This is a genomic window from Neisseria shayeganii 871, assembly GCF_000226875.1.
Lineage (GTDB): Bacteria > Pseudomonadota > Gammaproteobacteria > Burkholderiales > Neisseriaceae > Eikenella > Eikenella shayeganii.
The window spans coordinates 1117372-1166167 of sequence record NZ_JH164926.1; the positions used below are offsets into that span (position 1 = coordinate 1117372).

43 protein-coding genes are annotated in these 48796 nt (G+C 57.4%); 24 read left to right on the forward strand and 19 right to left on the reverse strand.

What is annotated here, in order from left to right:
- Window positions 1-94: 94 nt before the first annotated feature.
- Window positions 95-253, reverse strand: a complete 159-nt coding sequence (locus HMPREF9371_RS11730) for a DUF1328 domain-containing protein (protein WP_009118889.1) — start codon at window positions 251-253, stop codon at window positions 95-97.
- Window positions 254-367: 114 nt separating this feature from the next.
- Window positions 368-1087 carry an LOG family protein gene (locus HMPREF9371_RS05100; RefSeq protein ID WP_040660837.1) on the reverse strand — a complete coding sequence of 240 codons (720 nt, stop codon included), beginning with the start codon at window positions 1085-1087 and terminating at the stop codon, window positions 368-370.
- 184 nt (window positions 1088-1271) lie between these two features.
- On the opposite strand from HMPREF9371_RS05100, the gene polA reads away from it, so the two are divergent.
- Window positions 1272-4097 (forward strand): DNA polymerase I, encoded by a 2826-nt coding sequence (gene polA / locus HMPREF9371_RS05105; protein ID WP_009118891.1) that lies wholly within the window; start codon window positions 1272-1274, stop codon window positions 4095-4097.
- 154 nt (window positions 4098-4251) lie between these two features.
- Here polA and HMPREF9371_RS05110 read toward each other — a convergent pair whose 3' ends face one another.
- On the reverse strand, window positions 4252-5331 hold the full coding sequence (locus tag HMPREF9371_RS05110; protein ID WP_009118892.1) for a WD40 repeat domain-containing protein: 1080 nt from the start codon (window positions 5329-5331) through the stop codon (window positions 4252-4254).
- A gap of 207 nt (window positions 5332-5538) precedes the next feature.
- Here HMPREF9371_RS05110 and HMPREF9371_RS05115 point away from each other — a divergent pair, with 207 nt between their 5' ends.
- A complete protein-coding gene (locus HMPREF9371_RS05115) occupies window positions 5539-5727 on the forward strand; it encodes an NAD(P)/FAD-dependent oxidoreductase (protein ID WP_009118893.1) in 189 nt (62 codons plus the stop codon).
- A gap of 162 nt (window positions 5728-5889) precedes the next feature.
- Here HMPREF9371_RS05115 and alaS read toward each other — a convergent pair whose 3' ends face one another.
- The gene (gene alaS, locus HMPREF9371_RS05120) at window positions 5890-8514 is read right to left on the reverse strand and encodes an alanine--tRNA ligase (RefSeq protein WP_009118894.1); all 2625 of its coding nucleotides are present in this window, start codon (window positions 8512-8514) and stop codon (window positions 5890-5892) included.
- Window positions 8515-8821: 307 nt separating this feature from the next.
- Here alaS and HMPREF9371_RS05125 point away from each other — a divergent pair, with 307 nt between their 5' ends.
- Complete coding sequence (locus HMPREF9371_RS05125) at window positions 8822-10039, forward strand: polyamine ABC transporter substrate-binding protein (protein WP_009118897.1); 1218 nt, start codon at window positions 8822-8824, stop codon at window positions 10037-10039.
- Between the two features lie 42 nt (window positions 10040-10081).
- Here the strand turns inward: HMPREF9371_RS05125 and HMPREF9371_RS13285 are convergent, their stop codons facing one another.
- The 3 genes from HMPREF9371_RS13285 to HMPREF9371_RS05135 all read right to left on the reverse strand — a co-directional run bounded on the left by HMPREF9371_RS13285 (window position 10082) and on the right by HMPREF9371_RS05135 (window position 12734).
- A complete protein-coding gene (locus tag HMPREF9371_RS13285) occupies window positions 10082-10279 on the reverse strand; it encodes an ATP-dependent exonuclease (protein WP_083813988.1) in 198 nt (65 codons plus the stop codon).
- Window positions 10279-11001 carry a bifunctional 2-polyprenyl-6-hydroxyphenol methylase/3-demethylubiquinol 3-O-methyltransferase UbiG gene (gene ubiG / locus HMPREF9371_RS05130; RefSeq protein WP_009118898.1) on the reverse strand — a complete coding sequence of 241 codons (723 nt, stop codon included), beginning with the start codon at window positions 10999-11001 and terminating at the stop codon, window positions 10279-10281. Before ubiG ends, HMPREF9371_RS13285 begins: the two co-directional genes overlap by 1 nt.
- Before the next feature lie 122 nt (window positions 11002-11123).
- A complete protein-coding gene (locus tag HMPREF9371_RS05135) occupies window positions 11124-12734 on the reverse strand; it encodes an ArnT family glycosyltransferase (RefSeq protein WP_009118899.1) in 1611 nt (536 codons plus the stop codon).
- A 159-nt stretch (window positions 12735-12893) separates the two neighbouring features.
- Between HMPREF9371_RS05135 and HMPREF9371_RS05140 the strand changes: the two genes are divergently transcribed.
- The 4 genes from HMPREF9371_RS05140 (at window position 12894) to HMPREF9371_RS05155 (ending at window position 16520) form a co-directional block, all read left to right on the forward strand.
- Window positions 12894-13643, forward strand: a complete 750-nt coding sequence (locus HMPREF9371_RS05140) for a Nif3-like dinuclear metal center hexameric protein (protein ID WP_009118901.1) — start codon at window positions 12894-12896, stop codon at window positions 13641-13643.
- Window positions 13644-13767: 124 nt separating this feature from the next.
- Window positions 13768-14358, forward strand: a complete 591-nt coding sequence (petA, locus tag HMPREF9371_RS05145; protein WP_009118902.1) for a ubiquinol-cytochrome c reductase iron-sulfur subunit — start codon at window positions 13768-13770, stop codon at window positions 14356-14358.
- A 15-nt stretch (window positions 14359-14373) separates the two neighbouring features.
- Window positions 14374-15723, forward strand: coding sequence for a cytochrome b (locus tag HMPREF9371_RS05150; protein WP_009118903.1), 1350 nt, complete (start codon window positions 14374-14376; stop codon window positions 15721-15723).
- A 14-nt stretch (window positions 15724-15737) separates the two neighbouring features.
- Entirely contained in the window at window positions 15738-16520 is a 783-nt protein-coding gene (locus HMPREF9371_RS05155) for a cytochrome c1 (protein ID WP_182121876.1), read from the forward strand.
- Between the two features lie 361 nt (window positions 16521-16881).
- On the opposite strand, the gene nth is transcribed toward HMPREF9371_RS05155, so the two are convergent.
- The 7 genes from nth to HMPREF9371_RS05185 all read right to left on the reverse strand — a co-directional run bounded on the left by nth (window position 16882) and on the right by HMPREF9371_RS05185 (window position 21382).
- Window positions 16882-17526, reverse strand: a complete 645-nt coding sequence (gene nth, locus HMPREF9371_RS05160) for an endonuclease III (protein ID WP_040660200.1) — start codon at window positions 17524-17526, stop codon at window positions 16882-16884.
- A 20-nt stretch (window positions 17527-17546) separates the two neighbouring features.
- Window positions 17547-17759: a hypothetical protein gene (locus HMPREF9371_RS13290; RefSeq protein WP_232203125.1), complete on the reverse strand. Its 213-nt coding sequence runs from the start codon at window positions 17757-17759 to the stop codon at window positions 17547-17549.
- Between the two features lie 4 nt (window positions 17760-17763).
- The gene (locus HMPREF9371_RS05165) at window positions 17764-18723 is read right to left on the reverse strand and encodes a beta-ketoacyl-ACP synthase III (protein WP_009118907.1); all 960 of its coding nucleotides are present in this window, start codon (window positions 18721-18723) and stop codon (window positions 17764-17766) included.
- Window positions 18724-18844: 121 nt separating this feature from the next.
- Window positions 18845-19897 (reverse strand): phosphate acyltransferase PlsX, encoded by a 1053-nt coding sequence (gene plsX, locus HMPREF9371_RS05170; RefSeq protein ID WP_040660202.1) that lies wholly within the window; start codon window positions 19895-19897, stop codon window positions 18845-18847.
- A gap of 129 nt (window positions 19898-20026) precedes the next feature.
- Window positions 20027-20560: a phosphoribosyltransferase gene (locus tag HMPREF9371_RS05175; RefSeq protein ID WP_009118909.1), complete on the reverse strand. Its 534-nt coding sequence runs from the start codon at window positions 20558-20560 to the stop codon at window positions 20027-20029.
- 110 nt (window positions 20561-20670) lie between these two features.
- A complete protein-coding gene (gene rpmF, locus HMPREF9371_RS05180) occupies window positions 20671-20850 on the reverse strand; it encodes a 50S ribosomal protein L32 (RefSeq protein ID WP_009118910.1) in 180 nt (59 codons plus the stop codon).
- 25 nt (window positions 20851-20875) lie between these two features.
- Window positions 20876-21382, reverse strand: a complete 507-nt coding sequence (locus tag HMPREF9371_RS05185; protein WP_009118911.1) for a YceD family protein — start codon at window positions 21380-21382, stop codon at window positions 20876-20878.
- A gap of 76 nt (window positions 21383-21458) precedes the next feature.
- Here HMPREF9371_RS05185 and HMPREF9371_RS05190 point away from each other — a divergent pair, with 76 nt between their 5' ends.
- The 5 genes from HMPREF9371_RS05190 to HMPREF9371_RS05210 all read left to right on the forward strand — a co-directional run bounded on the left by HMPREF9371_RS05190 (window position 21459) and on the right by HMPREF9371_RS05210 (window position 26448).
- A complete protein-coding gene (locus HMPREF9371_RS05190; protein ID WP_009118912.1) occupies window positions 21459-22049 on the forward strand; it encodes a Maf family protein in 591 nt (196 codons plus the stop codon).
- Window positions 22050-22082: 33 nt separating this feature from the next.
- Entirely contained in the window at window positions 22083-22793 is a 711-nt protein-coding gene (locus HMPREF9371_RS05195) for an SAM-dependent methyltransferase (protein ID WP_009118913.1), read from the forward strand.
- Window positions 22794-22881: 88 nt separating this feature from the next.
- On the forward strand, window positions 22882-24486 hold the full coding sequence (locus tag HMPREF9371_RS05200; protein ID WP_009118914.1) for a glycosyltransferase family 2 protein: 1605 nt from the start codon (window positions 22882-22884) through the stop codon (window positions 24484-24486).
- Between the two features lie 81 nt (window positions 24487-24567).
- The gene (pdxA, locus tag HMPREF9371_RS05205; protein WP_009118915.1) at window positions 24568-25548 is read left to right on the forward strand and encodes a 4-hydroxythreonine-4-phosphate dehydrogenase PdxA; all 981 of its coding nucleotides are present in this window, start codon (window positions 24568-24570) and stop codon (window positions 25546-25548) included.
- A gap of 99 nt (window positions 25549-25647) precedes the next feature.
- Complete coding sequence (locus tag HMPREF9371_RS05210) at window positions 25648-26448, forward strand: thioesterase family protein (protein WP_009118916.1); 801 nt, start codon at window positions 25648-25650, stop codon at window positions 26446-26448.
- 68 nt (window positions 26449-26516) lie between these two features.
- Here the strand turns inward: HMPREF9371_RS05210 and ispH are convergent, their stop codons facing one another.
- Together ispH and lspA are read right to left on the reverse strand one after the other, a co-directional pair.
- Window positions 26517-27446: a 4-hydroxy-3-methylbut-2-enyl diphosphate reductase gene (ispH, locus tag HMPREF9371_RS05215; RefSeq protein WP_009118917.1), complete on the reverse strand. Its 930-nt coding sequence runs from the start codon at window positions 27444-27446 to the stop codon at window positions 26517-26519.
- Between the two features lie 22 nt (window positions 27447-27468).
- Window positions 27469-27981, reverse strand: coding sequence for a signal peptidase II (lspA, locus tag HMPREF9371_RS05220; RefSeq protein WP_040660205.1), 513 nt, complete (start codon window positions 27979-27981; stop codon window positions 27469-27471).
- Window positions 27982-28151: 170 nt separating this feature from the next.
- Here lspA and HMPREF9371_RS05225 point away from each other — a divergent pair, with 170 nt between their 5' ends.
- Window positions 28152-28358, forward strand: a complete 207-nt coding sequence (locus HMPREF9371_RS05225) for a (2Fe-2S)-binding protein (RefSeq protein ID WP_009118919.1) — start codon at window positions 28152-28154, stop codon at window positions 28356-28358.
- Between the two features lie 265 nt (window positions 28359-28623).
- Here HMPREF9371_RS05225 and mtrR read toward each other — a convergent pair whose 3' ends face one another.
- Window positions 28624-29277 carry a multidrug efflux system transcriptional repressor MtrR gene (mtrR, locus tag HMPREF9371_RS05230; RefSeq protein ID WP_009118921.1) on the reverse strand — a complete coding sequence of 218 codons (654 nt, stop codon included), beginning with the start codon at window positions 29275-29277 and terminating at the stop codon, window positions 28624-28626.
- 306 nt (window positions 29278-29583) lie between these two features.
- Here mtrR and HMPREF9371_RS05235 point away from each other — a divergent pair, with 306 nt between their 5' ends.
- From HMPREF9371_RS05235 to efeB, 9 genes are all read left to right on the forward strand, one after another.
- Complete coding sequence (locus tag HMPREF9371_RS05235; RefSeq protein WP_009118922.1) at window positions 29584-30801, forward strand: efflux RND transporter periplasmic adaptor subunit; 1218 nt, start codon at window positions 29584-29586, stop codon at window positions 30799-30801.
- Window positions 30802-30813: 12 nt separating this feature from the next.
- Window positions 30814-33990, forward strand: a complete 3177-nt coding sequence (locus tag HMPREF9371_RS05240; protein ID WP_009118923.1) for an efflux RND transporter permease subunit — start codon at window positions 30814-30816, stop codon at window positions 33988-33990.
- Window positions 33991-34110: 120 nt separating this feature from the next.
- Window positions 34111-35532 (forward strand): efflux transporter outer membrane subunit, encoded by a 1422-nt coding sequence (locus HMPREF9371_RS05245; RefSeq protein WP_009118924.1) that lies wholly within the window; start codon window positions 34111-34113, stop codon window positions 35530-35532.
- A gap of 284 nt (window positions 35533-35816) precedes the next feature.
- The gene (gene rpmB, locus HMPREF9371_RS05250; protein WP_040660207.1) at window positions 35817-36050 is read left to right on the forward strand and encodes a 50S ribosomal protein L28; all 234 of its coding nucleotides are present in this window, start codon (window positions 35817-35819) and stop codon (window positions 36048-36050) included.
- Between the two features lie 31 nt (window positions 36051-36081).
- Window positions 36082-36237, forward strand: a complete 156-nt coding sequence (gene rpmG, locus HMPREF9371_RS05255) for a 50S ribosomal protein L33 (RefSeq protein WP_009117634.1) — start codon at window positions 36082-36084, stop codon at window positions 36235-36237.
- 201 nt (window positions 36238-36438) lie between these two features.
- Window positions 36439-37893, forward strand: coding sequence for an alanine/glycine:cation symporter family protein (locus HMPREF9371_RS05260; protein WP_009118926.1), 1455 nt, complete (start codon window positions 36439-36441; stop codon window positions 37891-37893).
- Window positions 37894-38198: 305 nt separating this feature from the next.
- The gene (efeU, locus tag HMPREF9371_RS05265; protein ID WP_009118927.1) at window positions 38199-39056 is read left to right on the forward strand and encodes an iron uptake transporter permease EfeU; all 858 of its coding nucleotides are present in this window, start codon (window positions 38199-38201) and stop codon (window positions 39054-39056) included.
- A gap of 13 nt (window positions 39057-39069) precedes the next feature.
- On the forward strand, window positions 39070-40239 hold the full coding sequence (gene efeO, locus HMPREF9371_RS05270) for an iron uptake system protein EfeO (RefSeq protein ID WP_009118928.1): 1170 nt from the start codon (window positions 39070-39072) through the stop codon (window positions 40237-40239).
- A 117-nt stretch (window positions 40240-40356) separates the two neighbouring features.
- The gene (efeB, locus tag HMPREF9371_RS05275) at window positions 40357-41649 is read left to right on the forward strand and encodes an iron uptake transporter deferrochelatase/peroxidase subunit (RefSeq protein ID WP_009118930.1); all 1293 of its coding nucleotides are present in this window, start codon (window positions 40357-40359) and stop codon (window positions 41647-41649) included.
- A gap of 262 nt (window positions 41650-41911) precedes the next feature.
- On the opposite strand, the gene HMPREF9371_RS05280 is transcribed toward efeB, so the two are convergent.
- Window positions 41912-42454 carry a carboxymuconolactone decarboxylase family protein gene (locus tag HMPREF9371_RS05280; protein WP_040660211.1) on the reverse strand — a complete coding sequence of 181 codons (543 nt, stop codon included), beginning with the start codon at window positions 42452-42454 and terminating at the stop codon, window positions 41912-41914.
- Between the two features lie 124 nt (window positions 42455-42578).
- Here HMPREF9371_RS05280 and HMPREF9371_RS13300 point away from each other — a divergent pair, with 124 nt between their 5' ends.
- Together HMPREF9371_RS13300 and HMPREF9371_RS05285 are read left to right on the forward strand one after the other, a co-directional pair.
- Window positions 42579-42785, forward strand: coding sequence for a hypothetical protein (locus HMPREF9371_RS13300; protein WP_009118932.1), 207 nt, complete (start codon window positions 42579-42581; stop codon window positions 42783-42785).
- Window positions 42786-43121: 336 nt separating this feature from the next.
- Window positions 43122-44426: a hypothetical protein gene (locus HMPREF9371_RS05285; protein WP_009118933.1), complete on the forward strand. Its 1305-nt coding sequence runs from the start codon at window positions 43122-43124 to the stop codon at window positions 44424-44426.
- Window positions 44427-44461: 35 nt separating this feature from the next.
- Here the strand turns inward: HMPREF9371_RS05285 and hrpA are convergent, their stop codons facing one another.
- Entirely contained in the window at window positions 44462-48661 is a 4200-nt protein-coding gene (gene hrpA, locus HMPREF9371_RS05290) for an ATP-dependent RNA helicase HrpA (protein WP_009118934.1), read from the reverse strand.
- Between the last annotated feature and the right edge of the window lie 135 nt (window positions 48662-48796).

Sequence of the window (48796 nt, forward strand, 5' to 3'; positions counted from 1 at the left end):
GCAAAGGTCTCAGGCTACCTGAAAAAACCAAGCCGTCCGGCAGACACCGGACGGCTTGGTTATAGAAGGGCGTATTGGCATTTACCCTGCCGAATCAGCGTTTTCGGCCAAAGATAAACGACAACACCGATAAAACCAAAAAGGCGATGAACAGAATTTTGGCAATACCCGCAGCACTGCCGGCAATGCCGCCAAAACCCAAAACCGCCGCAATAATGGCAATCACGAAAAAGACAATCGAATAATGCAGCATCGCATTCCTTTCAAGTTAATCAATTAAAAATTAAACTTTGATAGCTGAATGCAATATAACACAAGGCAGCAATATTGGCAAATTCAATTGAATAATTATTTTTTATAAATTAATTCAAATATCATCGCCGCAACCCGAGCAGGTTTCTTGGTAGCGCCGGTAATACGCGCTAATCGACTGCACCACCTCATCCGGGCAATCGCATACCCGAATCAAATCCATATCCGCCGCCGACACATAGGCCCGTTCCAGCAACTGGGCGCGCAACCAGTCCACCAAGCCGCCCCAGAAACCCGAACCCATCAAAATCAAAGGCCGAAACGGCGTTTTGCCGGTTTGCACCAAAGTCAGGGTTTCAAACAACTCATCCAAGGTGCCGAAACCGCCGGGCAACACCACCCAAGCCAGAGAGTGCTTGATAAACATTGCTTTGCGCGAAAGCAAGGAATCAAAGCACACCGATACGTCCTGATAGTCGTTCGGCTTCTGCTCGTGCGGCAACACGATATTCAGGCCCACCGTTTGACTTCTGCCCCCGAATGCGCCTTTGTTCGCCGCTTCCATAATGCCCGGCCCGCCGCCGGAGAGCACCGCAAAGCCGGCATCCGACAAACGGCGCGCCAGCCCCTCGCATAAGGCATACAGCGGATCGTCCGCCGGCGTGCGGGCGCTGCCGTAAATGCTCACCGCCGGCCGGATGCCGCTGAGCACCTCGTCCGCCGCCACAAATTCCGCCGCCAACTCCGCCGCACTCAAGGTATCCTGCCGGCACACCACCGGCCGCGAAGTTTCTTTTGCCGGTTCGCAATCGGCCAACTGATTTTCAAGCCACATCTCGCCTACTCTCGTCGAATCATTGATCACGGGCGGCATCATAAAGAGGCGGCCCAGCCTCGGCAATGCTTTTCTGTTTTCAGGTAGCCTGAAACCTTTTCCCGTACAATATGCGCCTAAGCGATTATTCGGGTAGCTTCATCCTATTTCAGGCTACCTGAAACCCCACTTCAGGATTTCCGATATGTCCCTCTCCCCCACCCTGCTTCTTGTCGACGGCTCTTCCTATCTCTACCGCGCATTTCACGCCATGGCACCGCTGACCGCGCCCGACGGCACGCCCACCGGCGCGTTGTACGGCGTACTCAACATGCTGCGCCGCCTGCGTGCCGATTATGTGCACGACTATTGCGCGGTGGTGTTTGATGCCAAGGGCGAAAACTTCCGCCACAAAATGTATCCCGACTACAAAGCCACGCGCCCGCCGATGCCCGACGAACTGCGCCCGCAGGCCGAAATGCTGCCCGAATTGGTACGGCTGATGGGCTGGCCGGTGTTGATTGTGCCGGATGTGGAAGCCGACGACGTGATCGGCACGCTGGCGAAGCAAGGCGAGGAAGCGGGCTGGAACGTGGTGATTTCCACCGGCGACAAAGACATGGCGCAGCTGGTGTCCGAGCACGTGACCCTTGTCAACACCATGAGCAACGAGAAGCTCGACATCGAAGGCGTGAAAAACAAATTCGGCGTGCGCCCCGACCAAATCATTGATTATCTGACCTTAATCGGCGACAAAGTGGACAACGTGCCGGGCGTGGACAAGTGCGGCCCCAAAACCGCCGTGAAATGGCTGGACCAATACAGCACGCTGCAAAACGTGATGGACAATGCGTATGAAATCAAAGGCAAAGTCGGCGAAAACCTGCAAGCCGCGCTGCCGCAACTGCCCCTGTCTTACCAACTCGTTACCATCAAAACCGATGTGGACTTGCATTCGGAACTTTTCCCACAGGGACTTCCTACGGGCGCATCCGTCCTCGAGGCCTTGCGCCGCACCACGCCGAAATGGGCGCAACTGGCGGTGGAATTCAAACGCCTCAACTTCCGTACTTGGCTGAAAGAAGCCGAAGAGCGCATGCACGAAGGCAACGGCGATTTGTTCGGCGAGGCGCATATCGGCGAACAGGCTGCCTTGGCCGAACCAGGGCTACCTGAAGCCACAGAGCATCCCGCAGGAAAAACCGCCCCAGCTCCTGCATCGCTGGATTATCAAGCCCTTACCACCGAAAGCCAATTTGCTGCCCTGTTGAGCAAATTGTCGCAAGCCGACACCATCGGCATCGACACCGAAACCACCAGTCTCAACCCGATGGAAGCACAGCTCGTCGGCATCAGCATTGCTTTCAAAGCAGGCGAAGCCGTGTATATCCCGCTCGGCCACACACCCACCGCCGCGCCCGAACAGCTTGATTTGCAAGAAGTATTAGGCCGTCTGAAACCCCATTTAGAGAATGCCTGTCTGAAAAAAATCGGCCAAAACCTCAAATACGACCAGCACATTTTCGCCAACTACGGCATTGCCCTGAACGGCATTGCCGGCGATGCCATGCTCGCTTCTTACATTATCGAAAGCCACTTGGGGCACGGCCTCGACGAGCTTTCCCAACGCTGGCTCGGCCTGCCTACCATTACCTACGAATCCCTGTGCGGCAAAGGCGCCAAGCAGATATCGTTTGCCGATGTCGGCCTCGAACAAGCCACCGAATACGCCGCCCAAGATGCCGATTTCGCCCTGCGTATCGAAGGCTGGCTGAAAGCACAAATGGACGAAAAACAGCTGGAAATGTATCAAAACATGGAGCTGCCCGTGGCCCAAGTGCTGTTTGAAATGGAGCGCAACGGCGTACTCATCGACAAAAACGAACTCGCCCAACAAAGCCACGAACTCGGCACCCAACTGCTGGCGCTGGAGCAGCAAGCCTACGCAGCCGCAGGCCAGCCCTTCAACCTCAACTCGCCCAAACAACTGCAAGAAATCCTGTTCGACAAAATGGGCATTCCCACCAAAGGGCTGAAAAAAACCGCCTCCGGCGGCATTTCCACCAACGAAGCCGTGCTCGAACAACTCGCGCTCGACTACCCGCTGCCCAAAATCATCTTACAAAACCGCGGCCTAGCCAAACTCAAATCCACCTACACCGACAAACTGCCCGAGATGATCAACCCGCACACCGGCCGCGTGCACACCACCTACGCCCAAGCCGTCGCCATCACCGGGCGGCTTGCCAGCAACAACCCCAACCTGCAAAACATCCCCATCCGCACCGAAGAAGGCCGCCGCGTGCGCCGCGCCTTTACCGCCCCTTCAGGTAGCCTCATCGTCTCCGCCGACTATTCCCAAATCGAGTTGCGCATCATGGCGCATTTGAGCGGCGACCAAACCCTGATCGAAGCCTTTAACAACGGCGAAGACATCCACCGCCGCACCGCCGCCGAAGTGTTCGGCGTCGCACAAGAAAACGTCAGCAGCGAACAGCGCCGCTACGCCAAAACCATCAACTTCGGCCTCATCTACGGCATGGGCCAATACGGTCTCGCCAAATCGCTGGGCATCGACAACCTTTCCGCCAAAAACTTCATCGACCGCTACTTCGCCCGCTACCCCGGCGTGGCCGACTACATGCAGCGCACCAAAGAACAGGCCGCCGCCCAAGGCTACGTAGAAACCCTGTTCGGCCGCCGCCTCTACCTGCCCGGCATCCACGCCAAAAACGCCAACGAGCGCGCCGGCGCCGAACGCGCCGCCATCAACGCCCCTATGCAAGGCACCGCCTCCGACCTCATCAAACGCGCCATGATCGCCGTGCGCAACTGGCTCGTTTCAGACGGCCTCCAAAGCAAACTCATCATGCAGGTGCACGACGAACTGGTGCTGGAAGTGCCTGAATCGGAACTGGATTTAGTGAAAACCAAACTGCCCGAAATTATGGCAGGCGTAGCCGACGGCATGCTGGGCGTACCATTGGTGGCAGAAGTGGGCGCGGGGGAGAATTGGGAAGAGGCGCATTGATTGGCCGTAGGTCGGATACTTGTATCCGACTTTTTGTGTGAGGCTGAAATAATTTGTCGGATTCAAGAATCCGACCTACTGCTACTTATCTCCAACACCCCGTGCATGGTGACAAATATCAGATTCACGAATCAAACCTGATACCTACGTTTGCTTATGCCCCATTGCCCAGCCAAGCGATCAGACCGGCTTCGCCTTGCGGGAAATCGGGGTAATACACGCTTTTGGCTCTGGCGGCCAAGGCCATGCCCGTACCGCCCGGGTGAAAGGCAATGGCTGTAATGCCTGCCGGATAAGGCCAGTGGACGATGAGGGACAAATCGGCGCGGCGGTGGAAATACACGCCGCCGGTTTCGCCGGCATAATGTGCCGTCGCCACGATTTCGGTACCCACGGCGCAGTTTTTAAAATAACCTGCTTCCAAGTCAGGCAAAGGGGCAAATGCACGCGGGGCAAAGGTTTCACCGTCGGTAAGCAACAAGGCGTAACCGGGATGGGCATAACCGGGTTGCAACAGCATCGCCATATCGCCGTTGGCGGCAAAGCCGATATGCTCAATCCATTTCCAACGTCCCGCGCCCGGCGCCTCGTCCGGCGTACAAGCCACGGCGGGCGGGGGAATATCGATTAATTCAGCGGTAAGCGGGTTGCCCTGCCAAGTATGCAGTGCATAGGAAATGGTGCTGTTGCCGTTTTCCAAAGGTGCAGGCAGCGTGTGCATCATCACGTAGCGGCCGCTTATCGGATTTTGAAATACCTGACAATTTGAAAACGGCAAATCCAATTGCCGCACGCCTTGCAACACGCCATCGGGAAAGCGCCAAGCAGTAACTTCCCGGCTGTCTTTCCAGTACGGCGGCGCGGTTTGCTTATCCAGATAGGTATAGCGCTCAATATTGAACAGGCCGCTGCCGTCGGGCAAAAAATGCAGCGCGTTGAAAACACCGTGCGTTTGACGCGGATGCCGTCCTGCGGCCACCTGCGCGGCGTCTTCCACCGCCAGCACGCACCAATGGCCGCCTTCCGCAGTCACGGAAAGCCATTGTCCGCATAGTGAAAACGCCAGCATATCTATGTTTTTCAGCGGCTTGTTTTGCCACAACAGGGTACCGTCGCGCGCATCATACAGCGCGATACGCCCCTGTACCTTGCTGGAGGCCAAATAGCGCCCGCAGCGGCTGAAATACAGATAATCGGCGCTTTTGAGTTTGATGGGTTTGGTGTTTTGCGGCATCACACAACTCCTTAACGTAAAGGCTACCTGAAAGCCCCGATTTGGGGCTTTCAACTGGCTCAGAAGCAGTAGGTCGGATACTCGTATCCGACTTTTATGTCAACCCAAATCTTTTGTCGGATTCAAGAATCCGATCTACTGCTGCCTTTCAGGTAGCTGCCACAGGCTACCTGAAACCCTTCCCCCATCTTCTCCGAAAGCCCCATCATGCCCTCTTCCCCTCTTTACTTCGATGCCCTCATCATCGGCGCCGATGCGGCGGGGATGATGTGTGCGGCGCGTATCAGGCAGTGCGGGCGGACGGTGGCGCTGCTGGATCATGCGCAGAAAATCGGCGAAAAAATCCGCATTTCCGGCGGCGGACGCTGCAATTTCACCAATACGCAAATGGCGTAGGTTGAGTTAGGCCAAAGGCCGTAAACCAACATTGAGTCAAAATAAGCAAACATGGCCATGTTGGGTTTACGCTGCGCTTCAACCCAACCTACACTTACTACGCTTACTTATTTCACAAGGCCGTCTGAAACATTCAGACGGCCTTTTTCAATCAAACCAAAATCAAGCCAGCTTGCCGCCCACCCAATCGGCCACGCTATTCAGCGCTTCCGGCAGTTTAGCGGCGTCGGTTCCGCCAGCCTGGGCCAGATCGGGGCGGCCGCCGCCTTTGCCGCCGATTTGTTCAGCCACAAATTTCACCAAGTCGCCGGCTTTCACTTTAGCGGTTAAGGGTTTGGACACGCCGGCGCACAGGGACACTTTGCCGTCGTTTACTGCGGCGAGCAGCACCACGGCTTCATCGGATTTGCCGGTAAGGTCGGTTACGATTTCGCGCAGGGCGGCGGCATCGGCTTCGATTTGCGCCACCACCAGTTTGGCTGCGCCTAGGTCTTGGGCCTTATCCAACAGTTTGGCGCCGGCGTGCACGGCCAGCTCGGCTTTGGCTTTGGCCAGCTCTTTTTCCAGTACTTTGGTTTGGGCGGCGTTGGCCTGGATTTTGCCCAATACGTCGCGCTCGGTTTGGGCTTTGACTTCGGCGATGATGTCTTTCACCAAACGCTCTTGGTTTTGCGCCCATTGCAGGGCGTTGAGGCCGGTGATGGCTTCCAGGCGGCGGATGCCGGCGGCGATGCCGCCTTCGCTGATGATTTTGAACAGGCCGATGTCGCCGGTGCGCTGCACATGGGTGCCGCCGCACAATTCGGTGGAGAAATCGCCCATTTTCAACACGCGCACTTCGTCGCCGTATTTTTCGCCAAACAGCATCATGGCGCCGGCTTTTTGCGCGTCTTCCATGCTCATGATCTCGGCGTCCACCGCCACATTGGCAAGAATAGCAGCATTGACGCGACGCTCGACTTCGGCGATTTCTTCGGCGGTAACCGGCTGCGGATGGGAAATATCGAAGCGGGTAACTTCGGCGGTAACCAGCGAGCCTTTTTGTTCCACATGGCTGCCGAGCACTTCGCGCAGGGCGCGGTGCATCAAATGGGTGGCGCTGTGGTTGCGCATATTGGCGTTGCGGATGTCGTTGTCGATTTCGGCGCGCACGGCATCGCCCACTTTCAGGCTACCTGAAACCAAGACGCCGAATTGGCCGAACACGGCGGCTTTGATTTTTTGGGTGTCGCGCACTTCAAAGCGGTTGCCGCCGGCAAAAATATAGCCGACATCGCCCACTTGGCCGCCGCTTTCGGCGTAGAACGGGGTGTGGTCCAGCACCACGGTGCCGGTTTCGCCTTCGTGCAATTCGTTCACCGGTTCGCTGTCTTGATACAGGGCGAGGATTTTGGCTTCGGTTTGGCGCTCGGTATAGCCTCTGAATTCGGTGTCCTGGCCCTCGTAGGCCAGCTGGGTGTCGGCCTTGAAACTTTGCGCGGCGCGGGCGCGGGCGCGTTGGGCGGCCATTTCGCGCTCGAAACCGGCTTCATCCATCTCAATGCCGCGCTCGCGGCAGATGTCGGCGGTGAGGTCGTAGGGAAAGCCGTAGGTGTCGTAAAGTTTGAAGATGATTTCGCCGTCCAGCGTGTTTTGGCTACCTGAAAGCGCGTTTTCCAGCAACGCCATGCCGGTTTCCAAAGTTTGGGCGAAGCGGGTTTCTTCGTTTTTCAAGGCTTCTTCGATTTGGCTTTGGCGCTCTTTCAGCTCGGGATAGGCTTCACCCATCTCGGCCACCAAATCGGGCACCAGTTTGTGGAAGAACGCGCCTTTTTGGCCCAGTTTGTAGCCGTGGCGCACGGCGCGGCGGATGATGCGGCGCAGCACATAGCCTCGGCCTTCGTTGCTCGGCAGCACGCCGTCGGCAATCAAAAACGCGCAGGCGCGGATGTGGTCGGCAATCACTTTCAGGCTGGGCACGTCCATGCTGAATTCGGTGCCGGTTTCGCGGGCGGCGGCTTTGAGCAGGTTTTGGAACAAATCAATTTCGTAGTTGCTGTTCACATGCTGCATCACCGCGGCCATGCGCTCCAGGCCCATGCCGGTGTCCACGCTGGGCTTGGGCAGTGGGTTCATCTTGCCTTGTTCGTCGCGGTTGAACTGCATGAATACGCAGTTCCAGATTTCGATAAAGCGGTCGCCGTCTTCTTCGGCGCTGCCCGGAGGGCCGCCCCAAATGTGCTCGCCGTGGTCGTAGAAAATTTCGGAGCAAGGGCCGCAGGGGCCGGTGTCGCCCATTTGCCAGAAGTTGTCGGAAGCGTAGCGGCCGCCCTTGTTGTCGCCGATGCGGATGATTTTGCTTTCAGGTAGCCCGATTTCGTCGCGCCACACGGCGTAGGCTTCGTCGTCTTCGGCATAAACGGTAGCCAAGAGTTTTTCTTTGGGCAGGTTCAGCCATTCGGGGGAAGTGAGGAATTCCCAAGCGAAATGGATGGCATCGCGTTTGAAGTAGTCGCCGAATGAGAAGTTGCCCATCATTTCAAAGAAGGTGTGGTGGCGGGCGGTGTAGCCTACGTTTTCCAAGTCGTTGTGTTTGCCGCCTGCGCGTACGCATTTTTGTGCGGTGGTGGCGCGGCTGTAGGGGCGTTTGTCGAAGCCTAAGAATACGTCTTTAAACTGGTTCATGCCGGCGTTGGTAAACAGCAGGGTGGGGTCGTCGTGCGGCACCAGTGAGGAAGAAGCCACGATTTGGTGGCCCTTGCTTTCGAAAAACTGAAGGAATTTTTGGCGCAGTTGTTTGGTATTCATGGGTTTGCAGTCTGTTTCATCAAGTTTGAACGGTGAGATAGGTGGAAATCGGATATTTTTTAAAGAACAAGCGGCCTGTTTCCGATTCCGGCTGCCTGAAAACGCGCAGCCGGAGCGGGCCGGCAACAGGCCGTCCGGCCTGCATACGCTTCTGTTTCCAGGCAAAAAAATGGCGCATATCTTATACCAAAGCCGCCTGCTGCGCCATCGGCAAAGCGGGTTCGCCCGCCCCTTTGCGGCACCGCGCCTACTCAAAGTCAGGCGAATCCCTTATACTGGTTTTGCATCTGCCTGATTCGAACACGGAATGAATAAAGAGAGGAGCCGTAAATTGACCGCACAAAAAAACTTCTTATATGGTTTGGTTTTACTGGCTCTGGCCGCCTGCGGCGGACAGGAGCCGTCATCATCTTCCGCCGCCGCCAGCGCTTCCGCAGAGACCGCAGCCGCCGTCTCCGCTCCCGAAGCGGCCGCACCCGCGCCGCAGCTGCCGGAAACGCAGGAATTGAAAATCTACAATTGGTCGGACTATGTCGACCCCGCTACCGTAAAAGAGTTTGAACAGCAATACAATGTGCGGGTGAGCTACAACTATTACGACAGCGACGAAACGCTGGAAGCCAAAATGCTCACCGGCAACTCCGGCTACGATTTGGCCGGTCCGTCCAATACCTTTGTCGGCCGCCAGATTGCCGCCGGCGCCTACCAGCCGGTAGACAAATCGCTGATTCCCAATTACCGCCACATCAACCCCAAATTGCTGGAACTGCTGCAAAACGTGGATCCCGGCAACCGTTATGCCGTGCCGTTTTTCTGGGGCACCAACACCTTCGCCATCAATGTGGAGCAGGTGCGCCGCGCATTGGGCTCCGACCAACTGCCCGACAACCAATGGGATTTGGTGTTCAATCCCGAATACACCAGCAAACTGAAACGCTGCGGCATCAGCTATTTGGACAGCCCGGCCGAAATGTATCCGATGGTGCTCAACTATTTGGGCCGCAACCCCAACAGCGACAAACCCGAAGACATCCGTGCCGCTACCGACGTTTTGCGCGCCAACCGCCCGAATGTGAAACGCTTCTCCTCTTCAGGCTATATCGACAGCATGGCACGCGGCGATTTGTGCGTGGTGGTGGGCTTCGGCGGCGACCTCAATATTGCCAAGCGCCGCGCCGAAGAGAGCGGCAGCAAGCACACCATCCGCGTGATGATGCCCAAAGAAGGCGTGGGTATTTGGGTGGATTCCTGGGCGATTCCTGCCGATGCCCAAAATGTATTGAACGCCCACCGCTACATCAACTGGCAGCTTGATTCCAAAGTGGCCGCCCAAAACGGCAATTTCGTTACCTACGCCCCTTCGAGCGTACCGGCACGCGATTTGATGGAAAGCCAATACAGCCAAGATGCCTCCATCTTTCCCACCGACCAAGATTTGGAAAACAGCTTCATCATGATTCCGCTGCAACCCGAAGCCCTGCGCATGATGGTCAACCAGTGGCTGAATGTGAAAGCCGGCAAGTAATCCGCCTTGTCCAAAAAGCCCAAACAGGCTACCTGAAACCGTTCAGGTAGCCTGAGACCTTTGCCAAACCCCCAGATGTGGATGCAGTTCAAGGCGTAGCAGCACAGCGAGTGTGAACGCCAGGAATCCCCGTGGGACAGACATATCATCTAGATAGGCAAGCGAGCGAGCAGCGCACAACGCAGAAATGCGCCGCAGATGGGGGTTTGGCAAAGGTCTCAGCCTGTTTGCTTGTGGCATCACATCCCCGGCAACGGCCGGCAGGCCATCAGATAATTCACATCCAGGCTGTCGCACAGAAAATATCTCTGTGTCAGCAGGTTGTAGCTCATGCCCGAGGTAGCGGCCAACTCCAGCCGCGCCTGCCGGCACATCCGCGCCAATTCGGCCGGGGTGATGAATTTCTGCCAAGTGTGCGTGCCCTTGCTGACCAAGCCAAGCAGGTATTCGGCCGCCACAATCGCCTGCAGATAAGATTTGGTGTTGCGGTTGAGGGTGGAAAAAAACACCACGCCTTCGGGTTTCACCAGCTTGGCACAGGCGCGGATCACGCTGGCCGGATCGGGCACATGCTCCAGCATTTCCATGCAGGTGACCACATCAAACGAAGCAGGTGACTCGGCCGCCAAATCTTCCACGCTCACGCAGCGGTAGGCAATATTGGTCACGCCCTGCTGCTCGGCGTGCAAGGCGGCTACCTGAAGCGATTTTTCCGCCATATCGATGCCGGTGGCGTGCTCGGCCTCCGCCGCCAGCGACTCGGTCAGGATGCCGCCGCCGCAGCCCACGTCCAGCACGGTTTTGCCTGCTAAGCCGCCGGCGTGTTCGCGCACGAACTGCAAGCGCAGCGGGTTGATGTCGTGCAACGGTTTGAACTCGCCGGTTTTGTCCCACCACTGATGGGCAAGCTGGCTGAATTTGTCGATTTCGGCGGCATCGACATTGGGGGTGGTTTGGCTCATGGGTATTCCTTCCAATCAGTATCTCGGTATTCTGTCTGCATCAGGCTACCTGAAAACGGCCGGCAGCCTGCAAAAATTCAAAATCAACAGGCACCCCGCTGCGAGAAGCGGCGGATTCACCATCACGGCGGCGACAGCGGCCTGCGCCACAGCACCAGCACTTCGTCTCGTTGGCGCGGGCGACCCGCTTCTGCCAGCTGCTGCCAGCCATCCGGCACCGTCTGCTGGCGCAGCGTAACCACATAAGGGCAGTCTTCGCCGCCCAACTCTGTTTGCGCATATTGCGGCCAGGCCAAGCGGATGCTCTCCACCGTGGCCGACACACAGCCCGGCGCAGGCAAAGCGGCTTCCAAATGCGCCACCACCGGCCGGTAGCTCTTGGCCGCATCCAGCCACGGCAAAAACAGGGTCAGCATCAGCGACCAACACAAGGTCAAGCCCGCCGCCCAATTGGTCACCGCCTGCCGGCCGCGCACATATTTGCGCGTAATCGCCAACAACCACAAAGGGGTGAACAACACCGCCACCAACACCGGAAAATAGTCGACGTCGCTGCGGTAATAGGGGCTGAAATACGCCGCCCGCTCGGCCAGCTTGGCCGGCCAGCCGAAATTCATGGCAAAAAAGCCCAGCCAAATAAAGCCGGCCAGCACACCGAAAGTCATGATGCCGAACCAGTTGAAAAACGCCGCCGCCCCCCGACGCAACTGGTCGGTTTGCGCCGCCGCCACCACCGCCAAGGGCGGCAGCAACACCAACAAATCATTCTCATCCCGACGGGGCGAGCACAACAACAGCAGGCCAAAAACGCCCAGCCACAACAAGCACAACTGCCCCCAGCATTCGCGATGCAGGCGCAAACGCCAAGCGGTCCACACCGCCAACGGCCAGGCCGGGAAAGCGAACCAAATCAGATTTTTCAAATAGTAGCCGCCGGAAAACCGCACCGCCCATTGCTCGAAACCGCCAAACGGCAGCAAAGCATATTGTTGCCACCATAGCGCAAAGCCCTGCGGCGACAGCCGCTGCAGGAAAAGCGGCCAAACAAACAGCAGGGGAAGGGCCAAACCGGCCGCCGCCAGCAGGGTCAACACAAAACGCTTGTTGCGCCAATCCGCTTGGGCCGCCAACAGCGCGGTTACCGCCATCACCGCCCCCAAGGGCAACAGGCTACCTGAAAGCCCCAACACCAACCAGCCGGCCATGGTCAAAGCCACCGCCTTCACGGTTTTCTGCCGCGCCAAGGCCAAGGCATAAAAGCTCAAACACAAACCGCACAAAGTCACCAACTGGCCGCCGATGAAGTGGCTCATCATCAGCAAGCCGGGACAACCGATCAACACCAGCACCACCGTGCGCCCGTTGCGCCGCCCCAGCAAGGCGCGCCCCGCCCCGCCCATTGACGCCAGCGACACCGCCGCCAGCAACACATTGCTCAAGCGCACCGCTTCATAAGGATTCAGCCAGCCGTCAAATACGCGCAGAAACAGCAGCGACAACCACACATACAAAGGCGGCGTCTCCCAGTGCGGCGAACCGTCGGCCTGCGGCAGCCACCACCGCCCATCGTGTTGCGCCTGCTCAATCACCGCATACAGCAAGGGTTCACCCGGCCACAAATCGCGGCCGAACACCCCCGGCCACAACCAAGCAAACGCCAGCAAGAGCAACAGCCAAGGGCGTTCGTAAGTGGGGGGAGCAGGACGCTGTTCGGGCGGGACGTAAGTCAGCATGATAGAGATGCCTAGGAAAACCGCGCCTATTGTATCGCAAGCGGCCGCCGCACCATACCTTTCAGGTAGCCTGCTCTGCGAACCATGCCGCCGCTTTCTCTCAGCAGCGGCAGCGATTCGGCTATAATCACGCTTCGACTTTGAGCAAAGGGAAACAGCATGGCCGCCCGTCAGGAAATCATGGCTTGGTGCGACGACTTTCTGCAAGTCTCCGCTTTCAAAGACTACGCCCCCAACGGCCTACAGGTAGAAGGGCGCGATACGGTGAACAAAGTGGTCGGCTCGGTTACCGCCAGCCTGGCCGCCATCCAATTCGCCGCCGAGCAAAACGCAGACCTGTTATTGGTTCACCACGGCCTGTTTTGGAAAAGCGAACCGGTGCCGATTGTCGGCTGGAAACACCGCCGCATCGCCGCCCTCATCCGCCACAACATCAATATGGCCGGCTATCACCTGCCGCTGGACGCCCACCCGGAAGTCGGCAACAACGCCCGGCTCGCCGCCTTGATGGATTGGCAAATACACGGCCAAACCGGCGAACAAAACCTGCTGATGTTCGGCCGCCCGGCACAAGCCCAAACCGGCGAACAGCTGATTGCGGGCTTGGCAGACAAACTGGAGCAGACGGTCGTACACGCCGGTGACTGGTCGAAGCCGATTGAAAAACTGGTGTGGTGCACCGGCGGCGCACAAGGTTTCTTCCAAGAAGCCATCGAGCTGGGAGCAGATGCTTTTGTGACCGGCGAAATTTCCGAAGCCCAATACCACCTGGCCAACGAAACCGGCGCCCTGTTTGTGAGCGCCGGCCACCACGCCACCGAGCGTTACGGCATTCAGGCACTGGGCGCCCGCCTGCAGCAACATTTCGCGGTGGACTTCTGCTTTTTCGACGAGCAAAACCCTGCTTAAAATCAAAGTTTGGCACAAAACTTTACCTTATTTTAAATATTGCTTTAAGCCCCGCTTTAAAATCGGTTAGAATTGCGGGGTTTTAAAGCTTCGGTATTTCCACAGTATTAGGACGACTGAGATAATGGATAATCAAGAAATCAATCAAGGTCGGCGACGGTTTCTGACCTTGGCTACCGCCGGGGCGGGCGCCGCTGCCGGTTTGGGCGTTGCATCGCCGTTCGTGCTCAGCTTTTTCCCCTCGGAGAAGGCCAAGGCAGCCGGTGCACCCGTCGAAATCGACATCAGCAAAATTGAAGCCGGCCAACTGGTTACCGCAGAATGGCGCGGCAAGCCGATTTGGGTACTTAACCGCACCGAACAGCAACTGAAAGACCTGCCCTCTCTAGACGGCCAACTGGTCGATCCCGACTCCACTGCGGCAGACAACCAACCCGAATACTGCAAAAACCCCGCCCGCGCCATCGAAGGCAAAGAGAAAATCTGGGTGGCCATCGGCATTTGCACCCATTTGGGCTGCTCGCCGACTTTCCGTCCCGACTTGGGCCCGGCCGACTTGGGCGCCGACTGGAAAGGCGGCTTTTTCTGTCCTTGCCACGGCTCCAAATTCGACTTGGCCGGCCGCGTCTATAAAGGCGTACCCGCGCCGACCAATCTGGTCATCCCGCCTTACAAATACCTCTCCGAAACCACAATTTTGGTGGGCGAAGACTAATCCAAGGGGCAAATCATGACAAACCAAACCAATAATAAGGCTAAAGCATTATTAGGCTGGGTGGATGCCCGATTCCCCCTGTCCAAAATGATGAAAGAGCACGTAACCGAGTATTACGCGCCGAAAAACTTCAACTTTTGGTATTTCTTCGGTTCCCTGGCCTTGCTGGTGCTGGTGATCCAAATCGTCAGCGGCATCTTCCTGACCATGAACTACAAGCCCGACGGCAACCTGAACCAATACCACCTCCCCGCCGCCTTCACCGCCGTGGAATACATCATGCGCGACGTTTCCGGCGGCTGGATCATCCGTTATATGCACTCCACCGGTGCCTCCATGTTCTTCGTGGTGGTGTATCTGCACATGTTCCGCGGCCTGATTTACGGCTCGTTCAAAAAACCGCGCGAGTTGGTGTGGGTGTTCGGCTCCCTGATTTTCTTGGCACTGATGGCCGAAGCCTTTATGGGCTATTTGCTGCCTTGGGGTCAGATGTCGTTCTGGGGCGCACAGGTAATCATTAACCTGTTTGCCGCCATTCCCGTAATCGGTCCCGATTTGTCCACCTGGATCCGCGGCGACTTCAACGTTTCCGACGTCACCCTGAACCGTTTCTTCGCCCTGCACGTGATTGCCGTACCGCTGGTATTGGTCGGCTTGGTGGTCGCCCACCTGATCGCCCTGCACGAAGTGGGTTCCAACAACCCCGACGGCGTGGAAATCAAAAAACTGAAAGACGAAAACGGCATCCCCTTGGACGGCATTCCCTTCCATCCCTACTACACCGTGAAAGACATTTTGGGTGTGGTGGTGTTCCTGATCGTTTTCAGTGCCATCATGTTCTTCGCCCCCGAAGGCGGCGGCTACTTCCTCGAAGCGCCGAACTTCGACCCGGCCAACCCCTTGGTAACCCCGGCTCACATCGCTCCGGTTTGGTATTTCACCCCCTTCTATGCCATTCTGCGTGCCGTCCCCTCTTTCGCCGGCACCCAAGTATGGGGCGTATTGGCCATGGGCGCCGCTGTGGTATTGATTGCCTTGCTGCCCTGGCTTGACCGCTCGCCGGTGAAATCCGTGCGTTACCGCGGCCCCATCTTCAAGGCCATGTTGGTCTTGTTCATCATTTCCTTCATCGGCTTAGGTATTTTGGGGGCCAAAGTGGCCACCGACACCCGCACCATTGTGGCGCAAATCCTCAGCATCATCTACTTCGCCTTCTTCCTGCTGATGCCCGTTTACACCAAAATGGACAAAGACCGTCAGGTACCTGAGCGCGTAACCATGAGCACCGCCCGCAACAAAGTGATGTTCTTCGTTTACGTAGCCATTGCGGTAGTGGGTTCTTACCTGTTTGCGATTCTGATTTGATGAGGGCGGCACAAATGAAAAAAACTTGGAAAAACTGGTTTGCTGCCCTCCTGCTGGCAGCACCCTTAAGCAGCTTCGCCGCCGGCGGCGGCCACTACGAGCCCGTTGACATCGACTTGGGCGACCAAGTCAGCCTGCAACGCGGCGCACAGATCTTCACCAACTATTGCCTCTCCTGCCACTCGGCCAGCGGCATGCGTTACAACCGTCTGCAAGACTTGGGTTTGTCTGAAGAAGAAATCAAGAAAAACCTGATGTTCACCACCGACAAAGTCGGCGAAGTGATGCAGTCGGCCATGGATCCCAAAGACGCCGAACGCTGGTTCGGCAAGGCGCCGCCCGATCTGACCCTGATTGCCCGCTCCCGCGGTGCCGACTATCTGTATGCCTATATGCGCGGTTTCTATAAAGATCCGACCAGCGCCACCGGTTGGAACAACACCGTGTTCGACAAAGTCGGTATGCCGCACCCCTTGTGGGAGCAACAAGGCATTCGCGCCGTCGAACTGGATGCAGAAGGCAATCCGGTAATGGAAAAAGACGCACACGGCAATATGGTGCCCAAGCTGTATTGGGAATCCACCGGTCTGAAGAGCCGTCGTCTGCCCAATGGCGATGTGGTATCGCGCGATTACGACAACGATATGAAAGATTTGGTGGCCTATATGGTGTACATGGGCGAACCGGCGCAAATCCAGCGCAAACAAATCGGCTATATCGTGCTGCTGTTCCTCTTCGCTGTAATGCTGCCTTTGGCCTACTTCCTGAAGAAAGAATACTGGAAAGACGTACACTGATACGATCCGGCATAAAAACAGACCTCCGTTTGGAGGTCTGTTTTTATGCCTAACCGTTTTTGAGATACTGAGCAAACACGCCGTTCGGCGGCGAGGTCAAACACATCGTCTGTCTCATCAAACAGGCTGAGACCTTTCAAAACCCCCAGATGTGGATGCAGTTCAAGGCGTAGCAGCGCAGCGAACGTGAACGCCAGGAATCCCTGTGGGACAGATATATCAGATAGATAGGCAAACGAGCGAGCAGTACCCATAGGGCATAAACGCACAACGCAGAAATGCGCCGCAAATGGGGTTTGGCAAAAGCCTTTGGCTACCTGAAAGCTGCATCACAACTTTCAGGTAGCCTTTACTCCTTTCTTCAACTGGCCACAGCCACTGTTTTACCCTTGTACTCGCACAAATCGGCCACAATGCAAGACTCGCACTGCGGCTTCTGCGCCTTGCAAACATAGCGGCCGTGCAAAATCAGCCAGTGATGGGCATCCTGCAAAAAGACTTTCGGAATCACCCGCAGCAGCTTGTCTTCCACTTCCCGCACATTCTTGCCGGGCGCCAAATTCATGCGGTTCGCCACTCGGAAAATATGCGTATCCACCGCCATGGTCGGCTGGCCGAATGCGGTGTTCAGCACCACATTCGCCGTCTTGCGCCCTACTCCCGGCAAAGCCTCCAACTCCTCGCGCGTCTGTGGCACTTCCCCTCCGTGCCGTTCCAGCAAAATGCGGCAGGTTTCCATGATGTGTTTCGACTTGGTCTGGTACAGACCAATGGTTTTGGTGTAGGCCATCACGCCCTCCAAGCCCAAATCCAACATCGCCTGCGGCGTATTCGCCACCGGAAACAGCTTGGCGGTGGCCTTGTTGACCCCCACGTCGGTGGCCTGTGCCGACAGCAGCACCGCAATCAGCAACTCAAACGGGCTGTGGTAAACCAGCTCGGTGGTCGGATGCGGATTGGCCGTCTGCCACCGCTCGAAAATCTCTTGTCTTTTTTGTTTGTTCATAAGCGCTTGTGTTCTCGGTATCATGCAACAGGCTGAGACCTTTGCAAAACCCCCAGATGTGGATGCAGTTCAAGGCGTAGCAGCGCAGCGAGCGTAGACATATCATGAAGATAGGCAAGCGAGCGAGCAGCGCACAACGCAGAAATGCGCCGCAGATGGGGGTTTTGCAAAGGTCTCAGGCTACCTGAAAGCGTTTCAGGTAGCCTGTTGTTATTGTGTGGTGTTCTGTGCAGTGCCTCAATACTTCAACAGCACCGCGCCCCAGGCAAAGCCGCCGCCGATGCCTTCCAGCAGCAGGGTTTGGCCGCGGCGGATGCGGCCGTCGCGGATGCCTTGGTCCAAAGCCAGCGGAATCGACGCGGCGGACGTATTACCGTGCTCCTGCACCGTAAGAATGATTTTATCCATGCTCAGTTTCAAGTGTTTGGCCGTGCTCTCAATGATGCGGAAATTGGCCTGATGCGGCACCACCCAGTCCACCTGTTCGGCACCGATACCGGCCTCGGCCATCACTTCTTCGCCTACTTTGGCCAAGGCCTTTACGGCAAATTTGAATACGCCCTGCCCGTCCATCTGCACAAACGGCAGGCCCTCAATACCGCCGTCGGCAATCTGGCCGGGCACCTGCAAGAGATGGCCGTAGCGGCCGTCGGCCCGCAGAATGCTGTGCAAAATGCCCGCTTCCTCAGATGCGCCCAATACCACCGCGCCGGCGCCGTCGCCGAACAACACGCAGGTGCGGCGGTCTTGCCAATCCACAATGCGGCTGAAAATTTCGGCGCCAATCACCAGCGCGGTTTTCGCCATGCCGCTTTTGATGTAGGCATTGGCCGTGGTCAGCGCATACATAAAACCGGCACACACCGCCTGCACGTCAAAGGCCGGGCAGCCGTGGATGCCGAGTTTCTGCTGCACGATGGTGGCGGTGGCGGGAAACTGCATATCGGGCGTGGCGGTGGCCACAATAATCAGGTCAATGTCCTCCGCCGATACGCCGGCGGCCTGCAGGGCCTGTTGTGCCGCCGCTGCGGCCAGATCGCTGGTTTTTTCGTCCGCCGCGGCAATATGGCGCGCCTTGATGCCGGTGCGGGCGGTAATCCATTCGTCGGATGTTTCAACGATTTCGGCCAAATCATCATTACTCATGCGTTTGGCGGGCAGATAGCTGCCGGTACCGAGAATCTTGGCGTAGGTCATAGTGTTTAGAGTCAAAATCGAAAACGTGTATTGTAGGCGCTGCGGGCGGTTTTGTCTGCCTCAACGCAGTATTTCCATGTTCTGCCCGGAAAGTTACGCCAACAGGCTTGCCACAAAGTTTTCAGGTAGCCTGTTCGGCTGTCTCTGCCGCTGCTGTGGCGGCTTCCATTTGGGCCAGCTGCGCTGCCACGCCCTGCTCGATTTTCGCCATCGAACCGGCTTTCACTTCGTGGTAAGCCTCCAACAAAGCATAGCGGAAGCCTTCCGCATCCGTGCCGCCGTGGCTTTTGATCACGATGCCGCGCAAGCCGAGGAAAATCGCGCCGTTGAATTTGCGCGGATCCAAGCGGTTTTTAAAACCTTTCAAGGTCGGCAGGGCCAACAGGGCGCCCAATTTGTTGATCCAGCTGCGGCTGAATTCCTCTTTGATCACGCCGCCGATAAATTTAACCGCGCCTTCGATGGCCTTCAATACGGCATTGCCGGTGAAACCGTCGGCCACCACCACGTCCACCTCGCCGCCGAACACGGCATTGCCTTCTACATTACCGACGAAATTGAGCGGGCTGTTGTTCAACAAGGTGTAGGTTTCCTTAATCACGCCGCTGCCTTTGATGTCTTCGGTGCCCACATTGAGCAGGCCGATGCGCGGGCGGCCGCGCTCGGGATAGAGCGCACCCACCAGCTCGCTGCCCATCACGGCAAACTGCACCAGCTGTTCGGCAGTGCAATCCACATTGGCGCCCAAATCGAGCATCAGCGTGAGGCTGCCGCCTTTGGAGGGCATAAACTTGGCAATCGCCGGCCGGTCGATGCCCGGCAGGGTTTTCAACACAAAGCGGGCGGTGGCCATTAACGCACCCGTGTTGCCGGCCGACACCGCCGCCTGGGCGTGGCCGTCTTTCACCTGCTGCACCGCCAGTCGCATGGAAGAATGTTTCTTGTTTTTCAATGCGGACTGCGGCGCTTCGTCCATGCCCACCACTTCGGCGGCATGCACGATGCTCAGACGGGGATGGTCGGCCTGCGAGCCGAGACCGGCCCGAACACGCGCTTCGTCGCCCACCAACACCAGCGACACATCGGTTTTTTCGGCCAAAAATGCGGTCACCGCCGGCAGGGTAACCTGCAGGCCCTCGTCACCGCCCATGGCATCTACTGCCAGTGTAATCATTGCATTATCCATCTTGCTGTTCGAATACTGCCCGAATGCCGGGCAGCGTGTGCGTGTTTTGTTTGGTCGCGCCGAAAACCCGGCGCCGCTTCAGGCTACCTGAAAACCGTTTCAGGCACATGAAAGCGCTCAGGCCGACGCTTTGCCGGCCGCTGCCTGCGCATTGTGGGCGTCGATGTCTTCGGCATCCCACGGATAATTGATCCACAAATCTTCGGTTACCAAGCCGCTGAAATAGGGCAAGCCTTCGGGCAGCACGCCTTTTTTGGCTTTGATTTTCTCATGCAATACGGCCACGCCGATCACGCCGAGATCTTCTTTTTGCAGTTCGCGCAGGCAGAATTCGAGCGTTACGCGGCTGTCGTCCACCTCGTCCACCACCAGCACGTTTTTGCCTTTCAGGCATTGCGGCAGCGGATCGAGCCATTGGATTTTGCTGATTTCATTGCGTGTGCCGTAATCGGCATCATTCAGATAATAAGCGGTGGTCACCGCATAAATCGGGATATTCAGATAGCAGCGCAGCATGCGTGCCGGGATGAAACCGCCGCCGCCGATGGCAATCATGGCATCGTAGGCCGTACCGGATGCCTGCACTTTTGCCGCCAGATTTCGGATGGCGCGGTGAATGTCGTCGTAGGTATACCAAATTTTTTCCGGCATGATGGTTTCCTCGTTCTGAAACGCTGTGCGGCCGAATGCAACGGCCCGAATACAAAAAAGCCAGCAATTGCACGGGCAATCTTCTGGCTTTTGCTGCCTTCAATCAGGCCTTATTCGTCCTTGGCTTTCACCACTTTACGGCCGCGGTACATGCCGTTGGGGGAAATGTGGTGCGGGCGGTGTACTTCGCCGGTGGCGCTGTCCACAGACAGAGCAGGCGCAGTCAGCGCATCGTGAGAACGGTGCATACCGCGTTTAGAGGGAGATTTTTTGTTTTGTTGAACGGCCATGTCTAGCTCCTGAAAATAAAAATACTTAGCGGCTGTTTTTCAGCCCTGCCAAAACGGCAAAAGGATTGGGTTTGCTGTTTTGATTGATGTCCGCCAATGCCTGATTGCTGCAGTCTTCATGGCGCGGCGAATAGGGCACCGCCATCAGCAGCTGGTCTTCCAGCAGCTCCGCCACATCCAGCTCGGGCGACAACAGCATGCCTTCCAACTCATCGTCGGCCAGCATCGCTTCATCGAGAGCCGCCTCGTCGGCAAACAGCACAATGTGCGCCTGCTCATCCAAAGCCACAGACATCGGCTGCAGACAGCGCTGGCAAACCAAAGGCAGATCGGCCGACACCGCCAAATCCAAATAAGGGCGTTGCCAACGGTCCACACCGCCCTGCAAACGGAACGCCACCTTGGCCTCATTGGAAGCCAAGTATTCGTGTGCGGCCACCCGCTCGTGCAAATCGGCCAGCGCCACTTCGCCTTCCAGGCTCTGCCGCTCGCGCGCAAACGCGGCCGGATCAATCAAAATAGGGTCTAACATAAACGCGCCATGATATAATTTTGCCGCTTTAGCGTCAAATGTTTTTCACTTTCTCATCCGCTCCGTTTCCGCCGTCATGTCTGCACCGCTCCCCCTGATTTTGGCCTCCACTTCCGTCTTCCGCCAACAACAGTTGCGCACCCTCGGCCTGCCTTTCGATACCGCCCGCCCCGACTGCGACGAAACCCCGCTGCCGGGCGAATCAGCCGCCGACACCGCCCTGCGCCTGGCCTGCGGCAAAGCCCGCTCGCTGGCTGCAACTTATCCGCAACACCTGATCATCGGCGCCGATCAAGTGGCCTGGTGCAACGGCCACCAGCTCGGCAAACCGATGAGCGTCGCCAAAGCACAACAAATGCTGGCCGAATTATCCGGCCGCCGCATCGAGTTTTACAGCGCCCTCTGCCTCCTCAACAGCGCCAGCGGCCGCCTGCAGCAGCACACCGACCACACCGTGGTGCACATGCGCCCGCTGAGCGCCGCGCAAATCGAAGGCTACCTGAAACGCGAACCCGACGCCGTTTATTGCGCCGGCGCCGCCAAAAGCGAAGGTCTAGGCAGCGCCCTGATCGAGCGCATCGACAGCACCGACCCCAACGCCCTCATCGGCCTGCCGGTGTTCAAACTGGTGGACTTCCTGCATGCCGAAGGCATCACTGTGTTGTAAATCCAACCCCATTCCCGCACAAGGCTACCTGAAATGCCCCCTACCCTCTATCTGATTCCCACCCCGCTGGGCACGTCCGACACCCCCTGCCTCCTACCACACGAGCAGGCGCAGATTACCGGCCTGACCGACTTCGTCGTCGAAGCCGAAAAAACCGCCCGCGCCCATCTGAAACACCTCGGCGTGCACACCCCCATCCGCGAACTCAATCTGTGCACCTTAAACGAACATACCGACCCGCGCAGCCTGCCCGAGTTGTTGCAACCGCTGCACCAAGGCCGCAGCCTCGGCCTGCTCAGCGAAGCCGGCTGCCCCGCCGTGGCCGACCCCGGCGCACAGCTGGTGGCGCTGGCCCATCAGGCCGGATTCGCCGTGCAACCCCTGGTCGGCCCCTCCAGCATCCTGCTCGCCCTGATGGCTTCCGGCAGCAACGGCCAATCGTTTGCCTTCAAAGGTTATCTGCCCACCGACAAACAAGAACGCACAGGCTACCTGAAAGCCCTGGAAAAACGCTCGCGCGAGCAAAACGAAACCCAAATCTTCATCGAAACGCCCTACCGCAACAACGCCCTCTTGGCCGACGCCCTCACCGCGCTGCACCCCGCCACCCGCCTCACCGCCGCCTGCGACCTCACCCTGCCGAGCCAAACCATCGTCAGCCGCAGCGTGGCCGACTGGAAAAAACTGCCGCAACTGCCCGATCTGCACAAACGGCCGGCCATTTTCGTGCTGTATGCAGGATAAACACCCAGGCCTTATAATCGCCTCCCGCCCATCTTTCAGGTAGCCCGCCAAACGCACCAGGCTACCTGAAACCCACAGGAAACCGCCCATGTCCGCCTCCCTGCCCATCAGCGTTACCATGCCGGTGAAAAACGCCGAAAAATACCTGGCCCAAAGCCTGAGCGCGCTGGCCGGTTTCGACGAAATCATTGTTTTGGACAACGGCTCCACCGACCGCACGCCCGACATCGCCGCTTCCTTTCCCAACGTGCGCCTGTACCACAGCCCCTTCATCGGCTTCGGCCCGCTGAAAAACCGCGCCGCCGAACTGGCCCGCCACGATTGGATTCTCAACATCGACAGCGACGAAATCGTTACCCCCGAACTGATGGCCGAAATCCGCAGCCTCCCGCTCGACCGGCCGCACACCGTCTTCACCCTACCCCGCCTCAACCACTACCGCGGCCGCCCGATCACCACCTGCGGCTGGTCGCCCGACCCCGTGCGCCGGCTCTACCACAAAGCCGCCGTCCGCTTTAACAACCGCCGCGTCCACGAATCGCTGGAGCTGCCCGAGCAGGCCGAAATCCGCCACCTCCCCAGCCCCCTGCTGCATTACTCCTTCGACGGCGCCGCCGACTTAATCGACAAAATGCAGCGCTACACCAGCCTGTTTGCCGAACAGCAGCAGTTCCGCAAACGCACGTCTGTTGCCGCCGCCGTCGGCCACGGCCTGGCCGCCTTCATCAAAAGCTATGTCTTCAAACGCGGTTTTCTTTCGGGCGGCGACGGCTGGGTGATCTCCGCCGCCAACGCCATGGGTGCCTACTACAAATACGTCAAGCTGAACGAAGCCAACCAAAGGCTCGGCGTTTCCCTGATCATCACCACCTACAACCGCCCCGATGCTTTGGAAGCGGTGTTGCAGTCGGTAAAAGCCCAAAAGCGGTTGCCCGACGAAGTGCTGGTGGCCGACGACGGCTCGGGCGAAGCCACAGCCGAGCTGATCCGCCGCCAGCAGACAGATTTTCCCGTGCCGCTGCACCATATCTGGCAACCCGACGACGGCTTCCGCCTGGCCGAATCGCGCAACCGGGCGCTGGCCGCCGCCCGCGGCGACTATATCGTGATGATAGACGGCGACATGGTGCTGCACCCTCAATTCATTGCCGACCATGTTCGCGCCGCCCGCAAAGGCCTGTTCGTGCAAGGCAGCCGCGTGGTGCTCACCGAAGGCAAAACCGCCGAACTGCTGGCCGACCCTTCGGCCTACCGCGTGTTGAAATGGTACGAAAAAGGCTTGGAAAAACGCTGGGAAAAACGCCTGTCGGCCTGCCGCCTGCCCTGGCTCTCCGCTGCCGTGCTGAAAAAAGAAAAAACCGGCTGGTTCCACGGCATCCGCGGCTGCAATATGGGCTTTTTCCGCAGCGACGCGCTGGCCGTCAACGGCTTCAACAACGACTTTGTCGGCTGGGGGCGCGAAGACAGCGAATTTGTCGCCCGCCTGTTCAACCGCGGCGGCAAACGGGCCAACCTGAAATTCGCCGCCGTCGCCTATCATCTCTACCACCCCGAAGCGCCGCGCGCCGCCCTGCCGGAAAACGACAAACTGCTGGAGCAGGCCGTTGCCGGCCGGCTGACACGCTGCGAACGCGGCGTAAACGTATTTCTGCCGCCGGAACCAGCCACCCAAGCCGATTCCGACCATACCTAAACTTTCAGGTAGCCTCCACGCACTAGCGCAAGCCGCCTGAACACACTCTCCTGCCTTCATCACCGCTTTTCAGGTAGCCCCATGCCCCTATCCCCGCCCATTCTGGCCGTTACCTCCGGCGAACCCGCCGGCATCGGCCCCGACATCTGTCTCGGCTTGGCCGCCGCCGAGCTGCCCTGCCGCTGCGTGGTGCTCGGCGACCAACACCTGCTAGCCGAACGCGCCCGCGTGCTCGGCCTCAACACCGCCATCCGGCCTTTCTGCCCCGAACAAGCACCGCCCGCCGGCGTTTTGGAAGTGCTGCACACCCCATTACACGCGCCCTGCCGGGCCGGCGTGTTGGATGCCGCCAACGCCGCCTATGTTTTGGCCCTGCTCGACCGCGCCTACGACGGCATCCGCAGCGGCCTGTTTGCCGGCATGGTTACCGCCCCGCTGCACAAAGGCATCATCAACGACGCCGGCGTGCCGTTCAGCGGACACACCGAATACCTGGCCGACAAAAGCGGCACCCCGCAAGTGGTGATGATGCTGGCCGGCGGCGGCTTGCGCGTGGCGCTGGCCACCACCCACCTGCCGCTGAAAGACGTGCCCGCCGCCCTCAGCCGGCAATTGCTGCGCTCGGTGCTCGACATTCTTTATCATGATTTGCAGCAGAAATTCGGCCTGGCCGCACCGCGGATTCTGGTGGCCGGCCTCAACCCGCACGCCGGCGAACAAGGACATTTGGGGCGCGAAGAAATCGACATCATCGAACCCGAGCTGGCCGAGCTGCGCCGCCAAGGCCGGGACATCCGCGGCCCCTTCCCCGCCGACACCCTGTTCCAACCCTTTATGCTGCAAGAGGCCGACGCCGTGCTCGCCATGTATCACGACCAAGGCCTGCCGGTATTGAAATACGCCTCCTTCGGCCAAGGCGTCAATATCACCCTCGGCCTGCCCTTCGTGCGCACCTCGGTCGACCACGGCACCGCCCTCAGCCTCGCCGGCAGCGGCCGTGCCGACGGCGGCAGCCTGCTCGCCGCCGTGCAGACCGCCTGGGAGATGGTGCGCCGCCGCTAAGCACCGGCCCGACTACCGCTTGCCGTTTTCAGGTAGCCTGCCGCGCCATCGACCACAGGCTGAGACCGCAAAGCCCCGCTTTATTCACAAGGAGAAACCATGCCCGCCTACTACCAAGCCATCGGCCGCGAACAGCGCAGCGACGGCAGCAGCGTCGCCCATTACCGCAGCACCGAACACGCCCAAGGCGCTTGGAACGAACACGAGCAGCACATGGCGCCCGCCACCGGCCTGCTCACCCGCGAGCTCGAACGCCACGCTCCGGCCGATCATCTGCGCATCGGCCGCATCAGCCTCGACATCCTCGGCCTGATTCCCTTCGGCGAATTCAGCATCGTCACCCGCACCCTGCGCCCCGGCCGCACCATCGAGCTGGTCGAAGCACAAATGGAAGCCGGCGGCCGTCCCTGCCTCACCGCCCGCGCCTGGCGCATGCAAACCGGCGACACCCGCGCGGTGGCCGGCTTGGAAGATGCCCCGGTCGCCCTGCCGCACGAACTGCCCGATTTTCCGGACATGGGCCACTGGCAAGGCGGCTACATCCGCTCCATCAGCCTGCGCGACGGCGGCCGGCGCAACGGCCAGGGCCTGGTTTGGCTCACCAACCAAACCGATATGGTGGAAGGCGAACCCACCGACGATTTCGTGCGCCTGATGGGCTTGGTGGACACCGCCAACGGCATTGTGCCGCGCACCGGCCTGCCCGCCCGCGATTGGGCCTTCCCCAATATCGACCTGCAAATCCACCTCTACCGCCGTCCCCAAGGCGCTTGGCTCGGCCTGCAAACCACCCAACAGTTCGGCAGCGACGGCATCGGCCTCACCAGCAGCGTGCTGCACGACCTGCACGGCCCCTTCGGCCACAGCAAGCAGATTCTCACCATCCGCCCGATGCCCTAAGAAGCGGTGCCAACAAAAAAGGCTACCTGAAAGCCTTTCAGGTAGCCTCTTGCATATCCATAAGGCAATCAGCGCAGCTCTTTCGGCAGCACAAACACAATGCTTTCCGCCTCGCCCTCGCCTTCGATAACCGCTTCGTGCCCCCAGCCGCGGATGGTGGCGATCACTTCCTGCACCAGCACTTCCGGCGCCGACGCGCCCGCGGTCACGCCCACGCGGTTTTTGCCGACAAACCATTCGGCTTTCAGGTAGCCCGCATTGTCCACCATATAGGCATCCACGCCGCGCAGGGCAGCCACTTCGCGCAAACGGTTGCTGTTGGAGGAATTGGGCGAACCCACCACTATCACGATATCGCACTCGGCCGCCAGTTGCTTCACCGCTTCTTGGCGGTTGGTGGTGGCGTAGCAGATGTCTTCTTTATGCGGGCTGCGGATGTGCGGGAAACGGGCTTTCAGCGCCTCGATGATGTCGCGCGTTTCGTCCACCGACAAAGTGGTCTGGCTCACGTGAGCCAGCTTTTCGCTGTCGCGCACGGCCAGTTTGGCCACGTCGTCCACGGTTTCCACCAGCAGCATGGCGCCCGGCGACAGCTGGCCCATGGTGCCTTCCACTTCGGGGTGGCCGGCATGGCCGATCATGATGATCTGATAGCCCTGCTCGTCCAAACGCGCCACTTCTTTGTGCACCTTGGTGACCAGCGGGCAGGTGGCGTCGAACACGCGGAAACCGCGTTCGGCGGCTTCCTGCTGCACGGCTTTGGATACGCCGTGGGCGGAATAAATCAAGGTGGCGCCTTCGGGCACGTCGCTCAATTCCTCAATGAACACCGCGCCTTTTTCGCGCAGATTGTCCACCACAAATTTATTGTGTACCACTTCATGGCGCACATAGATGGGCGCGCCGTATTCTTCCAGTGCGCGCTCGACAATATTGATGGCGCGGTCCACGCCGGCGCAAAAGCCGCGCGGATTGGCCAGGACAATGGTTTTGCTCATTGATATCGGATCCGTGTGTGTTTCAGGTAGCCTGTTGCCGCTTTTCCCGGCGCGCCTCTTGAATACCGGCCCACACAAACAGGGCGGCACCGACGCAGATAAAGCTGTCGGCAATATTGAAGGCGGGGTAATAATGATTGCGCCAATACACCAGCAGGAAATCGACCACATGGCCGTAGAGCAGCCGGTCGATCACATTGCCGATTGCCCCGCCCATAATCATGGCCGCCGCCCAGGCAGACCATCCGCGAAACTCGCGCTTCAGAATGTTGCGGCCCAAATACAGGCAGACAACCACGGCGAAGCCGGTGAAAAAATATTTCTGCCAGCCGCCGGCATCGGCCAGAAAACTGAACGCCGCGCCGGGATTGTAAACGTGGGTCAAATCAAAGAAACCGTTAATCACAGGCAGCCGCGCCTGAAACGGAATATGGTTCAACACCATGATTTTGGTGATTTGGTCGGCCGCAACGGCCAAGACGGCCAAAACAAAATACGGCCACAAAGGCGGGCGGGAAACGGTGGAGTGACTCATGAATGCGGTATCGCCGAAAAAGGAAGCGCATTCTACTATAAAGTGTCGGCCGGGTCTGCCCGGCACTCCGGAACAAGGAGGCTTGCGCGCGAATTTATTTTTGATTATGATGCAGGAACGAAATTTATTCTCAATTATTTGCCCGTCCATCGGGTTTTGTGGAGAAGATCATGTTCGTCTGTGTCTGCAACGCCATTACCGACCGCCAAATTCAGGAAACCGTGGCCGCCGGCGCCACCACCTTGAACGACCTGCAAAACAGCTTGGGCGTGGCCACCTGTTGCGGCTGCTGCGCCGATTTGGCCTCCTCTTACCTGAATGCCAACCATGCCGACGGCCAGCTGAACGCCGGCGGCAGCATCAATCTCCAACGCTGACCCGGCCCGATGGCCGGCAGCGGCATTTAGCCGTCTGCAAGCAAAAGAAAATAAGCGCGCCGCCTGTTAAACCGACAGGCGGCGCGCCACATTGACAGCTTGAGACCTTTGCAAAACCTCCAGATGTGGATGCAGTTCAAGGCGTAGCAGCACAGCAAGCGAAGACATATCATATAGATAGGCAAGCGAGCGAGCAGCGCACAACGCAGAAATGCGCCGCAGATGGGGGTTTTGCAAAGGTCTCAGCCCGCAGCAAGCCGTTCGCTCAGCTGCTTTTTCGCCCCTTCTCCGGCAACAAAAACTCAGGGCTGCTCTGCAAAGAGGCCATGGCCGCCCGGATAATGCGCGGTGCGGTTTGGCTGACGGAAAACTGCTCGGGCATATTCATCCAAATATCAATCAGGCCGCCGATAACCGACATCATATAAGTGACGGCCAAGCTGCGGTCTAAGTTTTCCGGCAGTTTTTTCTGCGCCAAACTCAGTTCCAGCACCTGGCAAAGCTGGCGCCGCCACATGTCTTGGTAACTGCGCATGATTTTGACGATGGAATGGTTCTGCTCGGTATATTCGCATTTGGTATGCAACACGTTGCAGAATTTTCGGAATACTTCGTCCGACTCCAAACGCACGAAAATATTGATGGTGGCCTCTTCCCAGCTTTGCCAGATGTCCGGCGAGCCGCGCTCGATGTCTTCGGCCAATTGGGCGGAAATCTCGGTAAACATCTGCTGAAAGAGACTCTCGAACAAATCTTCTTTATTCTTGAAGTGCCAATACAGCGCGCCTCGGGTGACACCGGCATTTTGCGCAATCTCGTTCAAAGAAGAACGCGTCATGCCGCGCAAATAGAAGGTATCTAATGCTGCTTTCAGCAGGTGCTGGCGCGTTTTTTGGGCTTCGATTTTGGTTTTTCTCATGGCTGTGCCAAACTCGTTTGGTAGGAAGTGGTTCACGGGATTGTGTCATGCACAGCCTGCCTTGTCCAAACCGTTTCGCCCAAACGGCCAACGCGCCGTCGCGCCGCTGCCACACCTGAAGAATTGGCGTGGCAAAGCATACATCGTTGTATGTATAATGCGCCGACTTGATTTTACAACCGGCTGCTCCGAACCGCGCGGGGCGGCCTAAACCGGTTGGGCCGCCCCTTTTTCAGGTAGCCTGACCGGCAAATCTTTCCAATCCGAACTGTTGCGGAACAACTGACATCAACAAGGTAATCAAACATGGCATACATCAAACCGTTTGGACAATCCGCTGTGCGTTGGCACATTCTGGCCGTGGCCGCCGCGCTGGCCTTGGCGGCCTGCGGCGGCGACAAAAAAGCGCAACAGGGCGAGAAAAAACCGCCGGTGGTCGGCGTGACCACCGTTAAGGCCGAAGACATCACCGTCCGCACCGAATTGCCCGGCCGTCTGGAGCCGCACCGCTCGTCGGAAGTCCGCGCCCAAGTCAGCGGCATTATTTTGCGCCGCCTGTTCCAGGAAGGCAGCCATGTGCAGGCCGGCCAAGTGTTGTACCAATTGGATGATGCCGCCTATGCCGCCGGTTTGGAAAGCGCCCGCGCACAGCTGTCCTCCGCCGAAGCGGCGCTGGCCAAAGCCAATGCCGACCTGGCCCGTTACCGCCCGCTGGTAGAGGCGGATGCCATCAGCAAACAGGAATATGACGCCGCCGTGGCCGCCAAACGGGCGGCCGAAGCCAATGTGAGCGCTGCCCGTGCCGCCATCCGCTCGGCGCGGGTCAATGTGAACCATGCCCGCATCACCGCGCCGATTTCCGGTTACATCGGTCGCTCCGAAGTATCGGAAGGCAATTTGGTTACGGCCGGCGGGGCAACCGTACTGGCCAGAATCCAGCAAACCCATCCGATGTATGTGAATGTCACCCAATCGGCCGCCGAAACCATGAAGCTGCGCCGCGAAATCGCCGAAGGCCGCATGGTGGCGGTTAACGGCGCGGTGGAAGTGGACATCCTGCTGGAAGACGGCAGCGTGTATCCGCAAAAAGGCCGTCTCTTGTTCGCCGACCCCACGGTAGATCAAAAAACCGGCCAAGTGGCTTTGCGGGTAGAAGTGCCGAACGAAGACAACATCCTGCTGCCCGGCCTGTATGTGCGCGCCAGCCTGCCGCAGGCGCAAATCAACCGTGCTTATAAAGTGCCGCAACAGGCGGTTACCCGCGGCAAAACCGATACCGTGATGGTGGTCAACGCCGAGGGCAGCCTGCAACCGAAACCGGTCACCATTTCCGGCCAAGACGGCAGCCATTGGATTGTGACCGACGGCCTGCAGGACGGCGACAAAGTGGTGGTGAACGGCACCATGATTGCCGGCATGCTCGGCGCGGAAAAGGTACAGCCGCAAGAAGTGGGCGCGGCCTCCGAACCTGCGCTTCAGGTAGCCCCCGCCTCCGACGCCCAAGCCGCCTCGGCCGCAAAATAAAGGGGCAGGCACATGGCTAAATTCTTTATCGACCGCCCGGTATTCGCCTGGGTGATTTCCATCTTCATCATTCTGGCCGGCGTGTTTGCCATCAAAAAACTGCCGGTGTCCCAATATCCTTCGGTGGCCGCACCCACCATCACGCTCAACGCCACCTATCCCGGCGCGTCCGCCCAAGTGATGGAAGACAGCGTATTGGCGGTCATCGAACGCAGCATGAACGGCGTGGAAGGGCTGGACTATATGTCCACTTCCGCCGATTCCAGCGGCTCCGGCTCGGTCACCCTCACCTTCCAGCCCGATGTGGACGAAGACTTCGCACAAATGAATGTGCAAAACAAACTGTCCGAAGTGCTGTCCACCCTGCCGGCCACGGTGCAGCAATATGGGGTAACCGTTTCTAAATCGCGCTCCAACTTTCTCATGGTCTTGGCCATTTCTTCGGAAAGCCAAGACTTGTCCGAAATGGCCGACTACACCCAGCGCAATATTGTGCCGGAGCTGCAACGCCTAGAAGGCGTGGGCGCGGTGCGCATGTTTGCCGCCCAGCGCGCGATGCGGGTATGGGTGGATCCGGCCAAACTGCAAAGTTTCAATCTGTCGTTTGCCGACGTCTCCGCCGCCATCAGCGCGCAAAACGCTCAGATTTCCGCCGGCTCGCTCGGCTCCCTGCCGGCGGCCCAAGGTCAGGCCATCACCGCCACCATCACTGCGGAAGGCCAACTCAGTACGCCTGAAGAATTCGGCAACGTCATACTCAGAAGCACCGGCAGCGGCGCCAATGTTTATCTGCGCGATGTGGCGCGGGTGGAAATCGGTTCCGAAAGCTACAGTTCGGGCACCCGCCTCAACGGCCGGCCGATGGTGGGCGTGGCCGTGATGCTGTCCAACAGCGGCAACGCCACCGCCACCGCCAAACTGGTGCGCGAGCGCATGGAAAAGCTGCAGGCCTTCTTCCCGGGCGACATGAAATGGTCGGCCCCCTACGACACCTCCACCTTTGTGGACATCTCCATCAAAAAAGTGGTGTACACCTTGGGCGAAGCCATGCTGTTGGTATTCGCGGTGATGTTTATTTTCCTGCAAAACATCCGCTACACCCTGATCCCCACTATTGTGGTGCCGATCTCCCTGCTCGGCGCCTTTGCCGGCATCTACTACTTGGGGATGTCGATCAATGTGCTGACCATGTTTGCCATGGTGCTGGTGATCGGCATTGTGGTGGACGATGCGATTGTGGTGGTGGAAAACGTAGAGCGCATCATGGCCGAAGAAGGCCTGCCGCCGCTGCCGGCCACCCGCAAAGCCATGGGGCAGATTTCCGGCGCCGTGATCGGCATTACCGCAGTGCTGGTATCGGTGTTTATTCCGCTGGCCTTTTTCAGCGGCGCCACCGGCAACATCTACCGCCAGTTCGCCCTCACCATGGCCATTGCCATCAGCTTCTCCGCCTTCTTGGCGCTCACCCTGACCCCGGCTTTGTGCGCCACCATGCTCAAGCCGATAGCCAAAGGCCACCATGAAGAGAAAAAAGGCGTTTTCGGCTGGTTCAACCGCAAATTCGACCGCATGACCCAACGCTACTCCACCCGCGTGCAAAAGCTGCTGCGCCGCAGCGGCCGCATGATGCTGGTTTGGGCGGCGATGACCGCCATCGGCCTGTTTGTGTTCACCCGCATCCCCACTTCCTTCCTGCCTTCTGAAGACCAAGGCTACATCATGGTCAGCATGCAGTTGCCGGCCGGCGCCTCCAAAGAGCGCACCGACGCCACCATTGCGGCTGTGGAAGGCGTGCTGCGCGACACGCCCGAAGTGCAGGACATGATCACCATTTCCGGCTTCAGCTTCTTCGGCAGCGGCCAAAATATGGCCATGGGTTTCGTGATGCTGAAAAACTGGGACGACCGCCCCGGCATCGCCAGCGAAGCCTCGATTGTTTCCCGCATCATCACCGGCAAGCTGATGATGAGCGGCGCGGTAAAAGACGGTTTTGCCATTGCCGTCAATCCGCCGCCCATCAGCGAATTGGGCAACAGCGGCTTAGAATTTTACCTGCAAGACCGCAACAACTCCGGCCATGACGCGCTGCTGAATGCCCGCAACCAACTGCTGGCCAAAATGCGCGGCAACCCCATGTTTACCGACAGCCGCGCTTCCGGCCTGGAAGACTCGCCGCAACTGAAACTGGAGATCGACCGCCACGCCGCCGCCGCCCAAGGCATCAATATGGCGGCCATCCGCACCACCTTGGCAGCGGCCTTGGGCGGCGCCTATGTCAACGACTTCCCCAACAAAGGCCGTTTGCAGAAAGTGATGGTACAGGCCGACGTGGCCACCCGCATGCAGCCGGAAGGCATTCTGGCCCTGACCGTGCCGAACGGCGAAGGCACCGCCGTGCCCTTGTCCACCGTGATGAAGGCGGAGTGGACCACCGGCATGGAGCAAAGCACCCGCTTCAACGGCTACCCCGCCATGGCCTTGAGCAGCGGCGTGGGCAGCGGTTACGCCAGCGGCGACGCGATGGCGGAAATCGAACGCCTGGCTGCCGAACTGGAAGGCGGTTACAGCGTGGAGTGGAAAGGACAGGCGCGCGAACAGGCCAAAGGTTCCACCCAAACCACTTTGCTGTACGCTTTCGCCATCTTGGCCGTCTTCCTGGTATTGGCGGCTCTGTATGAGAGCTGGTCGGTGCCCTTGGCGGTGATTCTCGTGGTGCCCTTGGGCTTCCTCGGCATCGTGCTCGGCGTGGCCGGCCGCAATCTCGTCAACGGTACGCTGGGCATTCCGATTTTCTACCTCAACGACATCTATTTCCAAGTCGGCCTGATTACCGTCATCGGTTTGAGCGCGAAAAACGCGATTCTGATTATTGAGTTCGCCAAAGACCTGCAGGCCCAAGGCAGAAGCGCCTTGGAAGCGGCGGTAGAAGCGGCGCACCTGCGTTTCCGCCCGATTCTGATGACTTCCTTCGCCTTCATCTTGGGCGTGGTGCCGCTGTACTTCGCCTCCGGCGCCAGCTCGGCCAGCCAACGCGCCATCGGCACCACTGTGTTCTGGGGCATGAGCATCGGCACCCTGCTGTCGGTATTCCTGGTGCCGGTGTTTTATGTGGTGGTGCGTAAGCTGTTCCCGGGCAAGCCCCGTGCCGACGGCATCACCGGCGCCGATCAGCCTCACCAGCCACATTAAACCACGATTGTTCAGGTAGCCTTCCGCTGCATACCAAAGGCCACCTGAAAGCTTTAACACCTATGGTTTCAGGTAGCCCGCACCTGAATGGAGGCTACCTGAAACCCCGGAAATGCATTTATGAAAACCTTATCCGCTCCTTTATCCGCCGCCCTGGCTGCCGCCGTTCTCTCGGCCTGCACGCTGGCGCCCGATTACCAACAGCCCCAAGTGGAGGTGCCCGCCACCTTCCGTTACGACTACGCCGCCGGCCAAACACCGGCTGCCGCCGTCGGCTGGGCCGACTACTTCGCCGACCCGCGCCTCCACAGCCTAATCGAGCTGGCACTGGCCAACAACCCCGACTTGCGCATGGCCGCACTGAACGCCGAAGCCGTCCGCGCCCAATACGCCATCACCCGTTCCGCCTCCCTGCCCGGCCTCAACGCCACCGCAGCCGGCAACCGCGCCCGCATCGCGCAAGACCTCAGCCCCAGCGGCCAATCCTATATTGCCGCTTCTTATTCCGTCGGCTTGGGCGTGGCCGCCTACGAACTCGATCTATTCGGCAAAGCCCGCAGCAACAATCAGGCCGCCCTGCAGGGCTATTTCAGCAGCCAAGCCGCCCGCGATGCCGCCCAGCTGAGCCTGGTGGCCGCCGTGGCCAAAGCCTATTTCAACGAACGCTATGCCGAAGAATCCATCAAGCTGACCGAACAGGTGCTGCAAAGCCGCCAGGAAAGCTACCGCCTCTATCAGCTGCAACACCGCGCCGGCGTGATTTCTGCCGTGAATCTGCGCGAAATGGAAGCCCTCATCGAATCGGCCAAGGCCGACCATGCCGCCGCCGTGCGGGCGCGCGAACAGGCGCGCAACGCCTTGGTGGTGCTGATCAACCGCCCGCTGCCCGATCATCTGCCGGCCGGCTTGCCCTTGTCGCGCCAATTCCGCATCAGCCGCCTGCCCGCCGGACTGGTCTCCGAAGTGATGCAAAACCGCCCCGACATCCGTGCCGCCGAACACAATCTGCGCCAAGCCAACGCCAACATCGGCGCCGCCCGCGCCGCCTTCTTCCCCAGCATCAGCCTCACCGGCAGCATCGGCACCGGCAGCAACGATTTGGGCAATCTGTTCAGCGGTGCCAACCGCACTTGGGCCTTCTCGCCCACCATCCACCTGCCCATCTTCAACTGGGGCCGCCTGAGCGCCAGCTTAGACGTGGCTCAAATCCGCCAACATTCCGCCGTGGCCGCCTACGAAAAAGCGGTGCAATCGGCTTTCCAAGACGTTGCCAATGCCTTAGTGGCGCGGGAAACCCTGCAGCAGCAATATGAAGCCAACCTGCACACCCAAAAAGCCTATAACGACCGACTGCGCCTGATCCGCCTGCGCTACCGCCACGGCGTTTCCAGCTCGCTCGATGTTTTGGATGCCGAACGCAGCAGCTACGCCGCCGACGCCGCCGTGCTGGGCAACCAGCTGAAGATGTTGGAAAACCTGGCCGATCTGTATAAAGCCTTGGGCGGCGGCCTCAAGCAGCGCAGCGCCCCAAGCGCCCAATAGGCTGAGACCCTTGCACCCCCCATCTGCGGCGCATTTCTGCCTTGTGCGTTTATGCTCTATGGGTACTGCTCGCCCGCTTGCCTTGAACGGCATCCACATCTGGCGGTGTTGCCCAGGTCTCAGGCTACCTGAAAACGCTCGGCGTACGGCGTTGTTTGTTAAACGCAACAATTTCCGGCCGCACCATGGCGTTTTCAGGTAGCCTCATCGTCGCCTGCTTGAATCCGATATGTTTTTTATGGTATAAACCGCGTTTTACTTTTTTAGAAGTTTGGAGATTAACCATGGCACGAGTTTGCAAAGTGACCGGCAAGCGCCCGATGTCCGGCCACAACGTATCACACGCCAACAACAAAACCAAACGTCGTTTTTTGCCGAATCTGCAAACACGCCGTTTTTGGGTTGAAAGCGAAAACCGCTGGGTGCGTCTGCGCATTTCCAATGCCGCCCTACGCACCATCGACAAAGTCGGCATCGACGCCGTTCTGGCTGACCTGCGCGCTCGCGGCGAAGCTTAATTTTCACCCTTGCCCCTAAGGAAACAGAACAATGCGCGACAAAATCAAATTGGAATCATCTGCCGGTACCGGTCACTTCTACACCACGACCAAAAACAAACGCACCATGCCCGGCAAACTGGAAATCAAAAAATTCGATCCGGTTGCCCGCAAGCACGTGATGTACAAAGAAACCAAATTGAAATAATCCTCTTGGATTCAACCGAGCCTCCGCCATGCGGAGGCTTTTTTGCGGCCGGATTTCCCCTCCTACACCTATGTAAAGAAAACGCAGGCGGCAATTAAATTGGATTAAAATCCGCCCGTTTGAAACCATGTGGACCGCATCGCCGCCAAACGGCCCGCAACAGCACCACAGCATGACAGACAATCAAAAGGACCCCTTTAGATGACAGACGAATTCATCCCGTGGCTGACCGCTCAAGTCAACAAGCTCAACGGATTGCTATGGAACGAAGTGCTGATTATTCTGCTAATCGGCACCGGCCTCTTTTTCACCCTCTACACCGGTTTCGTGCAAATCCGCATGTTTGCGCCCAGCGTGCGCGAGATGCTGGGCGGACGGCATGCCGAAAAAGGCGCCCAAAGCATTACCCCGTTTCAGGCCTTCGTGACCGGATTGGCCAGCCGCGTCGGCATGGGCAACGTGGTCGGCGTCTCCATCGCCATCACCTCCGCCCGCAACCCCGAACTGGGGCTGACCGGCGCCGGCGCGGTGTTCTGGATGTGGATCACCGCCTTGGTCGGCATGAGCTCGGCCTTTGCCGAATCCTCGCTGGCCCAGCTGTTTAAAGTGCGCGACGCCGAAACCGGCCGTTTCCGCGGCGGCCCGGCCTATTACATCAGCCAAGGCCTGAAACAAAAATGGATGGCCGTGCTTTTTTCTCTGAGCCTGATTGCCACCTTCGGTTTCGTGTTCAATGCCCTGCAAGCCAATGTGATTGCCGATGCCGCCCAGCTGGCTTGGGGCATCGACAAACCCATGATGGGCGGCCTGCTGGTTTTGGCCACCGCGCCGATTATTTTCGGCGGCATTAAACGTGTGGCGCAGATTGCCTCCGGCCTGGTGCCGTTTATGGCGGCCTTATGGTTGTTGATTGCCTTGTATGTGATCATCACCAACATCGGCGAAGTGCCGCGCGTATTCGAATTGATCGTCAGCGAAGCGCTGGACTTCCGTTCCGTCGGCTCCGGCTTCTTGGGCGGCCTTATTTCGATTGCCATGATGAACGGTGTCAAACGCGGCCTTTATTCAAATGAAGCCGGCATGGGTTCCGCTCCGAACGCCGCCGCCGCCGCCGACACCAAACACCCGGCCAGCCAAGGCCTGATTCAGATGCTGGGCGTGTTTGTGGACACCCTGATCATCTGCTCCTGCTCGGCTTTCATCATCCTACTGGCCGACAATCTGGATCCGGCCCTCAAAGGCGCACAAATCACCCAAGCCGCCCTGCAACAACAAATCGGCAGCATCGCGCCGCATTTGCTGGCCGTTTTGCTGTTCCTGTTCGCCTTCACCACCATCATCGGCAACTACGCCTATGCCGAGAGCAATGTGCAATTCATGCGCAACAACCCCTCTGTGGTGCTGATTTTCCGCCTGCTGGTATTGGGCATGGTGTTCTTCGGCGCCGCCCAAGAGCTCGGCCTGGTGTTGGATTTGGCCGATTTGTCGATGGGCATCATGGCGCTGATCAACCTGATCGCCATCCTCTGGCTATCGCCCTACGTGAAACTGCTGCTTACTGACTACCGCAACCAGCTCAAGCGCGGCAAAACGCCGGAATTCAAAATTGCCGAACACCCCGGCCTGAACCGGAAAATCAAATCCGATATTTGGTAAACCCTGCGGTACAACAGGCTACCTGAAAAGCCCCTACGCTTTTCAGGTAGCCTTTTTTACAGACAAACCTCATCGTCCCCCTTTCTCACCGCTTCACCGACTCCGCACCATCTCAGTTTTCTTCGCCCGGCATGATATCTATCGGCCACAGTCACCACCCAACCGGCTTCAACACCAGCTCCTGCTCATCCTGATTCATCCATATCCCTTTCATCGCCCACACCTCACCAATATATTTGAAAATAATTTGCATTCAATATATTTAGAGTTCTATAATCAAATCTTCGTTCACAAGGATTCCGCCCATGCTGATCGCCCTACTGATTACCCTGCGCGAAGGCATAGAAGCTGCCCTGATTGTCGGCATCGTGGCCGGCTTTTTAAAGCAGTCCGGCTACACCCACCTGATGCCCAAAGTTTGGCTGGGCGTGGGCCTGGCGGCTTTGTTGTGCATCGGTTTGGGCTGGGTCATCCACCGTCAAACCGGCGAAATCCCTCAGAAACAGCAGGAATTGGTGGTCGGCCTGATCGGCCTGGTGGCTGTCGGCCTGCTCACTTATATGATTTTATGGATGCAGAAAGCCGCCCGTTCCATGAAACAAGAGCTGCAACAGTCAGTACAAACCGCCCTGCAGCGCGGCAACGGCCACGGCTGGGCGTTGGTGGGCATGGCCTTTTTGGCCGTGGCGCGCGAAGGTTTGGAAAGCGTGTTTTTCCTACTCGCCGTTTTCCAGCAAAGCCCGAGCTGGCATATGCCGCTAGGCGCGGTTTTGGGCTTGGTGCTGGCCGTCGTCATCGGCTGGCTGATTTATCAGGGCGGCATGCGCATCAATCTGGCCAAATTTTTCCGTTGGACCGGCGTGTTCCTGATTTTTGTGGCCGCCGGTTTGTTTGCCGGCGCCTTCCGCGCTCTGCATGAAGCCGGCGTTTGGAATCTTTGGCAGGTCAACCCGTTCGATTGGTCTTCTCCGATGCCGCTGGACTGGTCGGCCTATCTGCACGAAGACAGCCCCTTGGGGGTGTTGCTGGGCGGCTTTTTCGGCTATACCCACCACCCGCTGCTCAGCGATTTCGTGCTGTACTTCGCCTACCTGGTTCCCGTTTTATACCTGTTTTTACGCGGCAGCCGCCCGGCGGCCGCCTCTCCTGAACCTGTCCGATAAACATGAGGTTTGTATGAAAACACTGAATCTGACCGCTTTGGCCGTGCTGGCCGCCTTCGGCCTGAGCGCCTGCCAACCGCCCGCCGCAGAAAAACCGGCCGAAACGCCGGCCGCCTCAGGCGCCGCCGCTGCCAATGCCGACGGCAGCGTGAATATTGCCGTAAACGACCAAGCCTGCGAGCCGATGGAACTCACTGTGCCCAGCGGCGAAGTGGTGTTCCAAATCAAAAACAACAGCGGCCGCAAGCTGGAGTGGGAAATCCTCAACGGCGTGATGGTGGTGGACGAGCGCGAAAACATTGCCCCCGGCCTGTCCGACAAAATGACGGTTACCCTGCTGCCCGGCGAATACGCCATGACCTGCGGCCTGCTCAACAATCCGCGCGGCAAACTGACCGTTACCGACAGCGGCTTCAAGCAAACCGCCGGCGAAGCCGATATGGAAAAACTGGCCCAACCTTTGGCCGACTACAAAACCTATGTTCAGGCCGAGGCCGAACAGCTGGTCAGCAAAACCGGCGCTTTCGTGGCTGCGGTGAAAGCCGGCGAAATCGACAAAGCCAAAGCCATGTTTGCCGATGTCCGCACCCACTACGAGCGCATCGAACCGATTGCCGAGCTGTTTAACGAGCTGGATCCGGCCATCGACGCGCGCGAAGACGACTACAAAGCCGGCCCCACCGACCCCGAATTCACCGGCTTCCACCGCATCGAATACGCCCTGTGGATTGAAAAATCCACCGACGGCGTGAAAGAGATTGCCGACCGTTTGGAAAGCGATGTGAAAAAACTGAAAGCCGAAATCGACGTCCTCACCTTCCCGCCCAGCAAAGTGGTGGGCGGTGCAGCCGTGCTGATTGAGGAAGTGGCCGGCAGCAAAATCAGCGGCGAAGAAGACCGCTACAGCCACACCGACTTGAGCGACTTCAACGCCAACGTGGAAGGCGCCATGAAGATTGTCGATTTGTTCCGCCCCTTGATTGCCGAGAAAAACCAAGCCCTGCTCGACAAAGTGGACGCTAACTTCAAAGCGGTCAACGACACGCTGGGCAAATACAAAACCGCCGACGGCTTTGCCACCTACGACAAATTGAGCGAAGCCGACCGCAAAGCCTTACAAGCGCCGATCAACGCCCTGGCAGAAGATTTGGCCCAATTGCGCGGCACCTTAGGATTGAAATAATCTGTGCCCCCGCTTTTCAGGTAGCCTGGCCGACACCATCAGGCTACCTGAAATCCTCCCTACCCGGCCAATCCTCCCCGTAGCGGATTGGCTGTTTTCTTTCACGCAAACACCACCATGAACACACCCGAATCCCCCTCCAAACGCCAACTCTTCAAAACCGTTGCCGCCGTTGGTGCCGGCGCCGCCATCGGCGCGGCCGGCGGCCTGATGTGGCCGCGCGAGCGTGACGAAACCACCCAGCATTCGGCCACACCCGTCGGCGACGCCCGCAACAGCGAACACTCGCCACACCGCTACGACTGCTACGGCACCCATCAGGCCGGCATCACTACGCCTCACCAACAATTCGGCATCATGGCCGCATTCGACGTGCTGGCCAACACCCCGAAAGAATTGGAAACCCTGTTCCGCACCCTGACCGCCCGCATCGAATTCCTCAGCCAAGGCGGCGAGCTGCAAGACGGCGACGCCAAACTGCCGCCGGCCGGCAGCGGCATCCTCGGCAAAATCATCCGCCCCGACGGGCTAACCGTTACCCTCAGCGTGGGCGCTTCATTATTTGACGGGCGCTACGGCTTGGCGGCGCACAAGCCCAAACACCTGCAGGAAATGAAAAGTTTTCCCAACGACAAACTGGCCGCTGATTGGTGCGACGGCGACATCAGCCTGCAAATCTGCGCCTTCACCCCCGAAACCTGCCAAAACGCCCTGCGAGACATCATCAAAAACACCGCCCAACTGGCTGTGATCCGCTGGTGCATCGACGGCTTTCTGCCCAAATCGCCGCCCGGCTCCGCCGCCCGCAACCTGCTCGGCTTCCACGACGGCTCGGCCAATCCCGACGTCAGCCGTCCCGAAACCGCCGATGCGGTTGTGTGGACCGGCGTGGCGGAAAACAGCTTGGACGAACCAGCCTGGGCCAAAAACGGCAGCTATCAGGCCGTGCGCCTGATCCGCCACTTCGTCGAATTTTGGGACCGCACCCCGCTGCAGGAGCAGGAAACCATTTTCGGCCGCGAAAAATACAGCGGTGCCCCCTTGGGCATGAAATACGAACACGACGCCCCCGACTACGGCAAAGACCCTGCCGGCGAGGTGATTCCCAAAGACAGCCACATGCGCCTGGCCAACCCGCGCGATCCCGAATTCCTCAAACGCCACCAGCTGTTCCGCCGCCCCTTCAACTACTCGCGCGGCCTCGCCAAATCCGGCCAGCTCGATGTGGGCTTGGTGTTTATCTGCTATCAGGCCAACCTGAGCGACGGCTTTATCTTTGTGCAAAAACTGCTCGATTTCGAACCTTTGGAGGAATACATCAGCCCCTTCGGCGGCGGCTATTTCTTCACCCTGCCCGGTGTTGCCAAAGGCGGCTTTCTCGGCCAAGAACTGCTGGCCTTAGTACGCTAAGCCGGCAACGGCAAACCGATGGCCAAACACGTCCCGCCCTGCGTTCACCAGAGCGGGATGAAAATCCATACCAAGCCGAGCACAATGCCCGCAATCGCTGGTTAAACCTCTGCGGGGCATGGATTTCACGTTTCAGGCTACCTGAAAGCACTGATCCAACTTATTCGAAGCGCTGAGCGCACGCCCCGTTTCGCCCACTCAAAGATAAGGCCGTCTGAAAAAAATCTTTCAGACGGCCTCTTCCAACAACCCAACAACTTGATCAAGCAAAAGGCTGCAATTGCTCGTTGATTTCCGTGCGAGCCAGATTATTCGCATAATTGCACAAAGTCGCCAGCGCCACGCCCAACACCACTTCCAAAGCCTGCTGCTCGTTATACCCCGCATCAAAAAACGCCTGCAACTCGGCATCGCCCACATTGCCCTTATTCGCCATCACCGCTTGGGTAAACAAAGCCAAGCGGTTGAGCTTCGGGTCTGCCAACGCCTGCGTATTGCGTAAAGCCTCAATCGCTTGCGGGTCGAGCAATTTCTTTTTAATACTCAAAGCAGTATGCCCCGCTTTGCAGAAACCGCACTCATTCAGCACCGCCGCCGTAATCTGCACCACCTCACGCTCGCCTGCAGTCAGGCTGGTGGTGGCATTTAACGCACCCACTTCCTGATACATCGCCAAGGCCGCCGGCGCATTGGCCAATACGCCAATCAGGTTCGGCAAAAAGCCGTTGTTTTTCAAAGCCGTTTCCACACGGGCTTTTGCCGCCTCAGGCGCGGATTCCACACTATGCACAATTAAACGGGCCATACGTTCCTCTCCGGTTATTTCGATTAAAAAAGCCATTCTAACAAGGCCGTCTGAAAGGCTGAAATAACCGTAAGCAATATCGAACAAAGGAAAAATTATATCTTGGCAGCGGTATCTGCTTAGATTGCGGGTAAGACAAGGCCGTCTGAAAATCTTATGGCAAGCATTTTCAGACGGCCTGAGACCTTTGCAAAACCCCCATCTGCGGCGCATTTCTGCGTTGTGCGCTGCTCGCTCGCTTGCCTATCTATGTGATATGTCTGCACTCGCTGCGCTGCTACGCCTTGAACTGCATCCACATCTGGAGGTTTTGCAAAGGCCTCGGCCTTAGTGTTTATGCGTAGGTTGGGTTAGCCTCGGGCGTAACCCAACAATAATAACTATGAGAAAATGAAGTGAATGTTGGGTTTTCAATCCAACCCACACTTGCTGGCTACACTTTCTTCTACATAACTTTACATTTATAAAAATTGAAACAGTAATAATTTTATGAAATAATTTCCAATCTCTCTTGGATAAGAGAGATTGCCGCTCCTAGGATTAAGGGGCATAAAAAGCTGGATAGCTAGGCGTTTAAAATTCCGTATGATGAGCATCTACTTCTACCACAATATTTATTGTGGTACGCCTACTATCCTATTTTAATTTTTAAAATAGGATATTTTCAATGAAAAATTCAATTATCTTAAAAACTGAAAATTCAGTTGTTTTTAATCTCGGTAAGATTCAAAAAGCTTTATGTATCATTAATGCTGAGAATATATCTAAATTATTAGATCGCGTTAGCTTAACGGCTAACCCAAGAGAATCTAAAAAGAATAAGGTTACTGCATCTATCATTGATACTTTAAATACTGCCCCTGAAGAAATGGTTAACAGAACTAAGGGGTTGTTAGTATCTACGCAAAAATGTGAGTCATTAGAACGCGGCAGATTCCGATTAAGTTTTGAGGATGAAAAAACAGATGGTGTTTTAGATGGCGGACATAATATGCTAGCCATAGGGACTTTTTTATTAGAAAAATATCATGAGTCTCAAAACAATCAGATTCCATCTGACGTGCAAAAAATCAAATGCTGGGAGGATTTTTCTGAAGCGTGGACTAAATATAGCCACTTATTAGAAGATTTTGTCAAAGAACAAAAATTTACCATTCCTGTTGAAATTATTTATCCTACTAAAAATGTTGACTTTGATTTTGCTGAATTAGTTTTTGAAATTTCAGATGCACGAAATAATAACTCTCCACTAACAGCTGGAACTAAAGCCGATCATCGAGGTTATTATGATAATTTAAAAGAAAATATTGACTCTAATCTTGTAAATCTCATTGCTTGGAAGGATAACGAGGCCGGAAAGCGTATTAAACGTGAGGATATTGTTGCTTTAGCTTTAATCCCCTTTATTGCATTGCAAAAACGTGGCATATTAGAGAAGATAAATTCAATTAATCCATCTGTTATTTACAATTCCAAGTCACAATGTGTAGATATTTATTCTAAAATTATTGAAGAATACAAAGATGAGCAAGGACATTTACCCGAAGTTATTAATAATGCTCTAGGATTAATGAATGATATTCCGAAATTTTATGATCTCGTATATAAAAAATTTCCAGAAGCATATAATAACTTCTCTCCAGGATTTGGGAGAATCACAGCTGTTAAAAAGGTAAAAGATGATTCTAAAAAATTTCTAACCAAGTTTTATCAACAAGAAAGTGATTATAAATATCCAGATGGTTATATCTTACCATTTATTTGTGCCTTTCATGAACTAATCATAATTGATGAAAACAATAATGTCCGTTGGGCAATAAACGTTGAAGATTTAATTAATGATTTCTCTAAATATGAAATGTTGGTTGGGACTATCAAAGATAATTATTACGACCCTCAAAAGGTAGGTAAAAGTTCTGCCGCATATACTGGATGTGAAATGACTATGAAAATGGTTATGATGGAATTGTAGCCCAAAGGCCGTCTGAAAATTTCAGACGGCTTTTTTTACCCTTTATTTAATCCTTCCCACTCCTTCAACAACCTCTTCACCGACACCGGATACGGCATCTTCAACTCCTGCGCAAACAGCGACACACGCAGTTCTTCTATTTGCCATTTAAACATCTCTAGGCCGTCTGAAACGGGTTGGTTTTGTTTCAACAAGCTGTCTGTTTTTTCTTGCCACATCTGCTCCAGCCCCTGAATATCTGCTTCGCGTGCGGCATCGCGGGCGGGGTTGGCGCTGTATTTTTCCATGCGCAGGGTCATGGCTTTGAAGTAGACGGGTAGGCGCGGCCATTGGCTCCAGGGGGTGCGGCCGGCGAATCCGGCGGACAGCAGGGTTTGGGTGCGTTCGCGCAGTAGGTGGGTGAGCGGGTGTTTGCCGAGTTTGCTGTTGAGTTCGGCGTAGGCGGCGGCGGTGTCTTGCAGGTAGCGGCTCAACGCCTCTTTAACGGCGGGCAGTCGGCTGCGGGCGCGTTTGATTTGTTCTTTGAAGGCTTTTTCGCTGCGGGGTAGCTCGTCGTCGCCGATAAAGGCGCGGTCGCAGATGGCGGCAGTAAGGTCGTCGCGCAGGGTGTCGGCGGGGATGTGTTTGAGCAGCATGGCGGCTTGGGTGAAGCCTTGTATGCCTTTGTTGAGGTCTTTCATGTGTTCTTTGAGCTGGAGCTGCATGAGGGCGATCACGCCTTGGCGGTGGGCTTGTTCGGCGGCTTCGGGGGTATCGAACAGGCGCAGGGCGATGGTGTTGTTTTTTTCTTTTTGCAGGCCGAGGTAGCCGGTGAGCTGTTGTTTGCCGCGGGCGAATTTGATGTTTTCAGGTAGCGTGCCGATGTCCCAGTTGGTGAGGTTGTCGCGCTCGAATTCTTGGGTGTTGTCGCGGAAGGTTACGGCGGCGGCTTGGCCGAGTTCTTGTTGGAGTTTGGCTAAATCGCGACCGGTGGCAAGCTCTTGGCCGCCGTCATCGATGATGCGTAGGTTGAAATAGCAATGCTCGGGCAGTTTGAACGCGCTCCATTCGTCTTGGTCGATTTGCTCGAGCAGGCGCATGTCGCCGGCGGTTTTGGCGATAAAACGGGCAAGCTGGGGGATTATCGGCTCTTGGCGGTTGGGGTTGTTTTCTAAAAATTTTGTGATGAAGTCGGGCACGGGCACGCAGATGCGGCGGATTTGTTTGGGCAGGGCTTTGATAAGCAGTTGCAGTTTTTCGCGCAACATGCCGGGCACGAGCCATTCGAGCGCGGGGGCGTGGAGGCGGTTGAGCACGGTGAGCGGCAGGGTAAGGGTTACGCCGTCTAGCGGGTGGTGCGGCTCGAAACGGTAGCTGAGTTTGAATTTGCCGTCGCTGTTTTGCCAATGGTGGGGGAACTGGGCTTCGGTGATGTGCGCTGCGGCGTGCTGCATGAGGTCTTCGCGGGTGAGGAACAGCAGGCGCGGGTCGTCGCGCTCGGCGGTTTTGAGCCAGCTTTGGAAGGTGCGGATGTCGGCAAGGGGCAATGTTTTTTTCAGACGGCCTGTGTGTCGCGGGCTACCTGAAAGGCCGTCTGAAACGGGGGCAGTGTTGTCGGGCTGGGGACTTACGGTTTTGGTTTTGTCGGATTCGAGAATCCGACCTACGTTTTCTGCACTTTCAGACAGGCCTGTATTGTCGGGCAGGGATGCCCGACCTACCTTTTCAGACGGCTCGTAAAACTGCGGTAAACGCTGGTTGTAAAACTCAAATAAGGCCTCTTCGTCCACCAGTACGTCCTGCTTGCGCGATTTGTGTTCCAATTCGCTGATTTCTTTAATCAGTTTTTTGTTGTGGATAAAAAAGGCCGTCTGAAGATTGCATTCCTGCGCCACCAGTGCGCTGCGGATAAAGATTTCGCGGGCTTCTTCGGGGGCGACTTTGCTGTAGGCGACTGGGCGGCGCGGCAGCACGGTCAGCCCGTAGAGGGTAACGCGTTCACTGGCGACGACTTCGCCGCGCTTCTGCTCCCAATGCGGCTCGAAATAGTGGTAGCGCACGAGGTGCGGGGCTTCCTGCTCGATCCATTCGGGCTGGATGGCGGCGACATCGCGGGCATAAAGGCGTGTGGTTTCGGTGAGTTCGGCCGCCATCACCCACTTGGGTTTGGATTTGAACAGGGCGGAGGCGGGGAACAAATGAAAGTGCGAGCCGCGAGCGCCGGTGTAATCATGGCCGTCGGGCGATTTCATGCCGACGTTGGCAATCAGGCCGGTCAGCAGAGCGCGGTGGATTTGTTCGTAGCCCGCTTCTTTGGCGGCGCGGATATGGGCGCGGTGCTGTTTTTTATCCAATTGTTTTTGTTTGAGTTTGGCGGATAAATCTTGGTCGCCGGTGTTTTTCCGCAAGGGACTTCCTTCGGTCGCAGACGGCAATTGCGGTTGCGCAGGAGGCCGTCTGAAAGCCTGCTCTTTGGTGGTCAAACCCATTTCCACGGCAATGTCGGCAAGCTGGTGGTGCAGTTCGCGCCACTCACGCATCCGCAGGTGGGAAAGGAAATATTGGCGGCACCATTGCACCAGTTGTTTGTTGGACAAACCTTTGTCGCGCTCGCGCTGGAAGCTGTCCCAAATATTGAGGTAGGCGAGAAAGTCGGACTGCTTGTCGGTAAAACGTTCGTGCGCCTTTTGGGCGGCTTCGCGGGCTTCAAGCGGACGTTCGCGCGGGTCTTGAATCGACAAGGCGGACACAATCACCAGCATTTCCTGCACACAATCGTGTTTTTTCGCTGCCAGCAACATGCGTGAGATTTTGGGGTCGACGGGTAGGCGCGACATTTGTTCGCCGAGCTTGGTCAACCCGTTTTGATCGTTTACTGCACCCAATTCCAACAACACCTGAAAGCCATCATTGATATAACGCTGGTCAGGCGCTTCGAGAAACGGAAACGCCGCCACATCGCCCAGTTTCAACGCGGCCATGCGCAGGATGACGGCGGCCAGATTGCTGCGGATGATTTCGGGGTCGGTAAAGGCGGGGCGCTCGTTGAAATCTTCTTCGCTATACAGGCGCACGGCTACGCCGGCGGATACGCGGCCGCAGCGTCCGGAACGTTGGCGTGCGGCGGCTTGGGAAATTTTTTCCACATGAAGCTGTTCCACTTTGGCGCGCGCGGAATAGCGTTTGACCCGTGCCAAGCCGGTGTCGATTACATATTTGATGCCCGGCACGGTGAGCGAGGTTTCGGCCACGTTGGTCGCCAGCACGATGCGCCGTTTACTGCCGCTCGGGTGGAAAATTTTGTGCTGTTCGGCGTTCGACAAGCGGGCAAACAGCGGCAGGATTTCGTCGTCACGGCGCAGCGGCGATTTGCGCAGGGCTTCGGCGGCCTCGCGGATTTCGCGCTCGCCGGGCAGGAACACCAGAATATCGCCGTCGCCCAGCCGCGCCAGTTCGTCGGCGGCATCGACAATCGCGTCGGTCAACTCGATTTCCGCTTCGTCTTCGTCTTGCGAATGCAGCGGGCGGTAGAGAATGTCGACGGGGAAGGTGCGCCCGCTCACTTCCAGCACGGGCGCGTTGTTGAAATGTTTGGAAAAGCGCTCGGCATCAATGGTGGCCGAGGTGATGATGACTTTCAAATCGGGGCGGCGCGGCAGAAGTTGTTTCAGGTAGCCGAGCAGAAAATCGATGTTGAGGCTGCGTTCGTGCGCTTCGTCGATAATAATCGTGTCGTAGGCGGTGAGGAAGCGGTCGGTTTGCGTTTCGGCGAGCAGAATGCCGTCGGTCATCAGTTTCACATAGGCATCGCGCGAGGTGTTGTCGTTGAAACGCACTTTGTAGCCGACGGTTTGGCCGATGTTGCTGCCCAATTCTTCGGCAATCCGCTCCGCCACCGAACGCGCCGCCAAGCGCCGCGGCTGCGTGTGCCCGATCAAGCCCGCCGCACCGCGCCCGAGCTCCAAGCAGATTTTCGGAAGCTGGGTGGTTTTGCCCGAACCGGTTTCGCCGCAAATAATGGTTACTTGGTTGTTTTGAATGGCGGTTTTGATGTCGTCCAAACGCTCGTGCACCGGCAGTGTGCCGTCATACTGCGGCTTGGGCAGCGCGGCTTGGCGTTTCAAAAACGCGTCGTGCGATTTTTGATATTTTTTCTGCACGGCTTCGATGCCGCCGAAGCGTTTGGGGGTTTTGAAGGCGTTTTGCAGGAAATGGCGGTCGCGGGAGAGCGTTTGGGTGAAGTCGGGCTGCTGCATGGTGTGTGTAAAAATCTAGGTAAAACAAAGGCGGGCATGATAACACAGGCTACCTGAAAAACCGTTTCAGGTAGCCTTGATTGGGGCCATCAGATAACTTGCTGCCGACAACACTTGAGCCATGCAAGCAGGCTG

What these genes read in the sequence shown, in the direction of transcription:
- HMPREF9371_RS05135 (WP_009118899.1), bottom strand. Translation starts at nt 12,734, where the DNA reads ATGCTGACTTACGTCCCGCCCGAACAGCGTCCTGCTCCCCCCACTTAC.
- HMPREF9371_RS11730 (WP_009118889.1), bottom strand. Translation starts at nt 253, where the DNA reads ATGCTGCATTATTCGATTGTCTTTTTCGTGATTGCCATTATTGCGGCG.
- HMPREF9371_RS05165 (WP_009118907.1), bottom strand. Translation starts at nt 18,723, where the DNA reads ATGACCTACGCCAAGATTCTCGGTACCGGCAGCTATCTGCCCGCCAAA.
- HMPREF9371_RS05155 (WP_182121876.1), top strand. Translation starts at nt 15,738, where the DNA reads ATGAAAAAAACTTGGAAAAACTGGTTTGCTGCCCTCCTGCTGGCAGCA.
- HMPREF9371_RS13285 (WP_083813988.1), bottom strand. Translation starts at nt 10,279, where the DNA reads ATGCCACAAGCAAACAGGCTGAGACCTTTGCCAAACCCCCATCTGCGG.
- HMPREF9371_RS05235 (WP_009118922.1), top strand. Translation starts at nt 29,584, where the DNA reads ATGGCATACATCAAACCGTTTGGACAATCCGCTGTGCGTTGGCACATT.
- efeU (WP_009118927.1), top strand. Translation starts at nt 38,199, where the DNA reads ATGCTGATCGCCCTACTGATTACCCTGCGCGAAGGCATAGAAGCTGCC.
- ubiG (WP_009118898.1), bottom strand. Translation starts at nt 11,001, where the DNA reads ATGAGCCAAACCACCCCCAATGTCGATGCCGCCGAAATCGACAAATTC.
- polA (WP_009118891.1), top strand. Translation starts at nt 1,272, where the DNA reads ATGTCCCTCTCCCCCACCCTGCTTCTTGTCGACGGCTCTTCCTATCTC.
- HMPREF9371_RS05150 (WP_009118903.1), top strand. Translation starts at nt 14,374, where the DNA reads ATGACAAACCAAACCAATAATAAGGCTAAAGCATTATTAGGCTGGGTG.
- rpmF (WP_009118910.1), bottom strand. Translation starts at nt 20,850, where the DNA reads ATGGCCGTTCAACAAAACAAAAAATCTCCCTCTAAACGCGGTATGCAC.
- efeO (WP_009118928.1), top strand. Translation starts at nt 39,070, where the DNA reads ATGAAAACACTGAATCTGACCGCTTTGGCCGTGCTGGCCGCCTTCGGC.
- ispH (WP_009118917.1), bottom strand. Translation starts at nt 27,446, where the DNA reads ATGAGCAAAACCATTGTCCTGGCCAATCCGCGCGGCTTTTGCGCCGGC.
- mtrR (WP_009118921.1), bottom strand. Translation starts at nt 29,277, where the DNA reads ATGAGAAAAACCAAAATCGAAGCCCAAAAAACGCGCCAGCACCTGCTG.
- HMPREF9371_RS05280 (WP_040660211.1), bottom strand. Translation starts at nt 42,454, where the DNA reads ATGGCCCGTTTAATTGTGCATAGTGTGGAATCCGCGCCTGAGGCGGCA.
- HMPREF9371_RS05115 (WP_009118893.1), top strand. Translation starts at nt 5,539, where the DNA reads ATGCCCTCTTCCCCTCTTTACTTCGATGCCCTCATCATCGGCGCCGAT.
- HMPREF9371_RS05240 (WP_009118923.1), top strand. Translation starts at nt 30,814, where the DNA reads ATGGCTAAATTCTTTATCGACCGCCCGGTATTCGCCTGGGTGATTTCC.
- HMPREF9371_RS05210 (WP_009118916.1), top strand. Translation starts at nt 25,648, where the DNA reads ATGCCCGCCTACTACCAAGCCATCGGCCGCGAACAGCGCAGCGACGGC.
- plsX (WP_040660202.1), bottom strand. Translation starts at nt 19,897, where the DNA reads ATGATTACACTGGCAGTAGATGCCATGGGCGGTGACGAGGGCCTGCAG.
- HMPREF9371_RS05100 (WP_040660837.1), bottom strand. Translation starts at nt 1,087, where the DNA reads ATGTGGCTTGAAAATCAGTTGGCCGATTGCGAACCGGCAAAAGAAACT.
- HMPREF9371_RS05190 (WP_009118912.1), top strand. Translation starts at nt 21,459, where the DNA reads ATGTCTGCACCGCTCCCCCTGATTTTGGCCTCCACTTCCGTCTTCCGC.
- alaS (WP_009118894.1), bottom strand. Translation starts at nt 8,514, where the DNA reads ATGAATACCAAACAACTGCGCCAAAAATTCCTTCAGTTTTTCGAAAGC.
- HMPREF9371_RS05285 (WP_009118933.1), top strand. Translation starts at nt 43,122, where the DNA reads ATGAAAAATTCAATTATCTTAAAAACTGAAAATTCAGTTGTTTTTAAT.
- efeB (WP_009118930.1), top strand. Translation starts at nt 40,357, where the DNA reads ATGAACACACCCGAATCCCCCTCCAAACGCCAACTCTTCAAAACCGTT.
- HMPREF9371_RS05200 (WP_009118914.1), top strand. Translation starts at nt 22,882, where the DNA reads ATGTCCGCCTCCCTGCCCATCAGCGTTACCATGCCGGTGAAAAACGCC.
- HMPREF9371_RS05125 (WP_009118897.1), top strand. Translation starts at nt 8,822, where the DNA reads ATGAATAAAGAGAGGAGCCGTAAATTGACCGCACAAAAAAACTTCTTA.
- HMPREF9371_RS05185 (WP_009118911.1), bottom strand. Translation starts at nt 21,382, where the DNA reads ATGTTAGACCCTATTTTGATTGATCCGGCCGCGTTTGCGCGCGAGCGG.
- hrpA (WP_009118934.1), bottom strand. Translation starts at nt 48,661, where the DNA reads ATGCAGCAGCCCGACTTCACCCAAACGCTCTCCCGCGACCGCCATTTC.
- petA (WP_009118902.1), top strand. Translation starts at nt 13,768, where the DNA reads ATGGATAATCAAGAAATCAATCAAGGTCGGCGACGGTTTCTGACCTTG.
- HMPREF9371_RS05110 (WP_009118892.1), bottom strand. Translation starts at nt 5,331, where the DNA reads ATGCCGCAAAACACCAAACCCATCAAACTCAAAAGCGCCGATTATCTG.
- HMPREF9371_RS05195 (WP_009118913.1), top strand. Translation starts at nt 22,083, where the DNA reads ATGCCCCCTACCCTCTATCTGATTCCCACCCCGCTGGGCACGTCCGAC.
- HMPREF9371_RS05225 (WP_009118919.1), top strand. Translation starts at nt 28,152, where the DNA reads ATGTTCGTCTGTGTCTGCAACGCCATTACCGACCGCCAAATTCAGGAA.
- HMPREF9371_RS05260 (WP_009118926.1), top strand. Translation starts at nt 36,439, where the DNA reads ATGACAGACGAATTCATCCCGTGGCTGACCGCTCAAGTCAACAAGCTC.
- HMPREF9371_RS05245 (WP_009118924.1), top strand. Translation starts at nt 34,111, where the DNA reads ATGAAAACCTTATCCGCTCCTTTATCCGCCGCCCTGGCTGCCGCCGTT.
- HMPREF9371_RS05175 (WP_009118909.1), bottom strand. Translation starts at nt 20,560, where the DNA reads ATGCCGGAAAAAATTTGGTATACCTACGACGACATTCACCGCGCCATC.
- rpmG (WP_009117634.1), top strand. Translation starts at nt 36,082, where the DNA reads ATGCGCGACAAAATCAAATTGGAATCATCTGCCGGTACCGGTCACTTC.
- lspA (WP_040660205.1), bottom strand. Translation starts at nt 27,981, where the DNA reads ATGAGTCACTCCACCGTTTCCCGCCCGCCTTTGTGGCCGTATTTTGTT.
- HMPREF9371_RS05140 (WP_009118901.1), top strand. Translation starts at nt 12,894, where the DNA reads ATGGCCGCCCGTCAGGAAATCATGGCTTGGTGCGACGACTTTCTGCAA.
- nth (WP_040660200.1), bottom strand. Translation starts at nt 17,526, where the DNA reads ATGAACAAACAAAAAAGACAAGAGATTTTCGAGCGGTGGCAGACGGCC.
- pdxA (WP_009118915.1), top strand. Translation starts at nt 24,568, where the DNA reads ATGCCCCTATCCCCGCCCATTCTGGCCGTTACCTCCGGCGAACCCGCC.
- rpmB (WP_040660207.1), top strand. Translation starts at nt 35,817, where the DNA reads ATGGCACGAGTTTGCAAAGTGACCGGCAAGCGCCCGATGTCCGGCCAC.